The sequence below is a fragment of the Streptomyces sp. NPDC048275 genome (genome assembly GCF_040652275.1).
Classification (GTDB): Bacteria; Actinomycetota; Actinomycetes; order Streptomycetales; family Streptomycetaceae; genus Streptomyces.
Genome location: NZ_JBEZLR010000086.1, coordinates 1 through 41,958 on the forward strand (window position 1 = coordinate 1; position 41,958 = coordinate 41,958).

Below are 41,958 nucleotides of genomic sequence, written 5' to 3' on the forward strand. Positions count from 1 at the left end.
TCGGACTCGCCCTGGCGGTGCCGGGCCAGGACCTCCAGCTGTTCGGCCTGTCCGGTGAAGGCGACGTTTTTCATCCGGCCCGCCGTGGTCCAGATCGACAGGGTGCGAGCCTCGTGCTGCCAGGACAGCATCCGGTCGTCGTAGGGCTGGGCGGCCTCCGGGCGAAAGGCAACCGGCTTGCCCGAGGCGCGGGTGTGGCGTTTCGATCCCGGCTTGCCGTACCGGCCGGCCCGCAGATTGGCCCTCAGGGTGGTGTAGGCGTCGCAGGTCTTCTTGATCGCGTGCTGGGCGGCCTGCGCCCCCAGCCCCCACCGGGTCTTGATGTCCTGGTAGGCCAGCTTTCGCAGGGCCAGGTTCTGGCGCGCCCCCTCCTCGAAGGCGACGGACGCGGCCCAGGTGGCGGCCTCGTTGCAGGCGGTCAGCGTCGCCTCAAGTGCCGCCGCCTGCACGGGCGTCGGCAGCAGCTTGACCCGCACCACCAGCTTCATTGACGCCGACCCTAACCCTCTGGGCATACAACCCGCCCCACCGCGCACATGCCCAACACGATCAAGCGACCGGTCGCACACACGTACGCCTCCTGCTCCTTCTCCGGCTCCGCCGGACAGCGATACGGACGCTCCTCACCCGAAGAAGAAGCTGCTGCGACGCTCCGCGTCACCGCCACGGAATGCGATGGGTTCCTCGCAAGATCTGGCTGAACTGCCAGGAGGCGAAATGCCGACGCAGCTCCCCCTTGTCCCGGTCGGTCATCTTCGCCCAGTACGGCGTCCCGTACAGGGTCATCGCCTCCTCGGGGGTGCCGAGCGGATCGTACGGGTCCACCTCCAGGTCCCAGTCGATGCGCTTCTGGCCGTCCCACTGCTTGTCCTTGCCCTTCTGGTACAGGGCGAGGAGGCGTTCGCGACCGGAGCCGTTCTTCTGCCCAACAAACATGGCCTCCCAGTTGAAGCGTGCCGCTCCCGAGGCCGGTATCTGCCAGAGGGGAGCTCCCGGATCCTTGGCGTACAGCTCATGCGTCGGCATACGTTCCACGCTCACATGGGGTAGACGCGTCGTCAACAAGTGGCGCGGGAGGGATTGACCAGCTTGCTGACAGGCTGTCTCATAAGACGTGACCGCCGGTAACCCGGCACCGGCAGCCCGACAGGCATCCGGTACGACTCGGATTCGGATGGGGACAGCGATGACGACGGCGACGGAGGCGGATGTGCTGCGCGACGCGCTCGGTCTGCTCAAGGACCGGGAGCAGGTGGCCGAGCGGCTGCTCGACTCGTCCGCCAAGCACTCCTTCGACCCCGACAAGGAGCTGGACTGGGACGCGCCCTTCGAGGAGGGCAAATGGTTCTGGCCGCCGGAGCTCGTGTCGCTGTACGACACCCCGCTGTGGAAGCGGATGAGCGAAGAGCAGCGGATCCTGCTCTCCCAGCACGAGGCCGCGGCACTCGCCTCGCTCGGGATCTGGTTCGAGCTCATCCTGATGCAACTGCTGGTGCGGCACATCTACGACAAGGCGGGCACGAGCGCGCACGTGCGGTACGCGCTGACCGAGATCGAGGACGAGTGCCGGCACTCGAAGATGTTCGCCCGGCTGATCACCCGGGGTGGCACGCCGTACTACCCGGTGAGCCGCGCGCATCAGCATCTCGGGCGGGTCTTCAAGACCATCTCGACCACACCGGGGTCCTTCACCGCCACTCTGCTCGGCGAGGAGGTCCTCGACTGGATGCAGCGGCTGACCTTCCCGGACGAGCGCGTCCAGACCCTGATACGGGGGGTCACGCGCATCCATGTGGTGGAGGAGGCGCGGCACGTGCGCTACGCCCGTGAGGAGCTGCGGCGCCAGATGGTGACCGCTCCTCGCTGGTCCCAGGAGTTCACCCGGGTCACCTCGGGCGAGTTCGCCCGCGTCTTCTCCGTCGCCTTCGTCAATCCCGAGGTCTACACGAACGTGGGCCTCGACCGGCGGGAGGCCGTGGCGCAGGTGCAGGCCAGCGGGCACCGGCGCGAGGTCATGCAGACCGGGGCGAAGCGGCTGACGGACTTCCTGGACGACATCGGTGTGCTGCGGGGTGTGGGCCGGCGGCTGTGGAGGGCGTCGGGGCTGCTCGCCTGACCGCACACCCACGGGTGGTCCCGGTTACGCTGCCCAGCATGACCCCGCAGGCTCCCACCCCCGCATACCGTCGGCTGAGTGTCGAGCAGCGGCGCTCGCAGCTCCTCGAGGCGGCCCTGTCACTCTTCGCGCACCGGGCGCCGGAAGAGGTCTCGCTGGACGACGTGGCGGAGGCGGCGGGGGTGTCGCGGCCGCTCGTGTACCGGTACTTTCCGGGCGGCAAGCAGCAGCTGTACGAGGCCGCCCTGCGGACCGCCGCGGAGGAGTTGGAGCACTGTTTCGCGGAGCCCCCCGAGGGTCCGCTCAGTCAGCGGCTGTCCCGGGCCCTGGACCGCTATCTCGCCTTCGTCGACCAGCACGACGCCGGGTTCAGCGCCCTGTTGCAGGGCGGCAGCGTGGTCGAGACCTCGCGGACCACGGCCATAGTCGACGGGGTGCGGCGGGCCGCCGCCGAGCACATCCTCGATCACCTGGCCGTCCAGGACCCGGGGCCCCGGCTGCGCATGACCGTACGGATGTGGATCACCGCGGTCGAGGGCGCCTCGCTGATCTGGCTCGACGCGGGCAAGGAGCCACCGCTCGACGAGTTGCGCGACTGGCTGGTGGAGCAGTTCGTGGCGGTGCTCGTGGCGAGCGCCGGGCATGATCCGCAGACCACCGCCGTGGTACGGGCCGCCCTGGCCCTGGAGCCCAGGGAAGGCGCCGTGGGCGTGCTGGCCCGGCGCGTCCTTCCGGTGCTCGGTGACGCGGCGCGACTGCTTTAGACCGACCGCAGCGTTTGTGACACTGGTGCGGTGAAGAGCGAAGACACCCCCTTCGAGGGCGGCCCGCTGGACGGACGCGTGCTGCCCGTCCTGCTCGGCATGACCGGACACCCGCCGAAGGTGTACCGGGTTCCGGTCCCGGACGCGCACGGCGGCCCGCCGACCGTGCTCGTCTACCGGCGGGTCCAGGCCGGGCAGAGCAAGCGGCTCGGGCTGCACCAGGGGTGGAAGTACGCGTATGCCCCCGAGGGCGACGCGGGCGACGCGGGGGGACGCAGGAAGTGGCCCTGGTCCAAGCCCGGCGCAAGGAGCGAGCCCGGCGCCACGCCGGAGCCCCACGCCGACGAGTGACCTTCTTGGGCCGAACCGGTCACCGGGCGCGCGCTCGGGATGCGCCGACCCGATCCTGCCGGTGCGAGGTGGACGGACCACCCCGTCACCGGAGGTGATGACGTGTCAGGAAGGCTTCTGCGTATGGCCTGTACGGCCGTGGCGGCGACCGGAGCGCTGCTCGCGCCCGTGCCCGCGGCGGCCGCCCCGGACCCCGGCCCGGACACAAAGCCCTCCGTCACACAGCTGCTGACGGACCTTCAGCGGCTGTACCGGGACGCCGAGCGCGCCACCGAGACGTACAACGCGACCGAGGAGAAGCTGAAGAAGCAGCGGGCCCAGGTCGCCCGGCTCGACGGGAGCCTCGCCAGGGCCCGCCTGTCCCTGCACGACAGCCGTGGCGCGGCAGGGCGGCTCGCCCGCCAGCAGTACCAGAACAGCAGCGAGATCTCCTCGTACGTACGCCTGCTCCTCGCCCGTGACCCGCAGCACGCGTTGGACGAAGGGCACCTGATCGGGCAGCTCTCGCAGGACCGGGTCGAGACCGTGGACCGGCTGGCGGTCAGCGAGAAGCGGACGGACGGACTGGCTCGGGCGGCCCGCAAGGCCCTCGACGATCAACTCACCCTCACGGAGCGGCGGAAGAAGGAACGGGACGAGGTACGCGACCGGCTCAAGGAGGTCGAGAAGCTGCTCGCCTCCCTCAGCGCCGATCAACTCGCCGCGCTCGCCGAGCTGGAACGGGCGGGGACGGCCGCGGCCCAGCAGAAGCTCCTGGCTTCCGGGGCACTGAGCAGCGAGCGGGCGCCCTCCCGGGAGGGCGAGCAGGCGGTGCGCTACGCCGTGGGCCAGCTCGGGAAGCCGTACGAATGGGGTGCCGAGGGCCCGAGGTCGTACGACTGCTCGGGCCTGACCTCCCAGGCCTGGGAACGTGCCGGCCGCCCCATCCCCAGAACCAGCCAGCAACAGTGGGCCAAGCTCCCCCGCATCCCCCTGAACGAGCTGCGCCCCGGCGACCTGGTGATCTACTTCCCCGAGGCCACCCACGTCGCCCTCTACCTGGGCGACGGCCTGGTGGTCCAGGCGCCCAGGCCGGGAGAGAAGATCAAGGTCTCCCCCATCGCGGCCAACCCGCTACGGGGCGCGGTACGACCGGACCCGAAGGCAAAGCCCCTGAAGGTCTACACCCCGCCGACGCTGAGCACCCCGAAAGGGGCGCGGGGCTGTGACGCATGCGGCTCCGCCGCGCCGGCGCAGCCGGCCACGAACCCCCCGCGCCCGGCAACGACCCCTCAGGCCCCCGCCACCGAAGCCAAATAAGCCCCGGTCTTGTCAGGCTCGTAGAAGAAGTTCTCGAAGTCCGCCGGATCGTTGAACCCGTTGGCGAACCGGTCGGCGACCGGCTGAAGCTGCCCCGCCGCGCCGATCAGGTTCAGCACATGCTCCGGCGGAACCCCCAACATCGCGTTCGTCCACTTGGTCACATGCTGAGCCGTGTCCCAGTAGCGGTCGAACGTCGCTTGCATCCACTCCTCGTCGAACTCCTTGTCGTCGCGCTCGAGGATCGAGGCGAGGTACGCCGCCGCGCACTTGGAGGCGGAGTTGGAGCCCTGTCCGGTGAGCGGGTCGTTCGCCACGACCACGTCGCCGACACCCAGGACCAGGCCGCCGCCGGGCAGCCGCCCGATCGGGTTTCGGACGGTGGGGGCGTAGCGCCCGGCCAGCGTTCCGTGTGCGTCGGTCAGTTCGACCTTGGTGGCCCGCGCGTACTCCCAGGGCGTGAACCGCTCCATGAGTTCCAGGGTCAGGGAGAGGTGTTCGGCCGGGTCCTTGACGCCGTTGAAGGCGTCGAGCGGGCCGCCGGGTATGCCCTCCCAGAAAAGGATGTCCGCGCGGCCGGAGGTGGTGAAGGTCGGCATGACGAAGAGTTCACCGACGCCGGGGACCAGGTTGCAGCGGACCGCGTCGTAGTCCGGGTGCTCCGGGCGCGGCCCCAGACCGTGGACGTAAGCCACCGCCAGGGCGCGCTGCGGCTCGCTGTACACGGAGCGGGAGGCGTCCCGGCCGAACATCGACACCAGCTCGCCCTTGCCCGCGGACACCAGCACCAGGTCGTACGTACGGGAGAAGTAGTCGAGGTCGGAGACCGCGGCACCGTGGATGACCAGCTGGCCGCCGCGCTGGGCGAACGTCTCCATCCAGCCGGCCATCTTCACCCGCTGGTCGACGGACTGCGCGTACCCGTCGAGCTTGCCGACCCAGTCGATCGCCCGCTGCGAGGGGCCCGGGTCGAAGGAGCCGGGGGCGGCCACCGAGACGCCGAGCCCTTCGATCTTCGGGGCCTGGGACTCCCAGAAGTTCAGCTGGAGATCGCGCTCGTGCTGGAGGGCGGTGTCGAACATGCACTGGGTCGACATGACTCGGCCGGTGCGGATCTCGTCCGCCGTTCGGTTCGACATCAGGGTGACCTCGTACCCGTGCGACTGGAGGCCGAGGGCGAGCTGGAGTCCGGACTGGCCGGCTCCAACGACGAGTATCTTCCGCATGCGCGTCCTAACTCTGCGTACGACTTATTCGGGGCTCACGTCGAGCGCGTGCCCCACCAGCGCGAGCAGAGTCTCGACGACCGAGATCCGGCGCCTGGCATCCATGATCATGACAGGTATGTGTGAGGGCACCGTGAGGGCCTCGCGCACATCCTCGGCATCGAACCGCTCGCTGCCGTCGAAGTGGTTGACCGCGACGACGTACGGCAGTCCGCAGCTCTCGAAGTAGTCGAGCGCCGGGAAGCTGTCCTTGAGCCGGCGGGTGTCGGCGAGGACGACCGCGCCGATCGCGCCGCGCACCAGGTCGTCCCACATGAACCAGAACCGCTGCTGGCCCGGCGTGCCGAACAGGTAGAGCACCAGGTCGTCATCGAGCGTGATGCGGCCGAAGTCCATGGCCACGGTGGTGGTCAGCTTCTCCGGTGTCGCGGTGAGGTCGTCGGTGTCCTCGCTGGCCTGGGTCATCAGCGCCTCCGTCTGGAGGGGCGTGATCTCGGAGACCGCAGTGACCAGCGTGGTCTTGCCCACGCCGAAGCCGCCCGCCACCACGATCTTGGTGGCGATCGGGGCGCGGGTGCGGTCCGTCTGCCAGGCCTTGAGGTTCTCGTCGGCCTCGGGGAGCGGCACCGGTGCCGCGGCGGGGAAGGCGGTTCTCGGCGCGCCCTCAGAGACGACGGAGTCCATTCAGCACCCTTTCCAGCAGAGCGCGGTCCGGCTGTCCCGGGCCGTGACCTGTTCCGTACACACGGATCTTTCCCTGGTCCGCCAAGTCGCTCAGGAGCACGCGGACCACGCCCAGCGGCATCTTGAGGAGGGCGGCAATCTCGGCCACCGTGCGCATCCGGCGGCAGAGTTCGACGATGGCCCGCATCTCGGGCATCACCCGGGTCTCCAGCGAGCCGTTGGTCAGCTCCTTGCGGGTCTCCGGGGCCTCGAGCGCCGCGACGAACGTCTCGACGAGCAGCACATGCCCGAAGCGGGTACGGCCGCCGGTGAGCGAGTAGGGGCGTACCCGGGCGGGTTTGCGGTCGCCGCCCCGGACCGGGAGCTTGGGCGTGGAGGACGTATTCACTGGACACTCCCCATCGGCTTGGCTTCCAGCGACTGGCGTAGCTCGCTGCGGAGTTCGGGGGTCAGCACATGTCCGGCGCGGCCGACGAAGAGCGCCATGTGATACGCCACCACGCTCATGTCGCAGTCCGGGGCGCCGTGCACACCGAGCAGCGAGCCGTCGCTGATCGACATGACGAAGACACTGCCCTCTTCCATCGCGACCATCGTCTGTTTGACACCGCCCGCGTCCATCAGCTTGGCGGCACCGATGGTGAGGCTGCCGATGCCGGAGACGATGGTGGCGAGGTCGGCGGAGGAGCCCCTGGGGCCGGTGGGACGTTCCTCCGCCCCCGTGCGGGCTTCCGCGTTCCTTCCGGGGTCGGAGGAGAGCAGCAACAGACCGTCGGAGGAGACGACCGCGACCGACAGAAGGCCCGGCACCTCCTCGACGAGGTTCGTCAACAGCCAATGCAGATTGCGGGCTTCACTGCTCAGGCCGAACGTACTGGTCGCGGTCAACTGCTTGCCTCCTCGACAGTGCCCCCCGATGCGTCACTTGCGTCTACTAGGTCCGGCGCGTCGTCGCGCGCGGCGGGTGCATGCGTTTCCCCGGTCCGCTCGGCGATCTCCGCCTCGACGTCGCGGCGGCCTTCGACCGCACCTCGGTGGAATCCTCCGAGCCTGCGGCGCAGCGCCTCGGCGTCCACGCCCCCGGCGCGCGGCCTCGGCACCTGCGCGGGCGCGGAGATCTTCGGCGTCCGCTTGGGCAGACCCTTGTCGGTGACCCGCTCGCGCTCGTCGTCCTGGACACGCTCATGGGTGTCGGGGCCGATGGCGTAGGGGTCGGTGGTGGTCTGGGCGGGGATGACGATGTCCGGGGCAGGAGCCCCGGCGGTCCCTGCCTCGTCGGGCTGATCCAGCCGATCCGGCTGATCCGGCCGGCCCGGCTCGTCTGCCGACGCCACCGGCGCCATCAGCAACATCGTGGTCTCGGCCGCCGACTCGGGGGTCGGCTCGGACGCGGGCGTCGGCTCGGACGCGGCCTCGCGTACCGATTCCTCCGCCGCCGCGATCAGCGGGTCCTCGTTGCCGGCCGGGTCCGCCACCGTACGGCCCGAGCGGCCCGTGCGGCCGTACAGGACATTGGAGTTGGCCTCCGCGTCGGCGCCCGGGAGGGACAGCGAGGGCGCGCCGCCGACGAACGACGTGGTGGTGGGGACCGTGGCGGCGGGGGCGGCGGCGAACAGGGCCTTCGGCAGGACCACCACGACCGCGGTGCCGCCCTGCCGCTGCTCGCGCAGCTGCACGCGGACACCGTGCCGGTGCGCGAGCCGGGCCACCACGTACAGGCCGAGCCCGAGTCCCTCGCCGCTCTCCTGGTCGTACGCGTCCTCCGGATCGAAGTCGGAGAGCCTGGCGTTGAGCTGGTCCATCCGCTCGCCCGCCATGCCGATGCCCTCGTCCTGCACGGAGAGCATCACCTCGCCGTTCTCCAGGAGCCAGCCGGAGACCTCGACGGGGAGATCGGGCGGCGAGAACGACGAGGCGTTCTCGAGGAGTTCGGCCAGCAGGTGCGAGATGTCGTCGGCGGCGAAGCCGGCAAGGTGTGCGTGCGGCGGCAGCGCGGCGATGCGGACCCGCTCGTACCGCTCGATCTCGCTGACCGCGGCGCGGACGACGTCGACGAGCGGCACGGGCCCCGCGTGGTGCTGGACGTGTTCCTGGCCCGCGAGGACGAGCAGGTTCTCACTGTGGCGCCGCATGACGGTCGCGAAGTGGTCGAGCCTGAAGAGCGTGGCGAGGCGGTCCGGGTCCTGCTCGCGCTCCTCCAGGCCCTCGATGACGCCGAGCTGCCGCTCGACGAGGCCCAGGGTGCGCAGCGCGAGGTTGACGAAGGTGCCGTGGATGGTGCCGCGCACCTGCTCCAGGTGGGCGGCCGCCGCGGCGAGTTCGGTGCGGAGCTGGTCGCGCTCGTCGGCCATCAGCTGGCGCTGCCCGATGAGGTGCTTACGGTCGGCGTCGAGGGTGGTGAGCCGCTCGTGGAGTCCGGCGGCGTGCGCGTGCAGCGCGTTGACGGAGCGGACGACCTGGGCGAACTCGTCGTTGCGGCCGGTGAACTTGACCGGTTCCCCGGCGCCCGGGTCGGCGGCGAGACGGGCCGAGCCGCGGCGCAGCACGGACAGCGGGCGGGTGAGGGTGCGGGCCGTGGCCATCGAGATGCCGACCGCGACGAGCAGCAGCGTGCCGATCAGGGCGATCCGCAGCTCCAGCGCGGTGACGTCGTCGTCCCGCAGCAGTTCCAGGTCCTTGGTACGGCGGTCGTAGAAGGCGGACTCGGCGCCGCGCATCAGCTCGACGCGGGCGGAGAGCGCCGCGTCCACCTTCTTCGTGCTGGAGTCGAGCTCGCCGTCGGAGAGCGTCGGCTGGTCGGTGAGGCCGGTGAGGTACTTGTCGGCGGCCGTGACGTCCGGTCCCGTGACGGTGGAGTCGTACGAGGTCCGGACCGTCTTGGACGCCGTCTCGCGGAATTCGGCGAGGGCCGCGTCCGAGCGCAGCCGGGCCTGCTGGGCGGCGGCGCTGAGCGCCTCGCGCTGCTTGGTGTCGGCGGGCGAAGAGACGCTGGTGGTGACCGGCAGACCGGTGATCGGACTGATGGTGGTCTGGGTGGTACGCGGGATGTCGAGCGCCGCGAGGAGCAGCCCGCGGGCGGCTGCGGACTGCTGGACGGCGGAGTCGAGCTCGGCGAGGGCGTACGCGCCGGAGCCCGCGCGGGGCGGCAGCTGCTCGGCCAGGTCCTCGGCGAGGTCGTGGAGTTCGGCGATGGCGGCGGTGTACGCCTGGTGCGCTTCGAGAGCGGTGCTCTGTCCGGTGAGCGCCGCTCTGCGGACGGCGGCGATGCCGTCGAGGTCCGTCAGCAGGGTGGCGGGAGTGTCCTCGTCCGCCCGCAACTCCTCGACCTGCCGGTCGACCCGGGCGCTGCGCTGCTCGGAGGGTGCCTTCGACTTGGGCCGGCCCGCGGCGATGTACGGGGTGACCTCGTCGCGCTCGTCGGCCAGCGCGTGCGCGAGGCTCACCGCCTGCTGGGTCCGCTCGGCGAGCGTCACCAGGTTCTGGGTGTCGTTCAGTTGGCTGGAGGCGGCCAGCACCGTGGGCGCTCCGGCGCCGGCTATGGCGGCCGCGACGACCGCCACGGCGACGATCAGCCGATTGCGCACATGAGCGGAGCGGCCCTTGCCGGCGGGAGTCTCTCCCGTGGCACCCGGCGTGCGCTCCGCGCCCGCCTCGGAGGGCGACTGCCCGGCCGACCGCTGGGCCGACTTCTTGCCTGTACGCCGAGACCGCATCTTCTGCACCGGTGCTCGCATTCCTGACTCGTGTACCCAAGGGGCCCGGGTGACGTTCCGTCAATTGAGGCGTCCGCCCCGTACGGTTCCCGACCCTCCCAGTGCCGGTGGGCAGTGATCCCGCATCAACCGGCCCGCCACCCGAAGGAGTGAACCCCGGACGGGAGTTGCCGGGCAAGTTCCTCCGGCGGGTGCAGCGGCCTTGTCCGGCGGGCCGGTTGGACGTCGGCGACGCGCTTTGGCAATATTCGCCGCCACGCGTTGCCGGAACAGATCATTCCCTGCCAAATCCGGCGGCTGAGCTGCGGGTCCGTGCCCGAGGGGCAGCCGATGCGGGCCTTTCGTGGAACGCGTGAAGAGCTCGTGCAGACTGGCCACATGCGCACTGAACTCGCCTCGGAACCGGGCGACCCGGCCCGCCCCAATGAGGACTTCGCATCAGTCGGCCTTCCCGCCTCGGGGCAGGGAGGTTCACTGGTCCTCCTGGACGGCGTGACTCCCCCTCAGGGCGACGACGGCTGTCTGCATTCCGTCCTCTGGTTCTCCGCGCGCCTCGGTGGAGCCCTGACCGAACTGTCCCTTTCCCGCCGGGATCTGACGCTGCCGGAGATACTTTCCCGGGCCATCGGCCGGGTGGCCGACACGCACTCCGACACCTGTGACCTTTCTCACCCGCGGACGCCTCAGGCGACGGTGGTTCTGGCCCGCTGGTCGGCGGACGCGGTCGAGTACCTGGTCCTCTCGGACTCGGCGCTCCTTGTGGAATCTCCCGACGGCACGGTCATCGCCGTACTGGACGACCGCCTGTCGCGGCTCCCCCGCGCCTCGCTGGCCACGGCCGCTCTGGCCGACGCCACGGTCCGCAACAAGGAGGGCGGCTTCTATACGGCGGCGGCGGATCCGTCGGTGGCGGGGCGGGCGGTGACGGGGGTGCTGCCGCGCGCCGAGGTCCGCGCCCTGGCCGCGCTGACGGACGGGGCGACACGATGGGTGGAGAAGTTCCGCGAGGGCGACTGGGCGGACTGCTTCACCCTCGTACGCAAGGAGGGCGCGCAGGAGTTGGTGGATCGCGTACGGGCGCTGGAGCGGGCCGACGCTCAGGCGCGGACGTACCTGAGGCGGAGCAAGACGCACGACGACGCGACGGTGGTGTACGCCGAGCTCCGACGCGCCTGACGGCTCCCCGGACCGCCTCGCGCGCTACTTGCCCTTGCTTGTCCTCACTTGTCCTTCTCCATCCCCCGGTTGAGCTGCTGCAGCAGCCGCGCCAGTTCCGCGACCTCGCGCCGGTCCCAGTCGGACAGCTGGCCGACGTACCGCGCGCGCCGCGCCTCGCGGACCTTGCCTACGCGGCTGCGGCCCTCGTCGGTGAGGCGGATCAGCCACGCCCGGCCGTCCGCCGGGTCGGGTTCGCGGGTGACCAGGCCGAGGTCCTCCAGGGCACGCAGTTGGCGGGACATGGTGGCCTTGCCGACGCCGATGTAGCCGGCGAGCTCCGTGGCGCGCTGGCGGCCGCACTGGTCGAGACGTACGAGGAGTCCGTACGCGGCGGATTCCAGGTCCGGGTGAACCTCGCGGGCCATCTCGCCCTGGCTGGCGCGGGCGCGGCGCAGGAACACGGTCAACTCGCGCTCCAGGGACAGGAACTCGGGGTCCCCGCCGCCGGGCGGGGCAGGCCGGTCCACACCACTTCCCGACACGTCGGATGCGGCCGGATGCCCGCCGTCGTTTCCGCCCTCGTGCACGTCAGCACCCCTGCTCTGGTTTCCCGGTCCTGAAAGTTTCTGCCAAAAATCGTCATGGCCGCAGCTCCGTCAGTATTTCGCAGGCACGGACCGACGGCAGCCTCCGGGCCCCTTCCCACAGGGCGTTCCACCTGCGCAGCTTCTCCATCAGGCTCCCTCCCAGGCGGCTGAGCCGCACGGCGAAGGCCCGGGTCCCCTAGGACCTGTCCGGTCGATCACGGCGGAGACGCGGGGTGTGGCACGCACATCTGCCGCGTTGTCGTCGGTTGCCGACTCCCCCACTCTCGGCTTCGCTCGAGCGGGGGGACCCCCATCGCGTCGACGCCCTCCTCCGCCTTGCAGCTGCACGCACCACACCCCGCTCACCGGCATCGGACAGGCGCCGCTGCTTTCCTCCACCGCGATCGACCGGACAGGTCCTCGCGAGGGGACCCGGGCCTTGCCTGACCGGAGGCCGTCCGGCGGCGTCCGTCACGCCGCCACCGGCACCTCCGGGATCGCGCCGTTCGTCGCCGGGGCGAGCGCCAGTTCCAGGACCTGGCGGACGTCCGTGACGGCGTGGACGTCGAGCTTGTCCAGCACCTCGGCCGGGACGTCGTCCAGGTCGGCCTCGTTGCGCTTCGGGATCACGACCGTCGTGACCCCGGCCCGGTGCGCGGCCAGCAGCTTCTGCTTGACGCCGCCGATGGGCAGCACCCGCCCGGTGAGCGAGACCTCGCCGGTCATCGCCACGTCCGTACGGACGAGCCGTCCGCTCAGCAGCGAGGCCAGCGCCGTCGTCATCGTGACGCCCGCACTCGGACCGTCCTTCGGGACCGCACCCGCCGGGAAGTGGATGTGCACGCCCCGGTCCTTCAGGTCGCCGACCGGGAGTTCCAGTTCGGCTCCGTGGCTGCGCAGGAAGGAGAGGGCGATCTGCGCCGACTCCTTCATCACGTCACCCAGCTGACCGGTCAGGGTCAGCCCTGCCGCGCCCGTCTCCGGGTCGGCCAGCGACGCCTCCACGTAGAGAACGTCACCGCCGGCGCCCGTGACGGCCAGACCGGTGGCGACACCGGGCACCGCCGTGCGGCGCTCGGCCGGGTCCTGGGCGGACTCGGGCACATGGTGCGGCCGCCCGATGAGCCCGCGCAGATCCGCGTCGGTCACCGTGAACGGCAGCTCCCGCTCTCCGAGTTCGTGCTGCGCCGCGACCTTGCGGAGCAGCCGCGCGACGGCCCGCTCCAGGTTGCGTACGCCCGCTTCCCGGGTGTACTCCCCGGCGAGCTTGCGCAGCGCGCTCTCGTCGAGCGCGACCTCGCCCTTCTCCAGACCGGCCCGCTCCAGCTGCCGCGGCAGCAGGTGATCACGTGCGATGACGACCTTCTCGTCCTCGGTGTACCCGTCGAGCCGGACCAGCTCCATCCGGTCGAGCAGGGCCTCCGGGATGGCTTCCAGTACGTTGGCCGTGGCCAGGAACACCACGTCGCTCAGGTCCAGCTCCACCTCCAGGTAGTGGTCCCGGAAGGTGTGGTTCTGGGCGGGGTCGAGCACTTCGAGCAGGGCGGCGGCCGGGTCGCCCCGGAAGTCGGACCCCACCTTGTCGATCTCGTCGAGCAGGACCACCGGGTTCATGGACCCGGCCTCCTTGATGGCGCGGACGACACGGCCGGGCAGCGCACCGACGTACGTACGCCGGTGTCCGCGGATCTCCGCCTCGTCCCGCACACCGCCGAGCGCGACCCGGACGAACTTCCTGCCCATGGCGTGTGCGACGGACTCGCCCAGACTCGTCTTGCCCACGCCGGGCGGTCCGACGAGCGCGAGCACCGCGCCGCCACGCCGCCCGCCGACCACGCCGAGCCCACGCTCGGAACGCCGCTTGCGCACGGCGAGGTACTCGGTGATGCGCTCCTTCACGTCCTCGAGACCGGCATGCTCGGCGTCGAGAATCGCCTTCGCGCCCCGGATGTCGTACTCGTCCTCGGTCCGCTCGTTCCACGGCAGCTCGAGAACGGTGTCGAGCCAGGTCCGGATCCAGCCGCCCTCGGGCGACTGGTCACTGGACCGCTCCAGCTTGTCGACCTCCTTGAGCGCGGCCTCGCGGACGTTCTCGGGGAGGTCCGCGGACTCGACACGGGCCCGGTAGTCGTCGGACTCCTCACCGTCCTTGGAGTCGCCGTTCAGCTCGCGCAGCTCCTTGCGCACGGCTTCGAGCTGGCGCCGCAGCAGGAACTCGCGCTGCTGCTTGTCGACGCCTTCCTGTACGTCCTTGGCGATGGACTCGGCGACATCCTGCTCGGCGAGGTGCTCACGCAGCTGCTCGGTGGCGAGCTTGAGCCGGGCGACCGGGTCCGCGGTCTCCAGCAGCGTGACCTTCTGCTCGGTGGACAGGAACGGCGAGTAACCGGAATTGTCGGCAAGGGCGGAAACGTCGTCGATGGCCTGTACGCGGTCCACGACCTGCCAGGCGCCGCGCTTGCGCAGCCAGCTGGTGGCGAGGGCCTTGTACTCCTTGACCAGTTCGGCGACATGGCCGGGCAGCGGGTCCGGCACGGTCTCGTCGACGCGCGTCCCCTCCACCCACAGCGCGGCGCCCGGACCGGTCGTACCGGCGCCGATCTGCACGCGCCCACGGCCGCGGATCAGCGCGCCCGGGTCACCGTCGGCCAGGCGGCCGACCTGCTCGACGGTGCCGAGCACACCGGTGCTCGGGTACGCCCCGTCGATGCGCGGCACCAGCAGCACCTTCGGCTTGCCGGGCTCGGTCCGCGCGGCGGCCTGGGCGGCCTCCACCGCGGCGCGCACATCGGCGTCGTTCAGGTCGAGCGGAACCACCATCCCGGGCAGGACGACCTCGTCGTCGAGCGGCAGCACGGGCAGGGTCAGCGGAGTGGACTTCGTGGAGTCGGCAGCCATGATCTTCCTCTCGACAAGCAAGTTGAGCTATGCCGACTCAATGCAGCTGAGCCTGGGATTGTTCCCCAGGGCGTGTTCGCTCTCAGCGATCGCCCGGTGACGGGGCGGCGACCTGCGCTTCCGCGGCTTCGCACCACCGCAAGGACACTGCCGCACCACCGCAACGGCATTCACAGCGAACTCCTTCACACTGCAAGCTCATTCACAGCAAGCAGCGTCGCAAAACGGGGAATCGGGGGACCAAGTGGGCGAGGGTCAAGGGCGGGGGCCGACGCGGCGCGGACTGGTCGTGGGGGCCGGGGCGGTGGCCGCGGCGGCGGCCGGGACGGTGGTCGTCCGGGCCACGACGGGCGACGGCGAAGGCGCGGCCCAAAAGGCGACCGTACGGCGGACCGCGGCGCCGGTCGCCGGCCGGGCGCCCGCCGCCTCTCCGCAGACACCCGCCGCCTCTCCGCAGCCGCCGGTCGCCGGCCGGACACCCGGCGCGGGGCGCGCCGACCGCCCCAACATCCTGGTCGTCGTCACCGACGACCAGCCCAAGGAGACGGAGTGGGCGACCCCCGAGACGATCGACTGGCTCGGCGGGCACGGTGTGACCTTCGAGCGGGCGCACGCCAACACTCCGCTCTGCGCCCCCTCCCGTGCCTCGATCATGTCGGGCCGGTACGCCCACCACCACGGCGTACTCGACACCCGCCACCCCACCCGCCTCGACCAGAACACCACCGTGCAGCGGCAGCTGCGCCAGGCCGGGTACCGCACCGGAATGTTCGGGAAGTACCTCAACTTCTGGCAGCCGGGCGTGAACCCGCCGCACTTCGACGAGTGGCTGCTGCAGGAGCCGGTCAGCTACTACAACGGCCACTACAACGCCAACGGGACCGTCCGGAACATCCCCGGCTACAACACCACCGTCATCAAGAACCACGCCCTCGCGTTCATGGAGCGCTCCCGGAGCGACGACCGGCCGTGGTTCGCGTACGTCGCCCCGCGCGCGGCTCACGAGGTGAACATCCCGGAGAAGAAGTACAAGCGGACGCCGGTGCCGGGGTGGGACGGACGCCCCTCCGTCTTCGAGAGCGACAAGGCGGACAAGCCGCCGTTCCTGCGCGGCGGCGCGGCGCACCACTCGCTCGCCGACGGACAGGCCCTGCGGGCACGTCAGCTGCGCACCCTGCTCTCCGTCGACGACGCGATGCGGGACTTCCGCGACAAGCTGCGCGCGCTCGGACAGCTCGACAACACGCTCGTGCTGTTCACGAGTGACCACGGTCTGCTCTGGGGTGACCATGGCTGGCTGCGCAAATCGGTGCCGTACCGGCCGAGCCTGGAAGTGCCGTTCTACCTGTCGTGGCCGGGCGGCGGGCTCGGCGGGGCGACGGCCGACGACCGGCTGGCCGCCCACGTCGACATCGCGCCCACCCTCCTCGACGCCGCCCGGATCACCCCGGACACCCCGCACGACGGTCACTCGCTGCTGGGCACGAACGACCGCACGCACGTGCTCGCCGAGTGGTGGTGGAACCGCCAGGACAAGCAGCCGATCCACAGCTGGGCCTCGTACATCGGCAAGACCGAGCAGTACACGGAGTACTACCGGCTCCGCCTCGACAAACGGGGCCGTCCGCCCCGGGGGGCCACCAGCGGCCAGGTGCTCTTCCGCGAGTACTACGACCTGCGCGCCGACCCCTACCAGCTCACCAACAAGCTGCACGGGGCCAGTGCCGAGCAGGAGCGCCGACTCGGCATCCCGGAGCTGGCCCGGCGGCTGGCCACGGCCCGGAGCACGTGAACCGGCCCCTCGGTCCGCCGCGGCGCGCGTCGGCCTTCCGAAATTCCCTCAGCTCGGCGTCAAGAAACTGCCACGATGGGCCGATGCCCACCTCGTACGACACCCCGGTAGTCATCGACCGTCGCGAGGGCCCGTACGGCGAGGTCGTGCTGCGGCGCCACGGCACGCTGCTGCAGATCATCGCCAACGGGTGCTTCCTGATGGACACCTCCGACGGCCGCTCGGAGCGGTTACTGATCGACGCGGCACTCGACGCCCTGGACGGGCGGGCGGAGCCGAGCCTGCTGATCGGCGGCCTCGGCGTCGGCTTCTCCCTCGCGCATGCCGCCGCGGACCCCCGCTGGGGACGTATCACCGTCGTCGAACGTGAGCAGGCCATCGTCGACTGGCACCGCGACGGACCACTCGCCGAGCTTTCCGCGCGGGCGCTCGCGGACCCGCGTACGGAAATCGTCGAGACCGATCTGCTCGCTCACGTCAATGAGATTTCCGCCACATATGACGCGCTGTGCCTGGACATCGACAACGGGCCCGACTGGACCGTCACGGAGGGCAACGGGAACCTCTATTCACCGGCCGGACTGGCAAGCTGCGCAAGGGCGTTGAAGCCCGGCGGGGTGCTCGCGGTGTGGTCGGCCCAGCCCTCTCCGGAATTTGAAGGATCCTTGCGGAATGCCGGGTTCCGACGGGTGCGTACCGAAGAGATCCCCGTTGCCCGGGGCGTTCCGGACGTCGTCCACCTCGCGGTCGGGCCTGGATAGCCGAGCGAAGGTGACTGCCCGTACCCTGCTTCCCTGACGCAGATCATTCACGCGTCAAGCGCAGTCATGGGATCACCCCACGGATTCCGGAAAGCACACTTCAGGGGCGGGCGATGGAGCAGACCCACACATCCCACAACGGCACGGCGGCGACGCCGGGCGCTCAGCGCCGGGTGCTGGTGGTCGAGGACGACCCGACGATCGTCGACGCCATCGCGGCCCGCCTGCGCGCCGAGGGATTTCTCGTACAAACCGCGGGCGACGGGCCGGCCGCCGTCGACACCGCCGAGGCATGGCAGCCCGATCTGCTGATCCTCGACATCATGCTGCCCGGCTTCGACGGCCTGGAGGTCTGCCGCCGCGTGCAGGCCCAGCGCCCCGTGCCGGTGCTGATGCTCACCGCGCGCGACGACGAGACCGACATGCTGGTCGGGCTCGGCGTCGGCGCCGACGACTACATGACCAAGCCGTTCTCGATGCGCGAGCTGGCCGCACGCGTGCACGTCCTGCTGCGCCGGGTCGAGCGCGCCGTAGTGGCCGCCTCGACGCCGCGCACCGGGATCCTGCGCCTGGGCGAGCTGGAGATCGATCACGCACAGCGCCGGGTACGGGTGCGCTCGGAGGACGTGCACCTGACGCCCACCGAGTTCGACCTCCTGGTCTGTCTGGCCAACACGCCGCGCGCGGTACTCTCCCGCGAGCAGTTGCTGGCCGAGGTATGGGACTGGGCGGACGCTTCGGGTACGCGGACCGTGGACAGCCACATCAAGGCCCTGCGTCGGAAGATCGGCGCCGAGCGGATCCGTACCGTCCATGGCGTGGGCTACGCACTGGAGACCCCGACTCCCTGAGCGGGGCCTTTTCAAGGACCTGTTTGAGGGGGCAGATCTCATGAATGGATCGAGCGGACCGGTCGGATCGGATGGATCGGGTGGATCGGGTGGATTGAGCGGACCTGTCGACCCGGGAGATCCGGTCGGACCGGTCGCCCCGGGAGACCGCAGGAACACGGAGCCCTGGGGCTCCGTGCGTCCTTTCTCGATCAAGACGAAGCTGGGCACGCTGGTCGTCGTCTCGGTCTTCATCACCACCGGTCTGATGGTGATCGCGATGCGCACCGAGACCGAGCTGCGCTTCATCACGGTCTTCTCGATGATCGCCACGCTGTTGATAACGCAGTTCGTGGCGCATTCACTCACCGCCCCGCTGGACGAGATGAACGCGGTCGCCCGGTCCATCTCACGCGGCGACTACACGCGCCGGGTGAGTGAGAACCGCCGGGACGAACTGGGCGACCTGGCCCAGACGATCAACCTCATGGCCGACGAGCTGGAGGCCCAGGACCGTCAGCGCAAGGAGCTCGTGGCGAACGTCTCGCACGAGCTGCGCACCCCCATCGCGGGCCTGCGCGCCGTCCTGGAGAACATCGTGGACGGCATCTCCGCCGCCGACCCCGAGACCATGCGGACGGCGCTCAAGCAGACGGAGCGCCTCGGACGGCTGGTGGAGACGCTGCTGGACCTGTCGCGGCTGGACAACGGCGTCGTGCCCCTGCGCAAGCGCCGTTTCGAGGTGTGGCCGTACCTGTCGGGCGTGCTGAAGGAGGCCAACATGGTCTCCTCGGCGCGCGCGGGCATCGCCTCGGGCTCCGGCAGCCACACCCGCACGGACGTCCATCTGCACCTCGACGTGTCGCCTCCGGAGCTGACCGCGCACGCGGACCCGGAGCGGATCCACCAGGTTGTCGCCAATCTCATCGACAACGCGGTGAAGCACAGCCCGCCGCACGGCCGGGTCACCGTGAAGGCCCGGCGGGGCGACCTCCCGGAGTCGCTGGCCCTGGAGATCCTGGACGAGGGCCCCGGCATTCCGCAGTCGGAGTGGCACCAGATCTTCGAGCGATTCAACCGGGGCGGGGTGCCATCACCGCACGGACCGGGCAGCGACGGTGGTACGGGCCTGGGGCTCGCCATCGCCCGCTGGGCCGTCGATCTGCACGGCGGGCGGATCGGTGTGGCCGAATCCATGCGCGGCTGCCGGATCCAAGTCACCCTTCCGGGGCTTCCATCTCTGCCAAGTTGACGTAAAGTTCGAACCGGAGCCACAAGATCCATCGGAGTCCCGCGCTCGTGGACACGTGTGATCAGGCACAGGGCCGCGTGAGTCGTACCGCGACCCTGAAGGAACGTACCCATCCGGGCCGAAACCCCGCTTGTTTCCCGCCATTTCCACAGCCGAAACACACTTTCCGATGTGACTTACACGACGTTGGACGGGCCCGGCCTGACCTTCTCGGCCATGGAGGCGTAGCCTTTATTTCCGCTGTCCATCACCTTGTGAAGCGGAAGAGGGCGGTTGCCGCCGTGTCGCCACAGTCCCCCAGTAACTCATCGAGCATCTCGACCGAGGACCAAGCCGGGAAGAACCCTGCTGCCGCCTTCGGCCCCAATGAGTGGCTCGTCGACGAGATCTATCAGCAGTACCTCCAGGACCCGAATTCGGTAGACCGTGCCTGGTGGGACTTCTTCGCCGATTACAAGCCTGGGGCGGCTGCCGCCTCGGCTCCGGCGGGTACTGCGGCCGCGGGGGCCGCAGAGACCACCACGGCGGTTCAGGCCGCGCCTGCCGCTCCGGCGGCCCCTGCTGCGCCCGCGGCGCCCCAGGCCCCGGCTCAGGCCGCTCCCGCGCCCGCCCCGGCCGCCGCTCCCGCGGCTGCTCCGGCCGCGCCGAAGCCCGCTGCCGCCGCCCCGGCGCCCGCGAAGGCCGCTCCGGCTCCCGCGAAGGCCGCTCCGGCCGCCGCGAAGCCGAAGGCCGAGCCGGCCACCGAGGCCCCCGCGGGCCCGGAGTACATCCCGCTGCGCGGCCCCGCCGCCGCGGTCGCGAAGAACATGAACGCCTCGATCGAGGTGCCCACGGCCACGTCCGTGCGCGCGGTCCCGGTGAAGCTGCTCTTCGACAACCGCATCGTCATCAACAACCACCTGAAGCGCGCCCGGGGCGGGAAGATCTCCTTCACCCACCTCATCGGCTACGCGATGGTGCAGGCCATCAAGGCCATGCCGTCGATGAACTGGCACTTCGCGGAGAAGGACGGGAAGCCCACCCTCGTCAAGCCGCCGCACATCAACTTCGGCCTCGCCATCGACCTGGTGAAGCCCAACGGCGACCGTCAGCTGGTCGTCGCGGGCATCAAGAAGGCCGAGACGCTGAACTTCTTCGAGTTCTGGCAGGCCTACGAGGACATCGTCCGCCGCGCCCGTGACGGCAAGCTGACGATGGACGACTTCACCGGTGTCACGGTCTCCCTGACCAACCCGGGTGGCCTCGGCACCGTCCACTCCGTGCCCCGCCTGATGCCCGGCCAGTCGGTCATCATGGGCGTCGGCTCCATGGACTACCCGGCGGAGTTCCAGGGCACCTCCCAGGACACCCTGAACAAGCTCGGCATCTCGAAGGTCATGACGCTCACGTCGACCTACGACCACCGGGTGATCCAGGGCGCCGCCTCCGGCGAGTTCCTGCGCATCGTCGCGAACCTGCTGCTCGGCGAGAACGGCTTCTTCGACGAGATCTTCGAGGCCCTGCGGATTCCGTACGAGCCGGTCCGCTGGCTCAAGGACATCGACGCCTCCCACGACGACGACGTCACGAAGGCCGCCCGCGTCTTCGAGCTGATCCACTCCTACCGGGTCCGCGGCCACGTCATGGCCGACACCGACCCGCTGGAGTACCGCCAGCGCAAGCACCCCGACCTGGACGTCACCGAGCACGGCCTCACCCTGTGGGACCTGGAGCGCGAGTTCGCGGTCGGCGGCTTCTCCGGCAAGTCCCTGATGAAACTGCGCGACATCCTCGGCGTGCTGCGCGACTCGTACTGCCGCACCACCGGCATCGAGTTCATGCACATCCAGGACCCCAAGCAGCGCAGGTGGATCCAGGACCGCATCGAGCGCCCGCACAGCAAGCCGGAGCGCGAGGAGCAGCTGCGCATCCTGCGCCGGCTGAACGCGGCGGAGGCCTTCGAGACCTTCCTGCAGACGAAGTACGTCGGCCAGAAGCGCTTCTCCCTCGAGGGCGGCGAGTCGGTCATCCCGCTCCTCGACGCGGTCATCGACAGCGCGGCCGAGTCGCGCCTGGACGAGGTCGTCATCGGCATGGCCCACCGCGGCCGCCTGAACGTTCTCGCCAACATCGTCGGCAAGTCGTACGCGCAGATCTTCCGTGAGTTCGAGGGCAACCTCGACCCGAAGTCGATGCACGGCTCCGGCGACGTGAAGTACCACCTGGGTGCCCAGGGCGTGTTCACGGGCCTGGACGGCGAGCAGATCAACGTCTCGCTGGCCGCCAACCCGTCCCACCTGGAGACGGTCGACCCGATCATCGAGGGCATCGCCCGCGCCAAGCAGGACATCATCAACAAGGGCGGCACGGACTTCACGGTCCTGCCGGTCGCCCTGCACGGTGACGCGGCCTTCGCGGGCCAGGGTGTGGTCGCCGAGACGCTCAACATGTCGCAGCTGCGCGGTTACCGCACGGGCGGCACGGTCCACATCGTCATCAACAACCAGGTCGGCTTCACGGCGGCCCCCGAGTCCTCGCGTTCCTCCATGTACGCGACGGACGTGGCGCGGATGATCGAGGCCCCGATCTTCCACGTGAACGGCGACGACCCCGAGGCCGTCGTCCGCGTCGCCCGCCTGGCCTTCGAGTTCCGTCAGGCGTTCAACAAGGACGTCGTGATCGACCTCATCTGCTACCGCCGCCGCGGACACAACGAGTCCGACAACCCGGCGTTCACGCAGCCGCTGATGTACGACCTGATCGACAAGAAGCGCTCGGTGCGCAAGCTCTACACCGAGTCCCTGATCGGTCGCGGCGACATCACCCTGGAAGAGGCCGAGCAGGCGCTGCAGGACTTCCAGGGCCAGCTGGAGAAGGTCTTCACCGAGGTCCGCGAGGCCGTCGCCGCTCCGGCCGACGTGCAGGTCCCCGACTCGCAGGCCGAGTTCCCGGTGGCCGTGACGACCGCGGTCTCCCAGGAGGTCGTGAAGCGGATCGCCGAGTCCCAGGTCAACATCCCCGACCACGTCACCGTGCACCCGCGGCTGCTCCCGCAGCTGCAGCGCCGGGCGTCGATGATCGAGGACGACACGATCGACTGGGGCATGGGCGAGACCCTCGCCATCGGTTCCCTGCTCCTCGATGGCACCCCGGTCCGTCTCTCCGGCCAGGACTCCCGCCGCGGCACCTTCGGCCAGCGCCACGCGGTGCTGATCGACCGGGTCACGGGCGAGGACTACACCCCGCTGCAGTACCTCTCTGACGACCAGGCCCGCCTGAACGTCTACGACTCCCTGCTCTCCGAGTACGCGGTCATGGGCTTCGAGTACGGCTACTCGCTGGCCCGCCCCGACGCCCTCGTGATGTGGGAGGCGCAGTTCGGCGACTTCGTCAACGGCGCGCAGACGGTCGTCGACGAGTACATCTCGGCGGCGGAACAGAAGTGGGGCCAGACGTCCGGCGTCACCCTGCTCCTCCCGCACGGCTACGAGGGCCAGGGCCCGGACCACTCGTCCGCCCGCATCGAGCGCTTCCTCCAGCTGTGCGCGCAGAACAACATGACGGTCGCCCAGCCGACGCTCCCGTCGAACTACTTCCACCTCCTGCGGTGGCAGGTGCACAACCCGCACCACAAGCCGCTGGTGGTCTTCACCCCGAAGTCGATGCTCCGCCTCAAGGCCGCCGCGTCGAAGACGGAGGAGTTCACGACCGGCGCCTTCCGCCCGGTCATCGGCGACGATTCGGTCGACGCGACCGCCGTCCGCAGGGTCGTCTTCTGCGCCGGCAAGCTGTACTACGACCTCGAGGCCGAGCGGAAGAAGCGCGGCGCCACGGACACGGCCATCATCCGCATCGAGCGCCTGTACCCCCTCGCGGGTGCGGAGCTCCAGGCGGAGATCGCCAAGTACCCGAACGCCGAGAAGTACCTGTGGGCCCAGGAGGAGCCGGCGAACCAGGGCGCGTGGCCCTTCATCGCCCTCAACCTGATCGACCACCTCGACCTGGCGGTCGGCGCGGACGTCCCGCACGGCGAGCGCCTGCGCCGTATCTCCCGCCCGGCGTCCTCGTCCCCGGCCGTGGGTTCCGCGAAGCGGCACCAGGCCGAGCAGGAGCAGCTGGTGCGTGAGGTGTTCGAGGCGTAAGCCCCGGCAAACCGGTCAGGTCTGTGCACACAGGTCTCGTACGACGCCGGAGGCCCGGTTCCCTTCTGGGGGAACCGGGCCTCCGGCGTTTCCTGGCCGAAGCGGCGTCGGTCAGGTCGACATGGGTTCGAAGTCCCAGTAGGGCCGGTTGCGGGAGCGGGCCGAGATGGTGTGGGTATGTTGGTCGCCCAGCGTGGCCTTCAGGTCGGAGAGGGCTTCCTGCTCGACCTTCTCGGCCTGTTGACGGTCCCGCAGGCCGCGCAGGTCCGCGGCGAGGGCGATGCGGGCCGAGAGGGTCAGCGGGTGGGTGCGGCCGAGGGTCTCGACGGCCCGGGTGACCGCGGCCTGGCTGAGCGCGGCGGCCGACTCGGGGTCGCCGATGAGGTTGCGCAGGGCGGCGGCGTTGATGGCGCAGCCCAGCGTCCAGGGATGGTTCTCGCCGACGGCCGCGGTCATGTCGGTCAGCGCTTCCTCGATGACGACATGGGCGTGGTCCCGTTCGCCGACGCTGCGCAGCACCAGCGCGTGGTTGGCCTGGACACCGGCGATGAACGGATGCCCCTCGGCGAGCATCACTTCGTAGCGGGCGATGACGGACTCGCCGAGCTCCCGCGCCTGGTCGATGTTGCCGTGCTCGCGCACGAAACAGCTCGTGCTGGCGGCGAACCTGAGCGTCTGCGGGTGGGTTTCGCCCAGGACGCGTTCGCAGCGCTCCAGGACGCGGGCGAACAGCGGGCCCGCCTTACGGCGGTCGCCGCTGCGGTACAGGCACAGGGCGAGGTTGTGTTCGGCTTCGAGGGTCTGCGGATTGTCGGCGCCCATGACGATGAGCTGCTCGCGCACGCTCTTCGCCTGGCTCGACTCGGCCTCGGTGTAGCGGCCCAGGAGCCGCAGATCCTGCGCGTACGACTTCTCCGAAGAGAGGGTCCAGGGGTGTCGCCCCCGAAGCAGCAGCCGTCGTGCCTCCATCGTCTGCTGATCGACGTCCAGTGCCTCCTGATAGCGGCCGAGCAGCCGCAGCGATACCGCCAGGTTGTTCTGCGCCGCGAGGGTCCGCGAGTCCTGGTCCCCGAGGAGTTCACGGTAGGACGTGAGGATCCACTGGGAGAGTTCCAGTGCCTCGTCGTAGCGGGCGAGGCCGCGCAGGTCGGCGGCGAGGCCGGTGGCGGCGCGCAGATGCTCCAGGTCCTGGGGGCCGCGCTCCTCGCGCAGATGCTCCACGGCGGCACGCTCGATGGCCTCGGTGCGCTCGTAGTCGCCGACCACGCGCAGCAGGTTGGCGTAGTGGTGCGTCAGCTCCCAGACCCGGGGGTGGTTCTCACCGAGCAGGGTCCGCCAGGCCTTCATGGCGCGTTCGCCGAGCTTGATACCGGAGACGTACTCGCCCGAAAGGTACATGTACCGAAGGCAGTTGAAGACCAGGGTCTGGACGGCCGGGTCCTTGCTCATCAGCACGTCCGCGTACTTCAGGTGCGGAACGATCTCCGCGTACCCGGGCCACAGCCTGGTGTCCGTGGGGCGTCGGGGTTCGGCGGCGGCCAGCGCCCGCCGCACCACGTCGACGAACTCGCGGCGGTCCTCGTCCGGCATGTCCTTCTGGACGATCTGGTGGACCATGCGGTGGAGGTAGAGGGACTCACCGGAGGACACGGCCTCGTCGGTGCCGGTCTCGTGGGACTCCAGGCGGACGACGGAGTACTGGCGCAGCTGGTTGATCGCCTTGTTCCACAGCAGCGGATCGTTGAGCAGGCCCGCGATCTGCTCCGGCAGCTCGTCGTGCGGCATCTCCCTGAGGAGGCGTACGGGGATGAAGCCGGGCGCGAAGAAGGTACACAGGCGCAGCAGGTCGACGGACTCCGGGACGGTGTCACGGAGTTTGTTCAGCAGTATCGACCAGGCGGTCTGGAAGGCGACCGGGAAGTCCGCGGACACCTTGACGACATCCCCGTCGATACCGCCCTCCAGGAGGGCGATGTAGTCCTGCACGGAGAGGTCGGAGTCGTTGAGCCAGCCCGCTGTCTGGTCGAGGAGGAGGGGCAGGTCCTCCAGGGCTTCGGCGAGTTGGTCCGCCTCGGCCTCGGTGAGCCGGGGCGCTCTGCGGCGGATGAAGGCCACCGACTCGTCGCGCCCGTAGACCGGCACTTCCAGCAGCTTGCTGTTGTGCTCGCTCCACTCCGGGTTGCGGGAGGTGATCAGGACGTGGCCGGGACCCGTGGGTACGAGGTCCCAGATCTGGTCGGGCTCGTCCGCGCCGTCCAGGATCAGCAGCCAGCGGGAGTACGGGTCGCCGCGGCGCAGCGAGTCGCGTACGGCACGCAGCCGCTCGCCGTACTCCGGACCCGTGGACAGCTCCAACTGCGGTGCGAGTTCGGCCAGTCGGCGCCGGTAGGTGACCCTGCTCTCCGCTCCGACCCACCACACCACGTCGTACTCGGAACCGAAGCGGTACACGTATTCGGCCGCGAGTTGGGTCTTGCCCACTCCCGACATGCCGTGCAGGGTGATCACGCCCGCGCCCCGCTCGGCATTCTGCAGCAGGTTGTAGGCGTCGTTCAGCAGGCGCTCGCGGCCGGTGAAGCGGGTGTTGCGACGCGGCACGCCGCCCCACACCTCGGGCATGGCCGCCGGGAAGCGCGGGCCGCGCCGCGCAGCGTCCTGTCGCAGCGGATCGCCGGGCAGGTCGAGGCGGTCCAGCACGCGCCGCTCGGCCTCTTGCGCGCCCATGTTGGTCAGGTCGACGGCGGCGAACACCGCCGCGGCGCTGGGCACCGAGGCCGTGGTGACCGAGACGGCCGCGAACCGGGCCGGGTCGGGGACCACCACCTCCCGCAGAGCGGTGTTCCACTCCTCGTGGGTGCGCGGGCCCAGCTGGAAGTACCACTCGCTGACGACGATGAGGATCCGGCCCTCGGCGAGTTTCAGGTCGTGCAGCAGATCCACCAGGGGAATGTCTGCCGGGGACTCCCACAGCAGATACTTGACGCGCACCCCGCGTCGCTCCAGACGGTCCCCGATCCAGGCCGCCCAGGCCCGGTTGAAACCGGCGAAGCTGATCGTGACGGTCTGCTTCGCGGCCCCCCTCTCGGTTGGCCCGACCGGCGTACGAGCTCCAGACATGCAGCGGCCTCCCCGCGCGTGATTTTAGAACCTGTGCGAGGTCCGGCGATAGGCACTGAGGGATACCAGTCGCATGCTCCACGGTTCCTTTTCAAACGACGATCTTGGCGCAATGATCGTCCCGCGTCCGGGAACCCGGAGCATTCGGCGTCGGCATGGCTCGTTCGGCGGGCACATGGCTCATTCTGTGGGGGCGTGGCGTTGGGTCCACAGCGCACGGGCCGCTCGGACGTAGGCCTCCGCACGCGCCGCTTGGCCGCGTGGGGCGGGGTTTTCGGCCAGCCGTTCGTATACCGCGACCATCTGGTCGACGAACCGGCGTCCCTGCACCGTGAGATCGCCCGACCCGACGAGGGTCGGCAGTACGGCGCCGACCTGCTCCTGGTAGCGCGCGTACTGGGCCCAGGCGAAGTCCCGGTGAGTGAGGTGAGGGGTGTCGAGTGCGCGGCGCTGGAAGAAGTCCGCCAGCGCGAGGTGGGAGTACGCGCCCTGCAACAGGCCGTCGTACGGGCGTGGATCGGGGCGCCACGGTGCGAAGTAGCGTGCCTGGGAACTGGCGTGGTGAAGCGTCATCATGTTGCTGAGTGCCGCGAGTTTGGTGTGCTGCAGTTCGTGCACCAGGGTCGCCGCGAAGCTCGTGGGGGTGGGCGGGGGGCTGCTCAGGACGGCGCCGAAGGCCTCGCGTCGGGTGCCGCTGCAGCTGCCGGTGGTGCGGCCGCCGGGTGTCGAGCCGGGCGGCGCGGAGAGCGGGACGACACAACGCAGCAGCGCGGCGGCCTCCGTGACGCGTTGCTCACCGCCCTGCCTGAGCACGGTGGCGATGCCCGCCCAGGACTGCAGCCAGTGTTTGCGCTCGGCGTCGTCGAGGGTGACCGGGCCGCTCAGCGTGTGAGGGCCGGGGCCGCCGCGTGAGGTGCGGTACGGGTCGAGGTCGTCCAGCGGTACGGGGGCCGCTCCGGGCAGCAGACCGGGCAGCGCGTGCGCGGGGGTCCAGGCGGCGGCGTCCGACCATGCACCGATACCACCGCTCTGCAGACGTACGACGATGCCCTTCTCCCCCGACCCCGGTTGCCGCAGCGTCAGACTCTGCCGGCGGTGGACGACGTCGACCGGGGCGTCCCCCGGCGCGGCGGTGCGCAGCGCGCCGAGGGAGGGCAGGGTCAGCACGCCGTCGCGCGCGGTCAGCCGTACCGCGTACGGCACTGCGGCGCGGGCGGCGGCCACGGCCGCGAGTGCGCCGAAGTAGGCGAGATCGCGGCGCAGTTCACGCGGGTCCCGCTCGCGGCCGCCCGCGCCGAGCCCACGCAGACAGCTCCGGGCCCAGGGGCCCACGAAGGGGTGCAGGAGGAGGGCGCGGACGGGCGGGAGGGAAAGGCCGGCCGCCCCGGGTGGGATGGTGCCCTCGTACGGGGTCGAATCGGCCCCGACGCCGGGGCCCACCGACCGGACAACGGGTCCGTCCGGGGCAGCGTTGCCGGGCTCGCCACCGGGGTCGGGCGGGAGCCCGGAGACCCCGTGCACGTCCCTCCCCTCCCCTCGCCGCACGTCCCTTTCCGCCCGGTCCGCCGCCACCAGCAGCGCCCAGTCCTCCCGTAGGCGGCCCTTCGCCGCGGTGGAGCAGAGCGCGGGGTCGGCCGCCTCCACGGCGTCGAGTACCGCGCGCAGCAGAAGCAGCCGCCGCGTGTGCTGATCGCGTACCAGCAGGCCGAGGGTCTCGGCGCCGCCTTCGGTGCGGCCGAGTTCGTCCAGGGCCCGCTCGGGGACCTCCGGCAGGATCACGAGGCGCTCCTTTCACCGGAGGTGTCCGCCGGGAGCCTGCGGGCCACGTGGCGGATGAAGCGCTGCAGGTCGGCGCAGTACACGGAGGGGTTCTCGAAGCCGTGTCCGGCGCGGTATCGATGCGCGTAGTGTCCGCCGCCGCAGACGGAGAGCAGCGGACAGGCGCGGCAGCGCGCGGCCAGCGAGGCGGCGCCCGCCTGCCTGGCCGCGATGCCGGGGTGACGCAGCGCCTCGTCGAAGCCGTGCCGGAAGACATCGAGCCCGGTCTCCGCCGCCCCCTCGTAACAGGACTTGAGGGAATCCACCTGCTCGATCGCCCCGTCCGTCTCCACGACCACCGCGTCGAACGGAGCCAGCCCCAGCGACTCGGTGGCCGCGGGCAGCCCGAGCAGCAGCGCGATGCACTCCTCGAAGAGCCGCACCCGCGTTTCCCGCCGTCCGGACGACCACCAACGGTCGAACACGGCGCACAGCCAGTCGCCGTACGGGGCACCGGTGCTGCCCCAATGCGGCGGTGGAGCGGCCCAGTTGCCGTGCGGCAGCAGCAGGTCGAGGGCCGGGGGCCGCAGGGCGAGCAGGGACTCGTACGTCTCGACCGGGTCCGTCGCCGGGTCGACGACCAGGAGGATGCCGGCGTACGCCTCGGGAAAGCGGTCGGCGAGCAGGCGGGCGCCGCGCGACGCGGCGGGCCAGGACGGGCGTCCGGCGCGGTCGGTGCGCCGGGCGTTGTGGGTGGGCAGGCCGCCGTCGAGGCTGATGCCGACACGGATGCCGTGCCGGGCCAGCACGGCGAGCCGCCGCTCGGTGAGGAGCGTGGCGTTGGTCTGGACGGTCGGGTGGACCGCGCAGGAGGCCGGGACCCGGTCGCGTACGAGGTCGGTGAAACGGGCGAGCGTGTCCGCGCCCGCGAGCAGGGGCTCGCCGCCGTGCAGGACGAGGGAGAGGGCTGTCAGGTCATGGGCTCGCGCGTGCTCGGCCACGCGGTCCGCGGTGCGGCCGAGGACTGCGGGTGAGGCGGTGGCGGGGCGGGTGCGCCAGGTGTCGTCGGGGCCCTCGTAGAGGTAGCAGTAGCGGCAGGCCAGGTTGCAGCGGCCGTGCATCTTGACGATGAACTGCCGGAACGGGAAGGGCGGGTCGGGTGGCGGCGGTACGGCGGTCCGTTCGGGTGCTCGGACGGAGGTCACCTCTTCAGACACTCCGCACCCCCATGCCGTACGGCTCGCGGTCCCACGCCACGCCCCCCTGCCGTACGAGGCCGCATTCCCTGACGCGGGCCGGACACAAACGCGGCCCGATCGAAATTGTCCGGTTCAGATACGGGTGCGACCGGAACAGACGTTTCGATGACGCCATTTGACCGCATTCCCTGCGCCCTGCGCACTGACTCAGAAGGCGTTGTTGAACCCCCACAGCATCTCGCTCGGCCGGTCGGCCCGCTCCCTGAGCTCCTCCAGCACCTCTTCCAGCACGGGATGTCGAATGGTCCTCAGATCCGCCAGATCCAGCCCCAGCAGATCCGGCAGCCCCTCCGGTTCGGGCAGCCCCTCCGGATCCGGCAGCTGCTCCACCTCCGGCAGCCGCTCCGGATCCGAAAGTCGCTCCGGATCCGAAAGTCGCTCCGGATCCGAAAGTCGCTCCGGACCCGGAAGCCGCGCCTCGGAATCCGACGCGTCGTCCCGTACGCCCATGGTCTCCCCCTCCTCCGTCACTCCAGCTCGGCCAGCCGCTGCGCCGTCTGCCGGGCCGTCGGCTCACCCGTGGCCACCGCGTCGTCCGGCAGCCTGGACCACTCGGCACGGGCGGCCCGGTAGGCCTCGCGTGCGGCGCGCGGGCGTGCCGCCGCCTCATAGGACATACCCCGCCAGTGGTGCGCCTGCGCCCCCAACTCCACGGCGTCCTGCCGCCGCCGGTCCGTTTCTGCCTCGCCCTCCGCCTCGCGCGCCGACTCCGCGGCACCACGGAAGGCGTCGACGGCCTCGTCGAGCCGCGCGGGCCGGCCCAGGCTCTGGTACGCCTCGAACTGGGCCTGCCCCAGTTCCAGCGAGCACCGCGCGGCCAGCAGCGGATCGTCCGCCTCGGCCGCGGCCAGCCCGAAGAGATGCTCGGCCTCCCGCAGATCCACCCGGTCGCCCCGGGCCCGGTACCGCAGCATCAGCGCCCCGCCCAGCAGCAGCAGGCGGTACGCCAACTCCACACTGCCCGCCGGGGTTTCCGTACGGCAGTCGCGCAGCACCCGGATCGCCCGGGACAGCGACTCGCGCGGAGCGGCGCCGTTGTCCAGCGCCGCCCGGCGCAGCAGTACGTCGCCCCACTCGGCGAGGACGTCCGCGTGCGCGGGGGCGTCGCGTGGCACCCCGCGGGCGGCCAGCTCGAAGCGGTCCGCGGCCTCCTGGAGTTCGCGCGGGTCGCCCGACTCGGCGTATCGCGCCACCCGGATGCGCCCGGCGCGCACCATCAGCGAGGCACGCGCCCCCTGTTCGCGGGTGAGTCCCAGGGCCTCGTCGACGCGTGTCTGGGCCTCGCCCAGCGCACCACCCGATCTCAGGAGGGCGTCGACGAGATCGATGAGGATGCGCACGCGGTCCCGGTCGCGGTTGGCGTTCCGGGGAGGTTCGCCCGAGTCGGGGGGCACGGCCCCGGTGCCCGTTTCGAGGGCGTCGCTGAGCTCGAGGGCATCACCGAGCGAATGGACGCTCTGTTCGGCGTAGAGCCGGGCCTGCTCCGGGTCGGCCGTCGCGCTCGACAGGCGCAGCAGGACGCGGCCGTGGGCCAGCGGGAGTTCGGGCGGGCGGCTGCGCGGGTCGGGCCAGGCGTCGGCGAACGCCTCCAGCATGCCGACCGCGCCCTGGAGCAGCGCGCTGTCGCCGCCCATCCGCCACTGCGCCTCCAGCGCGCGCACCCGCTCCAGGGTGAGCCGCAGGGCTTCGGTGGTCTCCAGGTCGGGCGCGGCGCAGGCCACGGCGTACTCACGGTCGGCGCGGCGCAGCAGGTCGAGCGCGCCGCGCCGGTCGTCGCGACGCCTGCGGTCGGTGGCGGCGGCGTGCAGCACCCGGGCCAGCACGGCCCGTTCGCGCAGGGCCCGCGGATGCGCGACGGCCCGTTCGGCGGCCGTCTCCGCCTCCCGCAGCAGTTCCGCGCCGCCGCCCTGCACCTCCCACAGCCGCAGCAGACAGTTGGCGTACTCGGCCCACAGCTCGGGGTCCGTACCCGCGAGCGGCTCGTGTTCGGTGGCACCGCGCAGCAGCTGTACGGCGTCGATGAGGTCCTGCACCATGCCGTCCGTGTCGAACCGCCCGGCCAGGGTCCGGGCCCGGCTCACCGCCGCGTGCGTGGGCCGCTCGTCGGGCGGGTCGGTGCGCCCCCGGACGCCCTGACCGCCGTAGAGCGCGAACTGCTCGGGCAGCGGCATGAAGCGCTCCAGGACACGCGCGGCGACCTCGGCGAAGGGCTGCGGGACCAGGAGGGCGCCGCCGTTGTCACCGTTCTCGCCGGGGTAGGCGGCGCCGGGCGTGTACGGGCGTCCGATGCCGCTTGTGCCCTCGGCCTCGCCCTCGCCGAGCTGGGCGAGCGCCAGGGCCGGGAAGTTGGGGCCGCCCTTGCCGAAGCGGTTCTCGATGTACTCCGAGCAGTGCTTGAGCACCAGCATGGCCTCGTCCCGGCCGAGCGGCGACAGCAGCGCCTCCTGCACGCCCGGCGCGAACTGGTACCACTGGGCGCCGTCCGCCCCGTACTCCTCCGCCCTCGCCCGCGAGACCAGGCCGCTGAGCAGCACCTCGGCCAGTTCGGAGGGGCCGGAGTCGGGGAGCATGGTCCGCTGCACCAGCTGCATCACGGGCAGGCTGAGCGGCGCCGCCGCCAGGTAACCGGCCAGCCGTCCCGCCGGTTTGGAGGCGTTGGAGCGGAACCGGCTGACCAGTTCGAGCGCGGACAGCCGGCGCCCGGGACGGGACGCCGGAGCGGGCGGATGGTTCGGGCGCACCCAGCCGACCGCGCCCGCCACCGGCCCGGCACCGGCCCCGGACAGCAACCGCGCCCAGGCACCCAGCGCCGCGGGCTCGGGCGGCAGCACGGGCACGGGGAGCGCGCCACCGCGGGCGTCCGGCGGAGTGCCCGTCGGAAGGCGGACCTTCAGCGTGGCGGCGCCCGCCAGGCCCTCGCCACGGGTCAACTCGCCGTACGAGACGGGCAGTCGGGTGCGGTTCCACATGCGCTGCGGCAACGGCTGGAGCACGGCGGCCGGGCCCTGCCGGGACAGCTGGTGGAGCAGCCGGTGGGCGTGGCCGCTGTGCCACAGCGGGCCCGCGCAGTCGCTGACCAGAAGGGTGATCCGGCGGCCGGTGGGGTCGCTCAGCCGGTCCGCGGAGTGCAGGGGGGCGGTGTGTGGCTCGGGACTGCGACTGACGGCCGGCTCACCGTCCGGGCCCTGATGCAGATGGCTCACCTGAATGTCCCAGAAGGCACCCAACTGACCGAAGACCTGCTCCAGTTCGGCGAACATCCGGTCCCACACCCGCATCGACGAGGAGGCGTCCATCACCAGCTGGAGCGCCGCGTCGGCGCGGGTCACACCGCGGAAGACGGGTAACACCAGGCCCCCGGCCCGAGCGCTCCGCTCCGCCGTCGCCGTCTCGTCGAGCGTCGTACGCAACGGCGGCGCAGCGGTCCGATAGCCCTGCAACGGCCGGAGTGCGCGCTGGAGTTCGAGCGGGGAAGGGAAAGCGGGCGCGGCAGGCACCCCCACCGGCAGTGCCGTCGCCCGGCCCCGCCCGCGGGTCCGCGGCGGGCCGTCCTGCGGCACGGGGTACAGCGCCACCCGTCGGTCCGCCCCCGCGACCGGCGGGTCGGCGGGCCGCTCGGCGGGCGGCACCGCGGCGGCGTCGGGAACACCCGGACGCGCCCCGGCGAAGTCCCGCCCCACGGGCGACCCGCCCGACGACGGCGTGTTCCCCTCCGTCACCTCGGCACGGTCCGTGGACCGCGCCCAGCGGGCCAGCCAGAGCACATCGCACACCTGCTCGGCGTCGGGATCGAGCCCGATCTGCCGCAATCGGGAGACGAGTTCGGCGATGGGGTCGCCACCGGAACCCGCCGGGGGCCCGGAGGGTACGGAGGTGCCGGGAGGTCCGTGGCGCGCCGCGGCGTCGGGCATCAGCGCGTCACCTCGGGCGGTCGAGTCGCTGGATGAGCAGGTCCGCGAGCCGGTCACGACTGGGTGGGGCGGCCGCGTCGGTGAGGTAGATGGCGTTCAACAGCTGGTCGGCGGCCACGAGTTCGCTGCGCGAGCGCTCCAGGAAGTGGGTGATGAGGTCGTCCCCGGCGCGCGCCGCCTCGTCGCCGAGGTGGGCGCGGACAAAGGTGGCCAGCCGCTTGTGGTCGGGCCTGCCGAGCTCCAGGTGGATGCAGCGGCGCATCAGCGGAGCGGGGAAATCCCGCTCGCCGTTACTGGTGAGCACCACGAAGGGGAAGGCGTGGCAGCGCACCCGGCCGTCGCGCACCCGCGCCTTGGTGCCGTCCGCGGTGAGCACCTCGGCCTCGCCGTCGGGCAGCCGGTCGGCGATGCGCTCCAGTTCGGGGACGGCGAACTCGCCCTCCTCCAGCACATTGAGAAGATCGTTGGGCAGGTCGATGTCGCTCTTGTCCAGCTCGTCGATGAGCAGCACGCGCGGGGTGTCGGACGGCAGCAGCGCGGTGCCGAGGGGTCCGAGGCGGATATAGCTGCCGATGCCCTCGACGGAACCGGGAGCGGGGGCCCTCTCCGTCCGGGCGCTGCTCGTCTGCGCCCCGCCCGTCCCGGCCCTGCCCGTCTGCGCCCCGCCCGCCGCTATTTGCACGTCCTGGAGTCGGGCGATCGCGTCGTAGTGATAGAGCCCGTCCTGCAACGTGGACCGGCTGACGATCGGCCACCGCAGCACATTGCCGAGACCTAGCTCGTACGCCACCGAGTGCGCGAGCGTGCTCTTGCCCGCGCCCGGGCTGCCGGTGACGAGGAGGGGCCGGCGCAGATAGAGCGCCGCGTTGATCATCTCGAGTTCCTCGGCGCCCGGCCGGTGCAGTTCGGCCAGGTGCCGGTGCGCGCCGAGCCTGCGGTCCTCGGAACCGTCCCCGCCGCCGTTCCTGCGGGCCGCGTCCCGGCTCGCGAAGTCGCGCCAGGGAGGCGGGGCCGGAAGGCGGTCTATGCCCTCGTGGGGTTCACCGGCGCCTCGGTAGATGAGCCACTCACTGGATTCGGTCATTGCTCGGTCCACCCAGCCCTCGTCGTCCCTCGTCACTCGTCCTCGCCGCTCGTCCGCTCGGCAGCCGTCGAACATGCTCACGGTATCGACCCTCACCACGCGCCGTAAGGGCCTGGTCGCGCAGAGCGCCGGGCGCGGTGCCGGGTGGCCCGCCAGGTGGGCTCATGGCGCCTCCAGCAGGTCACCCGTGCCGGGCAGGGGCCGGCGCGGATCGTCGTAGAACAGGGCGATGCCGTCCGCCCAGTAGGTCTCCGCCCTGCCTGCCCGCACCCCGGCCCGCAGCGCCCGCACCAGCTCCGGGAGCCGCTCCGCGCTGCCCGCGCCGGCGACGGTGTCACCCGCCCTGCGATGGAACTCCCCGCACACGGCGTCCGACTGCCCCCTCCAGCGCCGCCACAGCGCCACCCCGAAACCGCCGTGCACGATCCGGACGAGCGCCACCGGGTCGTCCTCGAACCGCTGGTCGCCATAACGGCAGAGCACCGGAACCGTACGGTGCGGCAGCCCGCGCAGCGACTGCGCGGGGGGCACGGGTACCCGCAACCCGTCCTCGCAGTCCAGGACTTCGGCCTCCGCCCCGTACGCGTGGATCCAGCGCCAGCGGGCCTCGCGTTCGAGGTGCTCCTCGTGCTCCGCGCCGCGCTCGCCGCCGTACTCGCCGTCGCGTTCCTCGCCGTGTTCCTGACCGCGCTCCCCGTCGTACTCTCCGTGCGCGCCGTACTCGCCCTCGTGCGCCCCGTAGGAAAGTGCCTGCTTCCCCCCGAAGGCGGCGGAGTCCTCGCCGTCGGGCAGCTGCTCCCGGTCGGCGCAGCGCACGACGACGGGCCGGTGGGCACCGAGCGGCGGCTCGTCCGGATGGAGCTGCCAGGCATCGACGTCGAGGTCGAGCAGCAGATGGGGCAGCGCGACCTGGAGGACGGCGGGCCGCCCCGGTTCGTCGCAGCGGCGGAAGGCCTCCGCGAGGGAGGCCGCGAGAGTGCCCGGGAGTTCGGCCAGCGGGGTGCGCTCACCCTCGTGCAGGCGCACCACCTCTCCGGTCGGACGGGCCACCGATACGCGCCAGTCGCAGCGGTCCGGTTCCCAGCCCCGCTGCACCAGTTCGAGCAGCGCGAACAGGCGGGGCGCGCGGTCGGCAGCATGCGTCGATACCGCCGTCGGTACGGCCGTCGATTCGGCCGTGGGTACGGCCTCGGCCGGCTCGCGCACGGCAGGCCGGCCGCCCGGCGCGTCATGGACGACATCCACGACGCCGTACCGCTCGGGCCCCGGCGGCAGCCGGGGCAGTTCCTGGAGACGGGGCGGTGGTTCCTGGCTCCGGGGCGGCACCCGGAGCAGCTCGATCCGCCGCTGCGCGAGGTCGCGCCGGTATCGCAGGCCGAGTCCCTCCGCGGCCTGGCGCACCCACTCCCACAGGGCCCGCTCCGCGCTCTGCGTGCCGGGCGTCACGAAGGGCCGCTCGGCGGACATGACGCGCATCGCGTAGTCGAGGACGAGCTCCAGCGCGCCGTCCTGACGCGAGGTCTCGTACAGCGCGCCGAGTCCGTCGCGCCAGCCGCGCGGCGCCGGATGCGGGATCGAGGCCTGGCTGCCGAGGAGGGATTCCAGCAGCCCGAGCAGGGCCCGGGTGCTGGCCGGTGGCGGCAGATCGGCGAGCCTGCCGAGCAACTGGGTCCGCTCGTCCGGGCTGAGGGCACGGCCGGGCCGCGCGCCGAGCTGGCCCTGCACATCGGCCCAAGTGCTGCGGTCGGAGTCGGGGTGGCGCTGGCGGTCGCGGTGGTAGCGGTCGTGGGCATGGAAGACCGCCGTGTACGGATCGTCGTGCTCGGCCCGCACCGCGCCCGCCGGGACCGGCAGGGACCGTAACTGCTCCACCCCGGTGGACGTGCCGCCCAGTCCCCGGTCCGCCTGCGACTTCAGGACGCCGACGACCTCACCGCGTACGGGATCGACCACCGGCCCGCCGGAGACTCCGGGCGGCAGGACGTCGCCGCCCAGCCGTATCTGCTCGTCCGTGGACCAGCCGCCGAGGGTGCCCTGCACCGAGCAGGTCCCGATCAGACGGCGCAGCTCCCCGCCCACGACGGACCAGCCGGAGTAGAGGACGGTCGCCTCGCCGTAGTAGGCGGCCGGGCGTTCGGTGATGTACGCGCAGTCGTGGTCGACGGGCTCGCGCAGCTGGACGAGGGCCAGGTCCGGGGCCGGCCAGCTGCCCCGCACGGCCCGCTCAAGGTGCTGCGGAAAGGCCTCCGGAAGGGCCGTCGCCACCTCGCCGGCGACGGCGGACGTACCGCGCCCCGGCCCGGTCTCGTACACCACCGTGACCTCGCCCCCCTCCCCACTCCGTGCCACGTGTGCGCAGGTGAGAACCCAGTTCGGAGCAATGAAGAATCCGCTCCCGAGGAACGTGCCGGGTTCCTCCAGGGCATACCCGGCCCCCGCGCGATGGATGCGCACCGTCGCCGCCATGACGAGATCACGCAGCGCACGGTGAGCGTTCTCGGGGCCGCCCGGTGCGCCCCGGGCGTGCCCGTCCGTCATGCTCCGCCTCCGACGGAGCCATCTGCCGCGCCCCCGTGCGCCGGGGCGCCGGGGGACGCGCCCCTGGTGCGGGTGCCTGCGGGGCCTGCGGGACCTGCGGGACCTGCGGGGCTTCCGGGGCTTCCGGGGCTTCCGGGGCTTCCGGGGCTTCCGGGGCTTCCGGGGCTTCCGGGGCTTCCGGGGCCAGTGTCTCCGGGGCCGGTGCCCTCAGGGCCGGGGGCACCAGGGTTCTCGAGGTCCGGTGGGCCGCCGTTCCACGTGAGCGTCACCGTGATCCCGGCCTTGGCCTCGCCGTCCGCGAGAAGGCCGACGACCTTGCCCGCCTTCGCCGTCAACTCGATCCCGAACTCGACGCTGACCTCGTCGGGCCGCACCGCACGCAGGGGCGCGGCCAGCGAGCGCGCCACACTCGTGATCACCGACTGCAGGCTCTCGACCTGCGCCTCCACCCGCTCGCCGAACCCGGTGTCCGTGTACGAAAGCCCCCCGGACGGCTCCTCCAGCGCCTCGGCCCCCGATATCCGGGCCCACACCGGCGTCCCGTCCGGCATCTCGATCCGTGCGATACGGGTCACTGCGTCACCCATGACATCCCCCGTTCCCCCACGCCCCCGTGGTACCGCCCGCCGGTTGCCGCAGGCTAGTCGCAGGGAGGCGCCCGCGACAGAGGACCTCCGTCCGCCGCGCGCCCCCACTTATCCTTTTCCCAGCCTTCCATTTCACTTTCACCGACGGAGCACCATCCATGTACTTCACCGACCGTGGCATCGAGGAACTGGAGAAGCGGCGCGGCGAGGAGGAGGTCACCTTCGAGTGGCTCGCCGAGCAGCTGCGTACGTTCGTCGACCTCAATCCGGACTTCGAGGTGCCGGTGGAACGACTGGCGACCTGGCTGGCGCGGCTGGACGACGAGGACGACGAGGAGGGGTAGATCCGCGCGTACTGGGACCGCGGGTGGCTCACCGGGCCGGCGAGCGGCAGTCCGACGACCGGCTGCCCGGCCGCGAGGGCACGGGCTCGCGCCGGGGCGCGGGGCCCGCGCAGCCAGGATCCGCATGCGGTGGCTTCGACCACATCGATGAGGAGATCGTGGGCAGCCGCCGACCTCGCGGAAGCGGAACGGATCCGCCAAGAGGAACGGGCCCGCCGCCCGAAGGGACGGCGGGCCCAGCGATCACCGCTGATTCCACCAGACGAGGCCGGTCACGATGGCCCCGCCGGTCGCGGAAGCCAGGCCGTAGACCAGGCCATGGCCGGCGGTACGGCCCAGGGACCTCAGATAACGGCGCCTCTCCGCCGGGCCCGCCGCCGAGGCGGCGGTCGACTCCCCGCCTGCAGGGCCTATCGACGTGTCTTCTGAATCGCCCGTAGGCTCGGGCATGCAACCCATGGTTCTCTCCTGTTCGGTGGAGCTGTTGGGCTACGCACGCGGCCCCCTGTGAGCGCAGGGGGCCGCAGCCGTTCCTTCCCTCCATTCATCGGTTTCGTCGGAACATTGGGCTACGCATGACGGCACCTGTGAGCGCAGGGCCCGCAGGAAGGAACTCGACAGCCGTTCCCTGCAAGGGCGTTGCCGTCGGCAGGACCATATCCGGCGTTCTGGGGCCTGATAATGGGCGGCAGGCCCCCCGGAGGGGCGCTCTCATGGCTCCTCCAACAGGTCTCCGGTCCGGGTAGCGGCCGGTGCGGATCGTCGTAGAACAGGGCGATGCCGTCCGCCCAGTAGGTCTCCGCCCTGCCTGCCCGCACCCCGGCCCGCCGGTGACCACCTCTCCGCAATGGGCCGCCGGCCGGCCCGACCCTGTCCCGTAGACCACGGTGACCTCGCCACCTCCCTCTTGCGCGCAGGTGAGAACCCAGTCGGGAGCGATGAAGAATCCGCTCCCGGAGAACCTGCGGGGCTGGTCCAGGGCATACCCGGGCCCCGGCGACGGATGCGCACCGTCGCCGCCATGACGAGATCACGCAGCGCACGCTGAGCGTTCTCAGGGCCCGTCGGTGCGCCCCCGGTGTGCCCGCCCGAGTCTTCAAGGCTCCGGGAGGCGCCGAGGTCCGGTGGGGCCCGTTCCAGGTGAGTGTCACTGTGATCCCGGCCTTGGCCTCGCCGTCCGCGAGGAGGCCGACCACCTTGCCCGCCTTCGCCGTCAACTCGATCCCGAACTCGACACTGACCTCGTCGGGCCGCACCAGGTCTTGACTTTCCGGAACCGCGATATATCGTGAATAGCGGAAGACGCGATATGGCGCGTCGGTTCCATGGCCGATTCCATCGTCGATCCCATGGTCGATTCCATGAAAGTCACGGGAGGTCTGCACCATGTCCGAGTGGTCCGTCGCAGAGCCGAAGAAGCTCACCTTCGACGACCCCGTGACGGCACTCCACGTGCGCGTCGTCAACGGAACGGTGAACGTCGTGGGCACCGACGAGAGTTCCGCCCGACTCGAGGTGTCCGAGCTGGAGGGCCCGCCCCTTCAAGTGACCCAGCAGGACGGCACGCTCACCGTGGCGTACGAGGACCTGCCCTGGAAGGGCTTCCTCAAGTGGCTCGACCGCAAGGGCTGGCGCCGCAGCGCGGTGGTCTCGCTGACCGTCCCCGTGGGCACGCCGGTCGAGGTGGGCGTGGTCGGCGCCGCCGCCGTGGTCTCCGGGGTGGAGGGCCGAGTGGAGGTGAAGGGCGTCACGGGCGACACGACACTCGTACGCATCTCCGGCCCCGTTCGCGTAGACACCGTGTCCGGCAGCCTGGAGGCCCAGGCCGTCACCGGCAACCTCCGCTTCAACTCCGTCTCCGGCGACCTGACCGTGGTCGAGGCCTCGGGCACGTCCGTGCGGGCCGACTCGGTGAGCGGGTCGATGATCGTGGACCTCAATCCCACGGGCACCCCCACCGACGTCCAGTTGTCGAACGTGTCGGGCGAGATCGCCCTCCGCCTCCCGCACCCCGCCGACGCCGAGGTCGAGGCCAACACCGCGAGCGGCACGGTCTCCAGCGCCTTCGAGGACCTCCGGGTCAGCGGCCAGTGGGGCGCCAAGAAGATCACCGGCCGACTGGGCGCCGGCAACGGCAAGCTGAAGGCGATGACCGTCTCGGGCTCCATCGCCCTGCTCCGCAGGCCACCGACGGACGAAGGCCCCTACGAGGACGATGGGCACGGGGACCACAGGCACGAGGACGCTGGGCGCAAGGACGGTCCGGCACCTCGGGACACGACCGACGCCTCACCGCAGGCCCCGACCGACAAGAAGGTGCTCTGACATGCCCCCCGTCTTCGCCCACGGCCGCCTGCGCCTCTACCTGCTGAAGCTGCTGGACGAGGCCCCGCGCCACGGGTACGAGGTGATCCGCCTCCTGGAGGAGCGCTTCCAGGGGCTGTACGCACCCTCGGCGGGCACCGTCTACCCCCGGCTGGCGAAGCTGGAGACCGAAGGACTGGTCACCCACACCACCGAGGGCGGCCGCAAGGTGTACGCGATCACGGACGCGGGCCGCGCCGAACTGGCCGACCGCAGTGGCGAGCTGGCCGACCTGGAGCTGGAGATCCGCGATTCGGTCGCGGAGCTCGCCGCGGAAATACGCGCCGATGTGCGCGGCGCGGCGGGCGATCTGCGCCGCGAAATGCGGGCGGCGGCCACGGAGGCCCGGCGCGGCACCAGGGCAGCCGACGGCCCCGCCGCCGAACACGAGGGCCCGGCAGGCGAGTTCGGCGACTTCGGGGACTACCGCGACAAGGAGTCGTGGCGGGCCGCGAAGGAGGAGATGCGGCGCGTCAAGCAGGAGTGGAAGGAGCAGGCCCGGCGCGCGAAGGACGAGAGCCGCCGGGCTCGTGACGAGGCTCAGCGCGCCCGGCGCCAGGCCAAGGAGACCCAGGAGAAGGTCCGCGCCCAGGCCCAGGAGGAGATGCAGCGCATGGCCAAGCGGGTCCAGGAGCAGGTCCAGGACCACTTCACGCGCGGCGACTGGCCGACAGGGGTCAGCGAAGGCCTGACCGAACTCGCCAAGGAGTTCGGCAACTTCGGCAAGAACTTCGGAATGGACTTCGGCAAGGAGCCCAACTCAGGCCGCGAGGGAACAAAGGGACCAACACCCGGATCGACCTCGAAGCCCGAATACTCGGTCACCCCCGAGGACTTCCCCGCCGACTACGAACCTTCCTGGGCCCACGGGGACTCCACCGGCGATCCCGCCCGAGACCTCGACCGCCTCCTGGACCGCTTCCGCGACGACATCCGCGACGCGGCCCGCGACCACGGCGTGTCGGAGGATCAACTCCGGGAGGCCCGCCGCCACTTGTCGACAGCGGCGGCACACATCGGAGCGACCCTCCGCACTCCGAAAAACTGAAGGCCCCCAGGCCGGGGCTTGATCTTCAAGCCCCGGGCGACAACCCTTCAGGCCCCGGCCAGCAACTCTTCAGCCCCCGCGCGACAGCCCTTCGGCCCCGGCCAGCAACTCTTCAGCCCCCGCGCGACAGCCCTTCGACCCCGGGCGACAGCCCTTCGGCCCCGGGCGACAGTTTCGGACCAGGGCGGCAGCCATCACGCCTGGGCGGCGGCCTTTCAGCCCTGGCCGGGGATCTTCAGCCCGTCCGGCGTTTGAGGACGAGCCCTTCGGGCGAAGGCGGGGGTCCAGGGGGCGCAGCGCCCCTGGCGGGGGTCTGGGGGCGGAGCCCCCAGGGACGGGACGGGTAGGGGCGTCCGACTTGGAGAATCGCATGGGTGCCGCCGGTGCCCCCAGGCC

Annotated in this window: 29 protein-coding genes and 3 pseudogenes; 13 read left to right on the forward strand and 19 right to left on the reverse strand. The window is 71.3% G+C overall.

Going from position 1 to position 41,958, the window contains the following annotated elements; all coding sequences use genetic code 11:
• Positions 1-488, reverse strand: a pseudogene (locus AB0D57_RS35715) (RNA-guided endonuclease TnpB family protein); the annotation flags it as partial.
• Positions 489-693: 205 nt separating this feature from the next.
• A pseudogene (locus AB0D57_RS35720) lies at positions 694-1,026 on the reverse strand (aminobenzoate oxygenase); the annotation flags it as partial.
• Between the two features lie 160 nt (positions 1,027-1,186).
• Between AB0D57_RS35720 and AB0D57_RS35725 the strand changes: the two are divergent.
• From AB0D57_RS35725 to AB0D57_RS35740, 4 genes are all read left to right on the forward strand, one after another.
• The gene (locus tag AB0D57_RS35725) at positions 1,187-2,116 is read left to right on the forward strand and encodes a diiron oxygenase (RefSeq protein WP_362083012.1); all 930 of its coding nucleotides are present in this window, start codon (positions 1,187-1,189) and stop codon (positions 2,114-2,116) included.
• Positions 2,117-2,154: 38 nt separating this feature from the next.
• Positions 2,155-2,880, forward strand: coding sequence for a helix-turn-helix domain-containing protein (locus tag AB0D57_RS35730; RefSeq protein WP_362083015.1), 726 nt, complete (start codon positions 2,155-2,157; stop codon positions 2,878-2,880).
• A gap of 30 nt (positions 2,881-2,910) precedes the next feature.
• Positions 2,911-3,231: a hypothetical protein gene (locus AB0D57_RS35735; RefSeq protein WP_362083018.1), complete on the forward strand. Its 321-nt coding sequence runs from the start codon at positions 2,911-2,913 to the stop codon at positions 3,229-3,231.
• A 102-nt stretch (positions 3,232-3,333) separates the two neighbouring features.
• Complete coding sequence (locus tag AB0D57_RS35740) at positions 3,334-4,530, forward strand: NlpC/P60 family protein (protein ID WP_362083021.1); 1,197 nt, start codon at positions 3,334-3,336, stop codon at positions 4,528-4,530.
• Here AB0D57_RS35740 and AB0D57_RS35745 read toward each other — a convergent pair.
• Genes AB0D57_RS35745 through AB0D57_RS35765 form a run of 5 tightly spaced genes read right to left on the reverse strand, consistent with a single transcriptional unit; the run spans position 4,503 to position 10,162 of the window.
• Positions 4,503-5,756: a styrene monooxygenase/indole monooxygenase family protein gene (locus tag AB0D57_RS35745; protein WP_362083024.1), complete on the reverse strand. Its 1,254-nt coding sequence runs from the start codon at positions 5,754-5,756 to the stop codon at positions 4,503-4,505. The two genes, AB0D57_RS35740 and AB0D57_RS35745, sit on opposite strands and share 28 nt — an antisense overlap.
• Before the next feature lie 24 nt (positions 5,757-5,780).
• Positions 5,781-6,440, reverse strand: a complete 660-nt coding sequence (locus tag AB0D57_RS35750) for an ATP/GTP-binding protein (protein ID WP_362083027.1) — start codon at positions 6,438-6,440, stop codon at positions 5,781-5,783.
• On the reverse strand, positions 6,421-6,828 hold the full coding sequence (locus AB0D57_RS35755; RefSeq protein ID WP_362083030.1) for a DUF742 domain-containing protein: 408 nt from the start codon (positions 6,826-6,828) through the stop codon (positions 6,421-6,423). Before AB0D57_RS35755 ends, AB0D57_RS35750 begins: the two co-directional genes overlap by 20 nt.
• Positions 6,825-7,328, reverse strand: coding sequence for a roadblock/LC7 domain-containing protein (locus tag AB0D57_RS35760; protein WP_362083033.1), 504 nt, complete (start codon positions 7,326-7,328; stop codon positions 6,825-6,827). The genes AB0D57_RS35755 and AB0D57_RS35760 overlap by 4 nt, the downstream gene beginning before the upstream one ends.
• Entirely contained in the window at positions 7,325-10,162 is a 2,838-nt protein-coding gene (locus AB0D57_RS35765; protein WP_362083036.1) for a nitrate- and nitrite sensing domain-containing protein, read from the reverse strand. Before AB0D57_RS35765 ends, AB0D57_RS35760 begins: the two co-directional genes overlap by 4 nt.
• Positions 10,163-10,531: 369 nt before the next feature.
• On the opposite strand from AB0D57_RS35765, the gene AB0D57_RS35770 reads away from it, so the two are divergent.
• A complete protein-coding gene (locus AB0D57_RS35770) occupies positions 10,532-11,329 on the forward strand; it encodes a hypothetical protein (RefSeq protein ID WP_362083039.1) in 798 nt (265 codons plus the stop codon).
• Between the two features lie 44 nt (positions 11,330-11,373).
• On the opposite strand, the gene AB0D57_RS35775 is transcribed toward AB0D57_RS35770, so the two are convergent.
• Both AB0D57_RS35775 and lon read right to left on the reverse strand, forming a co-directional pair.
• Positions 11,374-11,898, reverse strand: a complete 525-nt coding sequence (locus AB0D57_RS35775) for a MarR family transcriptional regulator (protein ID WP_362083042.1) — start codon at positions 11,896-11,898, stop codon at positions 11,374-11,376.
• Positions 11,899-12,369: 471 nt separating this feature from the next.
• Entirely contained in the window at positions 12,370-14,796 is a 2,427-nt protein-coding gene (gene lon, locus AB0D57_RS35780; protein WP_362083045.1) for an endopeptidase La, read from the reverse strand.
• A 244-nt stretch (positions 14,797-15,040) separates the two neighbouring features.
• On the opposite strand from lon, the gene AB0D57_RS35785 reads away from it, so the two are divergent.
• The 5 genes from AB0D57_RS35785 (at position 15,041) to AB0D57_RS35805 (ending at position 23,552) form a co-directional block, all read left to right on the forward strand.
• Positions 15,041-16,588, forward strand: coding sequence for a sulfatase (locus tag AB0D57_RS35785; RefSeq protein WP_362083048.1), 1,548 nt, complete (start codon positions 15,041-15,043; stop codon positions 16,586-16,588).
• A gap of 83 nt (positions 16,589-16,671) precedes the next feature.
• Entirely contained in the window at positions 16,672-17,349 is a 678-nt protein-coding gene (locus AB0D57_RS35790; protein WP_362083051.1) for a spermidine synthase, read from the forward strand.
• 113 nt (positions 17,350-17,462) lie between these two features.
• Complete coding sequence (locus AB0D57_RS35795) at positions 17,463-18,200, forward strand: response regulator transcription factor (protein ID WP_362083054.1); 738 nt, start codon at positions 17,463-17,465, stop codon at positions 18,198-18,200.
• Between the two features lie 175 nt (positions 18,201-18,375).
• Entirely contained in the window at positions 18,376-19,431 is a 1,056-nt protein-coding gene (locus tag AB0D57_RS35800) for an ATP-binding protein (RefSeq protein WP_362083057.1), read from the forward strand.
• A 281-nt stretch (positions 19,432-19,712) separates the two neighbouring features.
• A complete protein-coding gene (locus tag AB0D57_RS35805) occupies positions 19,713-23,552 on the forward strand; it encodes a multifunctional oxoglutarate decarboxylase/oxoglutarate dehydrogenase thiamine pyrophosphate-binding subunit/dihydrolipoyllysine-residue succinyltransferase subunit (RefSeq protein ID WP_362083060.1) in 3,840 nt (1,279 codons plus the stop codon).
• 111 nt (positions 23,553-23,663) lie between these two features.
• On the opposite strand, the gene fxsT is transcribed toward AB0D57_RS35805, so the two are convergent.
• The 8 genes from fxsT to AB0D57_RS35845 all read right to left on the reverse strand — a co-directional run bounded on the left by fxsT (position 23,664) and on the right by AB0D57_RS35845 (position 37,806).
• Positions 23,664-26,669, reverse strand: coding sequence for an FxSxx-COOH system tetratricopeptide repeat protein (fxsT, locus tag AB0D57_RS35810; protein ID WP_362083063.1), 3,006 nt, complete (start codon positions 26,667-26,669; stop codon positions 23,664-23,666).
• A gap of 180 nt (positions 26,670-26,849) precedes the next feature.
• Positions 26,850-28,448, reverse strand: coding sequence for an HEXXH motif-containing putative peptide modification protein (locus AB0D57_RS35815; protein ID WP_362083066.1), 1,599 nt, complete (start codon positions 28,446-28,448; stop codon positions 26,850-26,852).
• A complete protein-coding gene (locus AB0D57_RS35820; protein ID WP_362083092.1) occupies positions 28,445-29,632 on the reverse strand; it encodes an FxsB family cyclophane-forming radical SAM/SPASM peptide maturase in 1,188 nt (395 codons plus the stop codon). The genes AB0D57_RS35815 and AB0D57_RS35820 overlap by 4 nt, the downstream gene beginning before the upstream one ends.
• Before the next feature lie 201 nt (positions 29,633-29,833).
• Entirely contained in the window at positions 29,834-30,016 is a 183-nt protein-coding gene (fxsA, locus tag AB0D57_RS35825) for an FxSxx-COOH cyclophane-containing RiPP peptide (protein WP_362083095.1), read from the reverse strand.
• A 137-nt stretch (positions 30,017-30,153) separates the two neighbouring features.
• Entirely contained in the window at positions 30,154-33,597 is a 3,444-nt protein-coding gene (locus tag AB0D57_RS35830) for an SAV_2336 N-terminal domain-related protein (protein WP_362083069.1), read from the reverse strand.
• Positions 33,598-33,604: 7 nt separating this feature from the next.
• Complete coding sequence (locus tag AB0D57_RS35835; protein ID WP_362083072.1) at positions 33,605-34,681, reverse strand: MoxR family ATPase; 1,077 nt, start codon at positions 34,679-34,681, stop codon at positions 33,605-33,607.
• A gap of 162 nt (positions 34,682-34,843) precedes the next feature.
• On the reverse strand, positions 34,844-37,219 hold the full coding sequence (locus tag AB0D57_RS35840) for a trypsin-like peptidase domain-containing protein (protein WP_362083075.1): 2,376 nt from the start codon (positions 37,217-37,219) through the stop codon (positions 34,844-34,846).
• On the reverse strand, positions 37,216-37,806 hold the full coding sequence (locus AB0D57_RS35845; protein WP_362083078.1) for a CU044_2847 family protein: 591 nt from the start codon (positions 37,804-37,806) through the stop codon (positions 37,216-37,218). Before AB0D57_RS35845 ends, AB0D57_RS35840 begins: the two co-directional genes overlap by 4 nt.
• 158 nt (positions 37,807-37,964) lie before the next feature.
• On the opposite strand from AB0D57_RS35845, the gene AB0D57_RS35850 reads away from it, so the two are divergent.
• Entirely contained in the window at positions 37,965-38,150 is a 186-nt protein-coding gene (locus AB0D57_RS35850) for a DUF6104 family protein (protein WP_362083081.1), read from the forward strand.
• Positions 38,151-38,393: 243 nt separating this feature from the next.
• Here AB0D57_RS35850 and AB0D57_RS35855 read toward each other — a convergent pair whose 3' ends face one another.
• Together AB0D57_RS35855 and AB0D57_RS35860 are read right to left on the reverse strand one after the other, a co-directional pair.
• Positions 38,394-38,600, reverse strand: a complete 207-nt coding sequence (locus AB0D57_RS35855) for a hypothetical protein (RefSeq protein WP_362083084.1) — start codon at positions 38,598-38,600, stop codon at positions 38,394-38,396.
• Positions 38,601-39,280: 680 nt separating this feature from the next.
• Positions 39,281-39,406: pseudogene (locus tag AB0D57_RS35860) on the reverse strand (CU044_2847 family protein); the annotation flags it as partial.
• A 130-nt stretch (positions 39,407-39,536) separates the two neighbouring features.
• On the opposite strand from AB0D57_RS35860, the gene AB0D57_RS35865 reads away from it, so the two are divergent.
• The gene (locus tag AB0D57_RS35865) at positions 39,537-40,475 is read left to right on the forward strand and encodes a DUF4097 family beta strand repeat-containing protein (protein ID WP_362083087.1); all 939 of its coding nucleotides are present in this window, start codon (positions 39,537-39,539) and stop codon (positions 40,473-40,475) included.
• A 1-nt stretch (position 40,476) separates the two neighbouring features.
• On the forward strand, positions 40,477-41,562 hold the full coding sequence (locus tag AB0D57_RS35870; protein WP_362083089.1) for a helix-turn-helix transcriptional regulator: 1,086 nt from the start codon (positions 40,477-40,479) through the stop codon (positions 41,560-41,562).
• The last annotated feature ends 396 nt before the right edge of the window (positions 41,563-41,958 follow it).

Excerpts from the sequence above, each read along its gene's own strand:
- AB0D57_RS35725 (WP_362083012.1), top strand. The coding sequence starts at position 1,187 with ATGACGACGGCGACGGAGGCGGATGTGCTGCGCGACGCGCTCGGTCTG.
- AB0D57_RS35730 (WP_362083015.1), top strand. The coding sequence starts at position 2,155 with ATGACCCCGCAGGCTCCCACCCCCGCATACCGTCGGCTGAGTGTCGAG.
- AB0D57_RS35745 (WP_362083024.1), bottom strand. The coding sequence starts at position 5,756 with ATGCGGAAGATACTCGTCGTTGGAGCCGGCCAGTCCGGACTCCAGCTC.
- AB0D57_RS35750 (WP_362083027.1), bottom strand. The coding sequence starts at position 6,440 with ATGGACTCCGTCGTCTCTGAGGGCGCGCCGAGAACCGCCTTCCCCGCC.
- AB0D57_RS35770 (WP_362083039.1), top strand. The coding sequence starts at position 10,532 with ATGCGCACTGAACTCGCCTCGGAACCGGGCGACCCGGCCCGCCCCAAT.
- lon (WP_362083045.1), bottom strand. The coding sequence starts at position 14,796 with ATGGCTGCCGACTCCACGAAGTCCACTCCGCTGACCCTGCCCGTGCTG.
- AB0D57_RS35790 (WP_362083051.1), top strand. The coding sequence starts at position 16,672 with ATGCCCACCTCGTACGACACCCCGGTAGTCATCGACCGTCGCGAGGGC.
- AB0D57_RS35795 (WP_362083054.1), top strand. The coding sequence starts at position 17,463 with ATGGAGCAGACCCACACATCCCACAACGGCACGGCGGCGACGCCGGGC.
- fxsT (WP_362083063.1), bottom strand. The coding sequence starts at position 26,669 with ATGTCTGGAGCTCGTACGCCGGTCGGGCCAACCGAGAGGGGGGCCGCG.
- AB0D57_RS35830 (WP_362083069.1), bottom strand. The coding sequence starts at position 33,597 with ATGCCCGACGCCGCGGCGCGCCACGGACCTCCCGGCACCTCCGTACCC.
- AB0D57_RS35835 (WP_362083072.1), bottom strand. The coding sequence starts at position 34,681 with ATGACCGAATCCAGTGAGTGGCTCATCTACCGAGGCGCCGGTGAACCC.
- AB0D57_RS35840 (WP_362083075.1), bottom strand. The coding sequence starts at position 37,219 with ATGACGGACGGGCACGCCCGGGGCGCACCGGGCGGCCCCGAGAACGCT.
- AB0D57_RS35845 (WP_362083078.1), bottom strand. The coding sequence starts at position 37,806 with ATGGGTGACGCAGTGACCCGTATCGCACGGATCGAGATGCCGGACGGG.
- AB0D57_RS35850 (WP_362083081.1), top strand. The coding sequence starts at position 37,965 with ATGTACTTCACCGACCGTGGCATCGAGGAACTGGAGAAGCGGCGCGGC.
- AB0D57_RS35855 (WP_362083084.1), bottom strand. The coding sequence starts at position 38,600 with ATGCCCGAGCCTACGGGCGATTCAGAAGACACGTCGATAGGCCCTGCA.
- AB0D57_RS35865 (WP_362083087.1), top strand. The coding sequence starts at position 39,537 with ATGTCCGAGTGGTCCGTCGCAGAGCCGAAGAAGCTCACCTTCGACGAC.
- AB0D57_RS35870 (WP_362083089.1), top strand. The coding sequence starts at position 40,477 with ATGCCCCCCGTCTTCGCCCACGGCCGCCTGCGCCTCTACCTGCTGAAG.